The organism is Pseudomonas entomophila (assembly GCF_029478665.1).
Lineage (GTDB): Bacteria > Pseudomonadota > Gammaproteobacteria > Pseudomonadales > Pseudomonadaceae > Aquipseudomonas > Aquipseudomonas entomophila_F.
In genome coordinates this window covers 57,672-115,342 of record NZ_JARPQB010000010.1, presented here as the reverse complement: position 1 = coordinate 115,342, position 57,671 = coordinate 57,672, and the positions used below count along the sequence as shown (strand labels likewise).

45 protein-coding genes and 1 tRNA gene (2 of these 46 cut by a window edge) are annotated in these 57,671 nt (G+C 63.1%); 32 read left to right on the top strand and 14 right to left on the bottom strand.

The window, feature by feature from the left end:
• The 4 genes from P5705_RS07060 to P5705_RS07045 form a co-directional block, all read left to right on the top strand.
• Window positions 1-1,281: the 3' portion of a PrkA family serine protein kinase gene (locus tag P5705_RS07060; RefSeq protein ID WP_277460155.1), read on the top strand. The gene continues 642 nt to the left of window position 1, outside the view; only the last 1,281 of its 1,923 coding nucleotides appear in the window; the start codon falls outside the window, past its left edge; its stop codon occupies window positions 1,279-1,281.
• Window positions 1,282-1,400: 119 nt separating this feature from the next.
• Window positions 1,401-2,672: a YeaH/YhbH family protein gene (locus tag P5705_RS07055; protein ID WP_213659292.1), complete on the top strand. Its 1,272-nt coding sequence runs from the start codon at window positions 1,401-1,403 to the stop codon at window positions 2,670-2,672.
• A complete protein-coding gene (locus tag P5705_RS07050; RefSeq protein ID WP_277460154.1) occupies window positions 2,669-4,237 on the top strand; it encodes a SpoVR family protein in 1,569 nt (522 codons plus the stop codon). Before P5705_RS07055 ends, P5705_RS07050 begins: the two co-directional genes overlap by 4 nt.
• 53 nt (window positions 4,238-4,290) lie before the next feature.
• On the top strand, window positions 4,291-5,418 hold the full coding sequence (locus P5705_RS07045) for a multifunctional CCA addition/repair protein (protein ID WP_277460153.1): 1,128 nt from the start codon (window positions 4,291-4,293) through the stop codon (window positions 5,416-5,418).
• A 68-nt stretch (window positions 5,419-5,486) separates the two neighbouring features.
• Here P5705_RS07045 and folK read toward each other — a convergent pair whose 3' ends face one another.
• Both folK and folB read right to left on the bottom strand, forming a co-directional pair.
• Entirely contained in the window at window positions 5,487-5,996 is a 510-nt protein-coding gene (gene folK, locus P5705_RS07040) for a 2-amino-4-hydroxy-6-hydroxymethyldihydropteridine diphosphokinase (RefSeq protein ID WP_277460152.1), read from the bottom strand.
• Window positions 5,987-6,343, bottom strand: a complete 357-nt coding sequence (gene folB, locus P5705_RS07035) for a dihydroneopterin aldolase (RefSeq protein ID WP_277460151.1) — start codon at window positions 6,341-6,343, stop codon at window positions 5,987-5,989. Before folB ends, folK begins: the two co-directional genes overlap by 10 nt.
• A gap of 74 nt (window positions 6,344-6,417) precedes the next feature.
• Between folB and plsY the strand changes: the two genes are divergently transcribed.
• Window positions 6,418-6,987 carry a glycerol-3-phosphate 1-O-acyltransferase PlsY gene (gene plsY / locus P5705_RS07030; RefSeq protein WP_277460150.1) on the top strand — a complete coding sequence of 190 codons (570 nt, stop codon included), beginning with the start codon at window positions 6,418-6,420 and terminating at the stop codon, window positions 6,985-6,987.
• Between the two features lie 21 nt (window positions 6,988-7,008).
• On the opposite strand, the gene tsaD is transcribed toward plsY, so the two are convergent.
• Window positions 7,009-8,034: a tRNA (adenosine(37)-N6)-threonylcarbamoyltransferase complex transferase subunit TsaD gene (tsaD, locus tag P5705_RS07025; protein WP_277460149.1), complete on the bottom strand. Its 1,026-nt coding sequence runs from the start codon at window positions 8,032-8,034 to the stop codon at window positions 7,009-7,011.
• A 205-nt stretch (window positions 8,035-8,239) separates the two neighbouring features.
• Here tsaD and rpsU point away from each other — a divergent pair, with 205 nt between their 5' ends.
• The 5 genes from rpsU (at window position 8,240) to P5705_RS07000 (ending at window position 16,591) form a co-directional block, all read left to right on the top strand.
• Window positions 8,240-8,455, top strand: coding sequence for a 30S ribosomal protein S21 (rpsU, locus tag P5705_RS07020; protein WP_003255575.1), 216 nt, complete (start codon window positions 8,240-8,242; stop codon window positions 8,453-8,455).
• Window positions 8,456-8,733: 278 nt separating this feature from the next.
• The gene (gene dnaG / locus P5705_RS07015) at window positions 8,734-10,716 is read left to right on the top strand and encodes a DNA primase (RefSeq protein ID WP_277460148.1); all 1,983 of its coding nucleotides are present in this window, start codon (window positions 8,734-8,736) and stop codon (window positions 10,714-10,716) included.
• 67 nt (window positions 10,717-10,783) lie between these two features.
• Entirely contained in the window at window positions 10,784-12,634 is a 1,851-nt protein-coding gene (gene rpoD / locus P5705_RS07010; protein ID WP_277460147.1) for an RNA polymerase sigma factor RpoD, read from the top strand.
• A 119-nt stretch (window positions 12,635-12,753) separates the two neighbouring features.
• Entirely contained in the window at window positions 12,754-16,497 is a 3,744-nt protein-coding gene (locus P5705_RS07005; RefSeq protein ID WP_277460146.1) for a bifunctional diguanylate cyclase/phosphodiesterase, read from the top strand.
• 17 nt (window positions 16,498-16,514) lie between these two features.
• Window positions 16,515-16,591 (top strand) — tRNA-Ile (locus P5705_RS07000).
• 182 nt (window positions 16,592-16,773) lie between these two features.
• Here P5705_RS07000 and prfH read toward each other — a convergent pair.
• Window positions 16,774-17,394 (bottom strand): peptide chain release factor H, encoded by a 621-nt coding sequence (gene prfH / locus P5705_RS06995; protein WP_043863775.1) that lies wholly within the window; start codon window positions 17,392-17,394, stop codon window positions 16,774-16,776.
• On the bottom strand, window positions 17,394-18,530 hold the full coding sequence (locus tag P5705_RS06990) for an RNA ligase RtcB family protein (protein ID WP_277460145.1): 1,137 nt from the start codon (window positions 18,528-18,530) through the stop codon (window positions 17,394-17,396). The genes prfH and P5705_RS06990 overlap by 1 nt, the downstream gene beginning before the upstream one ends.
• Before the next feature lie 471 nt (window positions 18,531-19,001).
• Between P5705_RS06990 and P5705_RS06985 the strand changes: the two genes are divergently transcribed.
• Window positions 19,002-19,463: an Lrp/AsnC family transcriptional regulator gene (locus P5705_RS06985; protein WP_277460144.1), complete on the top strand. Its 462-nt coding sequence runs from the start codon at window positions 19,002-19,004 to the stop codon at window positions 19,461-19,463.
• 18 nt (window positions 19,464-19,481) lie between these two features.
• Here P5705_RS06985 and P5705_RS06980 read toward each other — a convergent pair whose 3' ends face one another.
• Window positions 19,482-19,772, bottom strand: coding sequence for a DUF3077 domain-containing protein (locus tag P5705_RS06980; RefSeq protein WP_011531820.1), 291 nt, complete (start codon window positions 19,770-19,772; stop codon window positions 19,482-19,484).
• Window positions 19,773-20,460: 688 nt separating this feature from the next.
• Between P5705_RS06980 and P5705_RS06975 the strand changes: the two genes are divergently transcribed.
• The 9 genes from P5705_RS06975 (at window position 20,461) to P5705_RS06935 (ending at window position 30,628) form a co-directional block, all read left to right on the top strand.
• Window positions 20,461-22,143: a flavin monoamine oxidase family protein gene (locus P5705_RS06975; RefSeq protein ID WP_277460143.1), complete on the top strand. Its 1,683-nt coding sequence runs from the start codon at window positions 20,461-20,463 to the stop codon at window positions 22,141-22,143.
• Window positions 22,144-22,160: 17 nt separating this feature from the next.
• Window positions 22,161-22,955 (top strand): carbon-nitrogen hydrolase family protein, encoded by a 795-nt coding sequence (locus P5705_RS06970; protein ID WP_277460142.1) that lies wholly within the window; start codon window positions 22,161-22,163, stop codon window positions 22,953-22,955.
• 171 nt (window positions 22,956-23,126) lie between these two features.
• The gene (pqqF, locus tag P5705_RS06965) at window positions 23,127-25,463 is read left to right on the top strand and encodes a pyrroloquinoline quinone biosynthesis protein PqqF (protein ID WP_277460141.1); all 2,337 of its coding nucleotides are present in this window, start codon (window positions 23,127-23,129) and stop codon (window positions 25,461-25,463) included.
• A gap of 147 nt (window positions 25,464-25,610) precedes the next feature.
• Window positions 25,611-25,682 carry a pyrroloquinoline quinone precursor peptide PqqA gene (pqqA, locus tag P5705_RS06960; RefSeq protein WP_003243383.1) on the top strand — a complete coding sequence of 24 codons (72 nt, stop codon included), beginning with the start codon at window positions 25,611-25,613 and terminating at the stop codon, window positions 25,680-25,682.
• A 73-nt stretch (window positions 25,683-25,755) separates the two neighbouring features.
• Window positions 25,756-26,667, top strand: coding sequence for a pyrroloquinoline quinone biosynthesis protein PqqB (gene pqqB, locus P5705_RS06955; RefSeq protein ID WP_277460140.1), 912 nt, complete (start codon window positions 25,756-25,758; stop codon window positions 26,665-26,667).
• Window positions 26,668-26,691: 24 nt separating this feature from the next.
• Window positions 26,692-27,447: a pyrroloquinoline-quinone synthase PqqC gene (gene pqqC / locus P5705_RS06950; protein WP_277460139.1), complete on the top strand. Its 756-nt coding sequence runs from the start codon at window positions 26,692-26,694 to the stop codon at window positions 27,445-27,447.
• Window positions 27,444-27,719 carry a pyrroloquinoline quinone biosynthesis peptide chaperone PqqD gene (gene pqqD, locus P5705_RS06945; protein WP_277460138.1) on the top strand — a complete coding sequence of 92 codons (276 nt, stop codon included), beginning with the start codon at window positions 27,444-27,446 and terminating at the stop codon, window positions 27,717-27,719. The genes pqqC and pqqD overlap by 4 nt, the downstream gene beginning before the upstream one ends.
• Complete coding sequence (gene pqqE / locus P5705_RS06940) at window positions 27,691-28,839, top strand: pyrroloquinoline quinone biosynthesis protein PqqE (protein WP_277460137.1); 1,149 nt, start codon at window positions 27,691-27,693, stop codon at window positions 28,837-28,839. Before pqqD ends, pqqE begins: the two co-directional genes overlap by 29 nt.
• On the top strand, window positions 28,820-30,628 hold the full coding sequence (locus P5705_RS06935; RefSeq protein ID WP_277460136.1) for an alpha/beta hydrolase family protein: 1,809 nt from the start codon (window positions 28,820-28,822) through the stop codon (window positions 30,626-30,628). Before pqqE ends, P5705_RS06935 begins: the two co-directional genes overlap by 20 nt.
• A 255-nt stretch (window positions 30,629-30,883) precedes the next feature.
• On the opposite strand, the gene typA is transcribed toward P5705_RS06935, so the two are convergent.
• Together typA and thiI are read right to left on the bottom strand one after the other, a co-directional pair.
• Complete coding sequence (gene typA, locus P5705_RS06930; protein WP_046853888.1) at window positions 30,884-32,704, bottom strand: translational GTPase TypA; 1,821 nt, start codon at window positions 32,702-32,704, stop codon at window positions 30,884-30,886.
• A 128-nt stretch (window positions 32,705-32,832) separates the two neighbouring features.
• Entirely contained in the window at window positions 32,833-34,287 is a 1,455-nt protein-coding gene (gene thiI, locus P5705_RS06925) for a tRNA uracil 4-sulfurtransferase ThiI (RefSeq protein WP_277460135.1), read from the bottom strand.
• A gap of 514 nt (window positions 34,288-34,801) precedes the next feature.
• Between thiI and glnA the strand changes: the two genes are divergently transcribed.
• From glnA to ntrC, 4 genes are all read left to right on the top strand, one after another.
• A complete protein-coding gene (glnA, locus tag P5705_RS06920) occupies window positions 34,802-36,208 on the top strand; it encodes a glutamate--ammonia ligase (protein WP_011531808.1) in 1,407 nt (468 codons plus the stop codon).
• Between the two features lie 152 nt (window positions 36,209-36,360).
• Window positions 36,361-36,900, top strand: a complete 540-nt coding sequence (locus tag P5705_RS06915) for a chorismate mutase (RefSeq protein ID WP_277460134.1) — start codon at window positions 36,361-36,363, stop codon at window positions 36,898-36,900.
• Window positions 36,901-37,153: 253 nt separating this feature from the next.
• Entirely contained in the window at window positions 37,154-38,239 is a 1,086-nt protein-coding gene (gene glnL / locus P5705_RS06910) for a nitrogen regulation protein NR(II) (protein ID WP_240063917.1), read from the top strand.
• Window positions 38,236-39,672: a nitrogen regulation protein NR(I) gene (ntrC, locus tag P5705_RS06905; protein WP_277460133.1), complete on the top strand. Its 1,437-nt coding sequence runs from the start codon at window positions 38,236-38,238 to the stop codon at window positions 39,670-39,672. The genes glnL and ntrC overlap by 4 nt, the downstream gene beginning before the upstream one ends.
• Window positions 39,673-39,991: 319 nt before the next feature.
• Here the strand turns inward: ntrC and P5705_RS06900 are convergent, their stop codons facing one another.
• A complete protein-coding gene (locus P5705_RS06900) occupies window positions 39,992-40,429 on the bottom strand; it encodes a hypothetical protein (RefSeq protein ID WP_277460132.1) in 438 nt (145 codons plus the stop codon).
• Between P5705_RS06900 and trmL the strand changes: the two genes are divergently transcribed.
• A complete protein-coding gene (gene trmL / locus P5705_RS06895; RefSeq protein ID WP_011531803.1) occupies window positions 40,428-40,889 on the top strand; it encodes a tRNA (uridine(34)/cytosine(34)/5-carboxymethylaminomethyluridine(34)-2'-O)-methyltransferase TrmL in 462 nt (153 codons plus the stop codon). The genes P5705_RS06900 and trmL overlap by 2 nt on opposite strands.
• Before the next feature lie 88 nt (window positions 40,890-40,977).
• Here trmL and secB read toward each other — a convergent pair whose 3' ends face one another.
• Genes secB through P5705_RS06880 form a run of 3 tightly spaced genes read right to left on the bottom strand, consistent with a single transcriptional unit; the run spans window position 40,978 to window position 42,169 of the window.
• Entirely contained in the window at window positions 40,978-41,460 is a 483-nt protein-coding gene (gene secB, locus P5705_RS06890) for a protein-export chaperone SecB (protein WP_277460131.1), read from the bottom strand.
• Between the two features lie 39 nt (window positions 41,461-41,499).
• Window positions 41,500-41,754, bottom strand: coding sequence for a glutaredoxin 3 (grxC, locus tag P5705_RS06885; protein WP_003249204.1), 255 nt, complete (start codon window positions 41,752-41,754; stop codon window positions 41,500-41,502).
• A 1-nt stretch (window position 41,755) separates the two neighbouring features.
• Window positions 41,756-42,169, bottom strand: coding sequence for a rhodanese-like domain-containing protein (locus P5705_RS06880; RefSeq protein ID WP_213659266.1), 414 nt, complete (start codon window positions 42,167-42,169; stop codon window positions 41,756-41,758).
• Between the two features lie 206 nt (window positions 42,170-42,375).
• On the opposite strand from P5705_RS06880, the gene gpmI reads away from it, so the two are divergent.
• The 4 genes from gpmI (at window position 42,376) to P5705_RS06860 (ending at window position 47,623) form a co-directional block, all read left to right on the top strand.
• Window positions 42,376-43,911 (top strand): 2,3-bisphosphoglycerate-independent phosphoglycerate mutase, encoded by a 1,536-nt coding sequence (gpmI, locus tag P5705_RS06875; protein ID WP_277460130.1) that lies wholly within the window; start codon window positions 42,376-42,378, stop codon window positions 43,909-43,911.
• Window positions 43,912-44,137: 226 nt separating this feature from the next.
• Window positions 44,138-45,436 carry a murein hydrolase activator EnvC family protein gene (locus P5705_RS06870; protein WP_277460129.1) on the top strand — a complete coding sequence of 433 codons (1,299 nt, stop codon included), beginning with the start codon at window positions 44,138-44,140 and terminating at the stop codon, window positions 45,434-45,436.
• Between the two features lie 84 nt (window positions 45,437-45,520).
• Window positions 45,521-46,849, top strand: coding sequence for a S41 family peptidase (locus P5705_RS06865; protein WP_277460128.1), 1,329 nt, complete (start codon window positions 45,521-45,523; stop codon window positions 46,847-46,849).
• A gap of 9 nt (window positions 46,850-46,858) precedes the next feature.
• A complete protein-coding gene (locus P5705_RS06860) occupies window positions 46,859-47,623 on the top strand; it encodes a divergent polysaccharide deacetylase family protein (protein ID WP_277460127.1) in 765 nt (254 codons plus the stop codon).
• 4 nt (window positions 47,624-47,627) lie between these two features.
• Here the strand turns inward: P5705_RS06860 and P5705_RS06855 are convergent, their stop codons facing one another.
• Together P5705_RS06855 and P5705_RS06850 are read right to left on the bottom strand one after the other, a co-directional pair.
• The gene (locus P5705_RS06855; RefSeq protein ID WP_277460126.1) at window positions 47,628-52,256 is read right to left on the bottom strand and encodes a dermonecrotic toxin domain-containing protein; all 4,629 of its coding nucleotides are present in this window, start codon (window positions 52,254-52,256) and stop codon (window positions 47,628-47,630) included.
• A gap of 136 nt (window positions 52,257-52,392) precedes the next feature.
• Window positions 52,393-54,396 (bottom strand): BCCT family transporter, encoded by a 2,004-nt coding sequence (locus P5705_RS06850; protein ID WP_277460125.1) that lies wholly within the window; start codon window positions 54,394-54,396, stop codon window positions 52,393-52,395.
• Window positions 54,397-54,874: 478 nt separating this feature from the next.
• On the opposite strand from P5705_RS06850, the gene betI reads away from it, so the two are divergent.
• From betI to betA, 3 genes are all read left to right on the top strand, one after another.
• Window positions 54,875-55,531, top strand: coding sequence for a transcriptional regulator BetI (gene betI / locus P5705_RS06845; RefSeq protein ID WP_028688420.1), 657 nt, complete (start codon window positions 54,875-54,877; stop codon window positions 55,529-55,531).
• A 38-nt stretch (window positions 55,532-55,569) separates the two neighbouring features.
• Window positions 55,570-57,042 (top strand): betaine-aldehyde dehydrogenase, encoded by a 1,473-nt coding sequence (betB, locus tag P5705_RS06840; RefSeq protein WP_240063927.1) that lies wholly within the window; start codon window positions 55,570-55,572, stop codon window positions 57,040-57,042.
• Between the two features lie 77 nt (window positions 57,043-57,119).
• On the top strand, window positions 57,120-57,671 hold the 5' end (the start) of the coding sequence (gene betA, locus P5705_RS06835; protein WP_277460124.1) for a choline dehydrogenase. 1,146 nt of this gene lie beyond the right edge of the window; only the first 552 of its 1,698 coding nucleotides appear in the window; the start codon lies at window positions 57,120-57,122; its stop codon lies beyond the right edge, outside the window.

Genomic DNA, 57,671 nt, shown 5'->3' with positions numbered 1-57,671 from the left:
AACCAGGATATCTCGGCCCTGGTGGGCAAGGTGGACATCCGCAAGCTAGAAGAATTTCCACAGAACGATGCCGACGCCTACAGCTATTCGGGTGCTCTGTGCCGGGCCAACCAGGGCCTGATGGAATTCGTCGAGATGTTCAAGGCACCGATCAAGGTCCTGCACCCGTTGCTCACTGCCACGCAGGAGGGCAACTACAACAGTACCGAGGGCCTTGGAGCCATCCCTTACACCGGCATCCTGCTGGCCCACTCCAACGAGTCGGAATGGCACACGTTCCGCAATAACAAGAACAACGAAGCGTTCATCGACCGGATCTACATCGTCAAGGTCCCGTACTGCCTGCGGGTCAGCGACGAGATCAAGATCTACGACAAGCTGCTGGTCAACAGCTCGCTGGCCAAGGCCCACTGCGCGCCCGACACCCTCAAGATGCTCGCCCAGTTCACCGTGCTCTCGCGCCTGAAGGAGCCGGAAAACTCCAACATCTACTCGAAAATGCGCGTCTACGATGGCGAGAACCTGAAAGACACCGACCCCAAGGCCAAGTCGATCCAGGAATACCGCGACTCAGCCGGTGTCGACGAGGGCATGAACGGCCTGTCGACGCGTTTTGCGTTCAAGATCCTGTCCAAGGTGTTCAACTTCGATCCGCACGAAATCGCGGCCAACCCAGTGCACCTGCTCTATGTGCTGGAACAGCAGATCGAGCAGGAGCAGTTCCCCGCCGAGGTGCGCGAGCGTTACTTGCGCTACCTGAAGGAATACCTGGCACCGCGCTACATCGAGTTCATCGGCAAGGAAATCCAGACCGCCTACCTCGAGTCCTACAGCGAATACGGCCAGAACATCTTCGACCGCTATGTGCTGTACGCCGATTTCTGGATCCAGGACCAGGAATACCGCGACCCGGAAACCGGCGAGATCCTCAACCGCATCGCCCTCAACGAAGAGCTGGAGAAGATCGAGAAGCCGGCAGGCATCAGCAATCCGAAGGACTTCCGCAACGAGATCGTCAACTTCGTGTTGCGCGCCCGGGCCAACAACAACGGCAAGAACCCCAGCTGGCTGAGCTACGAGAAGCTGCGGGTGGTGATCGAGAAGAAAATGTTCTCCAACACCGAGGATCTGCTGCCCGTCATCAGCTTCAACGCCAAGGCCAGCAAAGAGGATCAACAGAAACACAACGACTTCGTCACCCGGATGGTGGAGCGTGGCTACACCGACAAACAGGTGCGCCTGCTGTCGGAATGGTACCTGCGGGTCAGGAAATCGCAGTAAAGGCGGCAAGTCACGTACGGTACGACGGGCTCCCGCGTACCGCGCGTGGCGGCGGCGACTGCTTTTACTTGCAGCTCGTAGCTTGAAGCTTGCAGCTGTATCCCGCTACCGGAGGGCCCATGAGCTACGTAATCGACCGACGCCTGAACGGCAAGAACAAGAGCACGGTCAACCGCCAGCGTTTTCTGCGGCGGTACCGCGAGCACATCAAGAAAGCCGTCGAAGAGGCCGTGAGCCGCCGCTCCATCATGGACATGGAGCATGGCGAACAGATCAGCATTCCGGGTCGCGATATCGATGAACCGGTACTGCACCACGGTCGTGGCGGCAAACAGACCATCGTCCACCCCGGCAACAAGGAATTCACCGCCGGCGAACACATTGCCCGCCCCCAGGGTGGCGGCGGCGGTGGCGGGCGCGGCAAGGCTGGCAACTCCGGCGAGGGCATGGACGACTTCGTCTTCCAGATCACCCAGGAAGAGTTCCTCGAGTTCATGTTCGAGGACCTTGAACTACCCAATCTGGTCAAACGCCACCTGACCGGTACCGACACTTTCAAGACCGTGCGCGCCGGTATCGCCAACGAAGGCAACCCCTCGCGCATCAATATCGTACGCACATTGCGCTCGGCCCACGCGCGGCGCATCGCCCTGACCGGCAGCAGTCGCGCCCTGTTGCGTGAAGCACAAAAGGAGCTGGATCGGCTGAAAGTCGAAGAGCCGGACAACTTCACCGACATCCAGGAAACCGAGATCGAGATCGAACGCCTCAAGGCGCGCATCAACCGCCTGCCGTTCCTCGACACCTTCGACCTCAAGTACAACCTGCTGATCAAGCAACCCAACCCCAGCTCCAAGGCGGTGATGTTCTGCCTGATGGACGTCTCCGGCTCCATGACCCAGGCCACCAAGGATATCGCCAAGCGCTTCTTCATCCTGCTGTACCTGTTCCTCAAGCGGAACTACGACCGCATCGAGGTGGTGTTCATCCGTCACCACACCAGTGCCCGCGAAGTGGACGAAGAAGAGTTCTTCTACTCCCGCGAGACCGGCGGCACCATCGTTTCCAGCGCGCTGAAAATGATGCAGGAGATCATGGCCGAACGTTACCCGGCCAGTGACTGGAACATCTACGCCGCCCAGGCCTCGGACGGCGACAACTGGAACGACGACTCGCCGATCTGCCGCGACATCCTCGCCAACCAGATCATGCCGCATGTGCAGTACTACACTTATGTCGAGATCACTCCACGCGAACACCAGGCGCTGTGGTACGAGTACGAGCGCATAGGCGAAGCCTATCCGGACACTTTTGCCCAGCAGCAGTTGGTATCGGCCGGCGATATCTATCCGGTCTTCCGTGAACTCTTCCAGCGCAGGTTAGCCACATGAGCGCCAGAGAACAGAGACGCCAACCCATTTCCGTCGGTTCGGAGTGGACATTCGAGCTGATCCAGACCTACGACCGCGAGATCAGCCGCCTGGCCGCGCGCTACGCGCTGGACACCTACCCGAACCAGATCGAAGTCATCACCGCCGAGCAGATGATGGATGCCTATGCCTCCGTGGGCATGCCCCTGGGGTATCACCACTGGTCGTATGGCAAGCAGTTCCTCAGCACCGAGAAGTCCTACAGCCGTGGGCAGATGGGCCTGGCCTACGAGATCGTGATCAACTCCGACCCGTGCATCGCCTACCTGATGGAAGAGAACACCATGTGCATGCAGGCACTGGTGATCGCCCATGCCTGCTATGGCCACAACAGCTTCTTCAAGGGCAACTACCTGTTCCGCACCTGGACCGATGCCAGCTCGATCATCGATTACCTGGTGTTCGCCAAGCAGTACATCGCCCAATGCGAGGAACGCCACGGCATCGACGCCGTGGAAGACCTGATCGACTCCTGCCACGCCCTGATGAATTACGGCGTGGACCGCTACAAACGCCCCTATCCCATTTCTGCGGAAGAGGAGCGCCGCCGCCAGAAGGAGCGTGAAGAGCATCTGCAACGGCAGATCAACGATCTTTGGCGCACCATCCCCAAAGGCGCGGAGAAAGGCAGCGAGAAGGATGACGCGCGTTTCCCGGCCGAGCCACAGGAAAACATCCTTTACTTCATCGAGAAACACGCTCCGTTGCTCGAGCCCTGGCAGCGTGAAGTCGTGCGCATCGTGCGCAAGATCGCCCAGTATTTCTACCCGCAGCGCCAGACCCAGGTGATGAACGAAGGCTGGGCGACCTTCTGGCACTACACGCTGATGAACGACCTCTACGACGAGGGTTTGATCACCGAAGGCTTCATGATGGAGTTCCTCCAGTCGCATACCAGCGTGGTGTTCCAACCCGGCTTCGACAGCCCGTACTACAGCGGCATCAACCCCTATGCCCTGGGTTTTGCGATGTACACCGACATCCGTCGCATGTGCGAGCACCCAACTGAAGAGGACCGCCGCTGGTTCCCGGAGATCGCCGGCAGTGACTGGCTGTCCACCATCAAGTTCGCCATGAGCAGCTTCAAGGACGAGAGTTTCATCCTGCAGTACCTCTCACCGAAGGTGATCCGCGACCTCAAGCTGTTCAGCATCCTCGACGACGACCAGCGCGACGACCTGCTGGTACCGGCGATCCACGACGAAGACGGCTACCGGACCATCCGTGAGCAACTGGCCGCCCAGTACAACCTGGGCAACCGCGAGCCCAATGTGCAGATCTGGAGCATCGACCGCCGTGGTGACCGCTCCCTGACCCTGCGCCACCAGCAACACAACCGCAAACCACTGGGCGACTCCACCGACGAAGTGCTCAAGCACCTGCACCGCCTGTGGGGCTTCGATATTCACCTGGAAACCGTACAGGGCGACCAGATCATGAAGACCCACCACATGCCGCCCCGCAGCGAACATGGCGAGGCCGGTGAGTACGGGCGCATGGACCTGGCCGTGGTTCATCACCTCTGACCCTCCCCCATGCGTGCCGACACGGTATCCTGTCGGCACTCATGGAGGTTCATATGCAGATCTACAAAGTTGGCGGCGCCGTGCGCGACCGCTTGCTCGGCCGCCCGGTCAGCGACGTCGATTGGCTGGTGGTCGGAGCCACGGTCGAACAGATGCAGGCCCAGGGCTTCCGCCCGGTGGGCGCCGATTTCCCGGTGTTTCTTCACCCCAAGACCGGTGAGGAGTACGCCCTGGCCCGCACCGAGCGCAAGAGTGGGCGCGGTTATGGCGGGTTCACCTTCCATGCCAGTCCGGATGTGACCCTGGAGGAAGACCTGATCCGCCGCGACCTGACCATCAACGCGATGGCCGAGGACGAGCACGGCAACCTGCATGACCCCTACCACGGTAAAGTTGATCTCGATCAGCGCATTCTTCGCCATGTTGCCCCCGCGTTCGCCGAAGATCCCCTGCGTGTCCTTCGCGTGGCACGTTTCGCCGCCCGTTATGCGCCGCTGGGTTTTCGCGTGGCCGATGAGACTCTGGAATTGATGCGCCAGATCGCAGGCTCGGGCGAGTTGCAGGCACTGACCGCGGAGCGTAGCTGGAAGGAAATCGAACGCGCCTTGATGGAGGAGCAGCCCCAGGTCTTCATCGAAGTGCTGCGCGCTTGCGGCGCCCTCGAGGAGTTGATGCCGGAGGTCGACACCCTGTTCCAAGGCGACGCCGGTCAGGGCGTTCATATGCTTGCTGTGTTGCAACAGACCGCAGTACACAAGCAGCCGCTTACAGTGCGCTGGGCCTGCCTGCTGCTTGCTCTTGAAGAGAAGCAGATCAAGGCGGTCAACCAACGCTTCAAGGCACCCCGCGAGTGCCAGGAACTGGCGATGCTGGTGGGTGAATTCCACCAGCACGGACACCGCGCCCTGGAGCTGCCAGCTGAAACGCTACTGGAGTTGCTGCAAAAGTTCGACGTGTACCGGCGCCCACAACGTTTCGAGGAATTCATCGAGGCGTGCAGGATGGATGCCTTGCTGGAGGGCCGGGATTATCCACAGGGCGAGCACTTGCGGGGTGCGGCAGCAACAGCCAGGGCGGTGGATGTGAAGCCGTTGATGGAAAGCGGGTTGACGGGCCAGGCACTGGGCGGGGCGCTCAAGGCCGCGCGGCTCAGCGCGCTACAGGCTTTCAAGGCCAACTGATCTGTTCGCCGGCAAGCCGGCTCCTACCTGACCGTGTAGGAGCCGGCTTGCCGGCGAACCGCTTCGGATCAGATCCGGGTCAGCTGCAAACCCCGCCATTCGAACGGCACTGGCGCCAGCACCTGCTCGATGCTCGCCTCATGCCACAACTGCCCCATGGGCTTGCCCGCGCCCGGATGCACCAGTTCCGGCGCCAACAGCGACAACGGCCACAGCACAAAGGCGTTCTTCAGGATCTCCGCCCGAGGCAGCACAAGCCCGTTGAACGTGCCATGCAGGTCGTCGTACATCAACACATCGATATCCAGCGGCAGGCCCTTGCGGTCCGGCGCATAGCGGCCATTGTCCGCTTCGATGAACTTGAGACGACGATCGAGCTCCAGCAGCGGCAGATCGGTCTGCCCACGCACCACCAGGTTGTAGAAGGGCCCGCTCTTGATGCCCACGGCCTGGCTTTCGAACACCGCTGAACAGTGCATGTCACTGAGAATGCCCGCCAGCGCATCAAGCCCCGCGCACACATGCCGTTCGCGGTCGATGTTACTGCCCACCCCCAGGTAAACCGTGCTCAGAGACATCCGCGCTCGATCTCCACGCCAACGCCGCCACGGGCCGCAGGCACCGCGCCCGGCTTAGTCAGTTTCAGACGCACCCAAGGGATGTTGAACTCGTCCATCAGCACCGCCACCAGGCGCTCAGCGAAGGTCTCTACCAGTTCGAAGCGCGCCTGCTCGGCAAAGGCCTGGATACGTGCTGAAACGCTGGCGTAGTCGAGGGCCAGTGACAGGTCGTCACCCGCGGCGGCCGGGCGGTTATCCCAGGCGAAACTAAGGTCCAGGCGCAGGCACTGGCGAATATCCCGCTCCCAGTCATAGGCACCGATGACGGTATCGACTTCCAGGCCTTCGATGAACACTCTGTCCAAGCACTTCTCTCCACAGCACGACAAGGGCGACGGGCGCCGTTAGAATCAGGGCGTCCTCGCCCGGAATAGTTAGCATGTTTTGGTCACTGGCGCTGCTTGCCTACCTGCTCGGCTCTCTGTCCTTCGCCATCCTCCTGAGCCGCCTCACGGGCAGCCCGGACCCGCGTTCCAGTGGCTCGGGCAACGCCGGCGCAACCAACATGCTACGCCTGGCAGGGCGCAAGCTGGCGATCCTGACGTTGCTGGGCGACCTGTGCAAGGGCATGTTGCCCGTGCTGTTGGCTCGCCAGGCCGGCCTGGATCCGCAGGAGCAGGCCTGGGTGGGCATCTGCGCGGTGCTCGGCCACCTGTTCCCGATCTACTTCCGCTTCCAGGGTGGCAAGGGCGTCGCCACTGCGGCCGGCATGCTCATGGCCCTTTACTTCCCGGCAGCACTGCTGGCCATCGGCGCCTGGCTGCTGACCTTCTACCTGACCCGCACCAGCTCGCTGGCCGCCCTGATCGCCACGCCACTCACCCTGCCACTGCTGGCCTGGCGCGAGCCCGAGGCCTTGCTGCCAATGACGGTGCTCACCCTGATGATCGTATGGCGACACCGCAATAACCTGCGCGACCTGTTCGCCGGGCGCGAACGCCACTTCTGACGCCCGCCTCCCGGCCGCATCTCACACGGGAGGCAACTGCTCCATCGGCCAGCGTGCCTGGACACTGATCGCCAGGTCCTGCTGCTGACCGGCCAGAAGGCGCTGGCAGCCCGCATAGGCAATCATCGCGCCGTTGTCGGTACAGAAGCGCGGGCGCGCGTAATAGACGTTGCCCTTGATGCTGGCCAGCATCTCCTCGAGAGACACGCGCAGGGCTTTGTTGGCGCTCACGCCACCGGCGATGACCAGACGCTTGAGGCCGGTCTGCTTGAGGGCGCGCTTGCACTTGATGGTCAGAGTTTCCACCACCGCCTGCTGGAACGCCAGGGACACGTCGCAACGGGTTTGCTCGTTGTCGTCCCCGGCGTCGCGGCATTGCTGCCAGGTGTTCAGGGCGAAGGTCTTCAGGCCACTGAAGCTGAACTGCAGGCCAGGCCGATCGGTCATCGGCCGCGGGAACACGAAACGCCCCGGCGTACCCTGTTCCGCCAGGCGCGCGATCTCCGGGCCACCCGGGTAGTTGAGGCCGATCAGCTTGGCGGTCTTGTCGAAGGCCTCGCCAGCGGCGTCATCCAGGCTCTCGCCCAGCAGCTCGTATTGGCCGATACCATCAACCCGAACCAACTGCGTATGGCCACCCGAGACCAACAAAGCGACGAACGGAAATTCCGGTGGTTGCTCCTCGAGCATCGGCGCCAGCAGATGGCCTTCCATATGGTGCACGCCGATCGCCGGAATATCCCAGGCGAACGCCAGCGCCTGGGCGCAAGATGCACCCACCAGCAGCGCGCCGACCAGGCCAGGACCCGCGGTGTAGGCGATGGCGTCGATCTCGGTGGCGACGCAGCCGGCCTCTTGCAGCACCTGGCGGATCAGCGGCAACATGCGCTTGACGTGGTCGCGCGAGGCGAGCTCGGGGACTACACCGCCATAGACGCGGTGCAGGTCGATCTGGCTGAACAGCGCGTCGGCCAGCAGGCCGCGTTCGCTGTCGTATAATGCGACGCCAGTTTCGTCGCAGGATGTTTCCAATCCCAGTACTAGCATGGGTCCGTGCCTTGTGGAGGCTGAATTCGAAGGCGCGCATGATAGTCCCCGCACCTTGTGCCGACCAGCGGTTTTCGATCAGAGGCTTTGCATTCCTGCCAGCTAAGGGTTAACATCCGCAACCCTTGAAAACCGACGTTCTCCAGCACACCTTATGTTTTGCCAGGAGCACGTCTACCCCGGTAATGAATTAAGGTAGCCCTGGATGCCAGCCGTCAAAGTTAAAGAGAACGAACCCTTCGACGTAGCTCTGCGTCGTTTCAAGCGCTCCTGCGAAAAAGCCGGTGTACTGGCTGAAGTTCGTAGCCGCGAGTTTTACGAGAAGCCGACCGCCGAGCGTAAGCGCAAAGCCGCTGCCGCTGTTAAGCGTCACGCCAAGAAGGTTCAGCGCGAACAGCGCCGCGCCGTTCGCCTGTACTAATACAGGCGTTCTACGCAAAGCTTCTGCCCCGCCCGGCCTCGTGCCGGGCTGATGGCAGCGGTCGTTTCAAACCCTTGGCCATGCGCCTTGGGTGCCCCGGCACAAGCCATGGGCAACCTGCCTCAACACGTCAGAACTGGTCTTTGACCAGGCGTGCACGTCTTCTCTGACGAGCCCTTCCCGGGCTGGTGACGAGCACAACACCTCTTCTGCGACACCCCACGCCAAACCCGCGCACAAGCGTTTAGACTTGCCAGTTGCCAGATGACGAGACTGCCATGGCCGGGCTGATTCCCCAGAGCTTCATCGATGACCTTCTCAACCGCACCGACATCGTCGATGTGGTGAGTTCGCGCGTCCAGCTGAAGAAGACCGGCAAGAATCTCTCCGCCTGCTGCCCGTTTCACAAGGAAAAGAGCCCCTCCTTCACCGTCAGCCCCGACAAGCAGTTCTACTACTGCTTCGGCTGTGGTGCCGGTGGCAACGCGCTCGGCTTTGTCATGGACCACGACAACCTGGACTTCCCCCAGGCGGTCGAGGAACTGGCACGCGCGGCGGGTATGGAGGTACCACGCGAGGAAGGCCGCCGCGGGCAGAAACCGCGCCAGCCGACCGATTCGCCGCTGTACCCGCTGCTTGAAGCCGCCGCAGAGTTCTACCGCCAGGCCCTGCGCAACCACCCCACCCGCAAGGCGGCAGTGGAGTACCTGAAGGGTCGCGGCCTGTCCGGCGAGATCGCCCGCGACTTCGGCCTGGGCTTCGCGCCGCCGGGCTGGGACAACCTGCTCAAGCACCTGGGTGCCGACCCCCTGCAGCAGAAGGTGATGATCGACGCAGGCCTGCTGATCGAGAACGCCGAAAGCGGCAAGCGCTACGACCGCTTCCGTGACCGAGTAATGTTCCCCATCCGCGACAGCCGCGGCCGGGTGATCGCCTTCGGCGGCCGGGTACTGGGCGACGACAAGCCCAAGTACCTGAACTCCCCGGAAACGCCGGTTTTCCACAAAGGTCAGGAACTGTACGGCCTTTACGAGGCGCGCAAGCACAACCGCAACCTCGACGAGATCATCGTGGTCGAGGGCTACATGGACGTGATCGCCCTCGCCCAACAGGGCTTGCGCAACGCCGTGGCCACGCTCGGCACGGCCACCAGCGAGGAACACCTCAAGCGCCTGTTCCGCGTGGTGCCCAGCGTGCTGTTCTGCTTCGATGGCGACCAGGCCGGCCGCAAGGCCGCCTGGCGCGCGCTGGAGTCGACCCTGTCGAGCCTGCAGGATGGCCGCCGCGCGCGCTTCCTGTTCCTGCCCGAGGGCGAGGACCCGGACAGCCTGGTCCGCGCCGAGGGCACCGACGCCTTCCAGGCGCGTATAAACCAGCATGCCCAGTCACTGGCCGACTATTTCTTCGAGCAGTTGAGCAACGAGGCCGACCCCCGCTCTCTGGAAGGCAAGGCGCACATGGCCACGCTGGCCACGCCACTGATCGAGCAGGTGCCCGGTGCGAACCTGCGCCAGTTGATGCGCAACCGCCTGAAGGAAATTACCGGGCTCGATCCGCAGCAGATGGAGCAGTTGGCCCAGAGCGCGCCCGCTCCCAGCGTGCCGGACTACGACCCCGGCTACGACTACGACGCCATGGCCAGCTACACACCGGACTTTGGCGATCCGCACCAGCCCGACTACGCTCCGGCACAGCAGGAGCAGCGCCCGTGGACGCCGAACAAGGGCGGCGGCAAGAAACAGTGGGATGGCAAGCCGTGGGACAAGAAAGGCGGCAAGCCTTGGCAGCGTGATGGCCAGCGCGAAGCGCCACCACGGGTGCCTGCCCCCGTGGAACCACCGACATTGTCAGCTTTGCGCACCCTGCTGCATCATCCGTTGCTGGCCGGCAAGGTCGAGGACGCCGGCCACTTCGCCGACGAGAAGCAACTGTACAGCCAACTGCTGGTGGCCCTGATCGAAGCCGCGCAGAAGAATCCTAAGCTAAGCTCTATGCAGCTGATCGCACGCTGGCACGGGACCGAGCAAGGCCGCCTGCTGCGGGCCCTGGCGGAAAAGGAATGGTTGATCGATGCCGACAACCTTGAACAACAGTTTTTCGACACTATAACTAGTTTGTCCGCTCGCCAACGTGAGCGCAGCCTGGAACATTTGATCAGCAAGTCACGTCTAACCGGTTTGGACGAGGACGAAACTTCGAAGCTTCGCGACTTGCTCCGCCGCAATGTTCCCGCACAAAACCCGACCTCATCTGGCGCGTGAGGTCCATGCTCGGGTATAATCCTCGGCTTGTTTTTTGCCCGCCAAGACCTTCAGTGGATAGGGTGTTATGTCCGGAAAAGCGCAACAGCAATCTCGTATCAAAGAGTTGATCACCCGCGGTCGTGAGCAGGGCTACCTGACTTACGCGGAGGTCAACGACCACCTGCCAGAGGATATTTCAGATCCGGAGCAGGTGGAAGACATCATCCGCATGATCAACGACATGGGGATCAACGTATTCGAGAGTGCTCCGGATGCGGATGCCCTGTTGTTGGCGGAAGCCGACACCGACGAAGCCGCAGCCGAAGAGGCCGCCGCCGCGTTGGCGGCCGTTGAGACCGATATCGGCCGCACGACCGACCCGGTGCGCATGTACATGCGTGAAATGGGTACCGTCGAGCTGCTGACCCGCGAAGGCGAGATCGAAATCGCCAAGCGCATCGAGGAAGGCATCCGTGAAGTCATGGGCGCCATCGCTCACTTCCCGGGCACCGTCGACTACATCATCAGCGAATACGACCGCGTCACCGCCGAAGGCGGCCGCCTGTCCGACGTCCTCAGCGGTTACATCGACCCTGACGACAACATCGCCGCGCCGACCGAAGAAGTACCGATCCCAGGTGCCAAGGCCGCCGCCGCGAAGGAAGAAGAAGAAGACGACGACGAAAACGCCGAGAGCAGTGATGACGAGGAAGAGGCCGAAAGCGGTCCGGACCCAGTCGTTGCCGCACAGCGTTTCGGTGCCGTCAACGATCAGCTGGTCATCACCCTCAAGGTGTTGAAGAAGCACGGCCGCACTCACGCCGAAAGCATTGGCGCCATGCAGGCCCTGGCCGATCTGTTCATGCCGATCAAGCTGGTGCCCAAGCAGTTCGACGCACTGGTTGAGCGCGTACGCAGCGCCCTTGACCGCCTGCGCCAGCAAGAACGCGCCATCATGCAGCTGTGCGTGCGTGACGCTCGCATGCCGCGCGCCGACTTCCTGCGCCTGTTCCCGAGCAACGAGACCGACCAGACCTGGTCCGGCGACCTGGCCAAGCGCAACACCAAGTGGGCCGCCGCCCTGGGTGAGAAAGACGCCGCGATCGTCGCCTGCCAGCAGAAGCTGATCGACCTCGAGACCGAGACCGGCCTGACCGTCGCCGAAATCAAGGAAATCAACCGTCGCATGTCCATCGGCGAGGCCAAGGCCCGCCGCGCCAAGAAGGAAATGGTCGAGGCGAACCTGCGTCTGGTGATCTCCATTGCGAAGAAGTACACCAACCGCGGCCTGCAGTTCCTCGACCTGATCCAGGAAGGCAACATCGGCCTGATGAAGGCGGTGGACAAGTTCGAATACCGTCGCGGCTACAAGTTCTCGACCTACGCCACCTGGTGGATCCGCCAGGCGATCACCCGCTCGATCGCCGACCAGGCGCGCACCATCCGTATTCCGGTGCACATGATCGAAACGATCAACAAGCTCAACCGTATTTCCCGCCAGATGCTGCAGGAAATGGGCCGTGAACCGACCCCGGAAGAGCTTGGCGAGCGCATGGAGATGCCTGAGGACAAGATCCGCAAGGTCCTGAAGATCGCCAAGGAGCCGATCTCCATGGAAACGCCGATCGGTGACGACGAAGACTCGCACCTGGGCGATTTCATCGAGGACTCCACCATGCAGTCCCCGATCGACGTGGCCACGGTCGAAAGCCTCAAGGAAGCGACCCGCGACGTGCTCTCGGGCCTGACCGCGCGCGAAGCCAAGGTGCTGCGCATGCGTTTCGGCATCGACATGAACACCGACCATACGCTTGAGGAAGTCGGCAAGCAGTTCGACGTGACCCGCGAGCGGATCCGTCAGATCGAAGCCAAGGCGCTGCGCAAGCTGCGCCATCCGACGCGAAGCGAGCATCTGCGCTCCTTCCTCGACGAGTAAAGACGAACCCCGGCCCAGGCCGGGGTTTTTCTTATGTGACAAATGGTCGTGAACGGCGCCACGCCGCTGGCCGGATGCCCGTCTACACTCGATTCAGACCCCCTGATCGAGAGGCCGCTATGCCCTTGATGCCGGCCCTTCTGTTGCTGCTCCTGCTCGCCTGGAACACAACGGCCGGCGCGCTCACCCTGACTGACGAGGAACAAGCCTGGCTCAGCGCGCACCCGCAGCTGCGCCTGGGCGTCGACGCTTCATGGCCGCCTTTCGAATTTCGCGACCAGGAAGGCCGCTACCAGGGATTGGCCGCCGATTACATCGCCTTGATCCAGGACCGCCTTGGCATCAAGCTCAAGCCCATCGAGCCCAGCAGCTGGACCGAGGTGCTCGCACAAGCGCGCACGGGCCGCATCGACCTGTTGCCCGGGATCATGTCCACCCCGGAACGCCAGGCCTACCTGGCATTCACCCGCCCCTACCTGGACTTCCCGATCGTCATCCTCGCCCACAAAGGCGGCGCTCAACCGCGCAACCTGGAGGATCTCTATGGCTTGAAGATCGCCGTGGTGGAGAATTACGCACCCCATGAATTGCTGCGTACCCACCATCCGGACCTGAACCTGGTGGCCATGCCCAACGTCAGTTCCACGCTCCAGGCACTGGCCACGGATGCAGTGGACGCCGTGGTTGGCGACCTCGCCTCAAGTATCTGGAGCCTGCGCCAACTCAAGCTCGACGGCCTCTACGTCAGTGGCGAGACCCCTTACCGCTACCAGCTGGCAATGGCCGCGCCACAAGAGCAGAAGATCTTCATCGGCATCCTCGACAAGGTCATGGCCGACATGAGCAGCAGCGAGGTCAGCCATATCCAGCAACGCTGGGTGGGCAACGTCATCGACCAGCGCACCTTCTGGCACGACATGCTGCTCTACGGCCTGCCGGGCGTCCTGCTGCTGGTGGCCATCCTCGCCGTGGTGATCCGCATCAACCGCCGGCTCAGCTCGGAGATCTCCCGGCGCATCGCCCTGGAGCAGGAACTGCGCAGCAGTGAGTACCACTATCGCGGCCTGGTCGAGAGCCTGTCGGCGATTGCCTGGGAGGCCGACGCCAATGACTTCACCTACAGCTACGTCTCGCCCCATGCCGAAGACCTGCTCGGCTACCCCCTGGGCGAATGGCTCCAGCCCGGGTTCTGGCGCAGCATCCTGCACCCTGAGGACGCGCTCTGGGCCCAGGCCTACTGCGACAGCGAAACCGCGGCAGGGCGCGACCACAGCCTCGACTACCGGGTGATCCGCGCCGATGGCCATTCCCTGTGGGTACGCAACATCGTCAGCATGATCGAGCACGGCCACAAACCCTTGATGCGCGGCCTGATGATCGACATCAGCGAAACCAAGCACACTGAAGATGCACTGCGCCTGTCGGAACAGAAGTTCGCCTCGGTGTTCCAGCAATGCCCGGACATCCTGCTCATTGCACGCCACAGTGACGGCTGCCTGATGGAGGTCAACGAAGCGTTCGAGGAGCAGATCGGACTGGGCCCGGCGCAAGTACTTGGCCGCACGGCCACCGAACTTGGCCTGTGGGGCGTGGCCGGCACCGGCCCACTGTTGCTCGAACGCCTGCACCAGGGCGGTATCCGCAACCTGGAAATGACCTTCCGGCGCAGTAACGGCCAGTTGTTCACCGGCCTTGTCTCCGCCGAGACCTTCGAGCTGGACGGCACCAAAGCCCTGGTGGTGGCAGTTCGCGACATCAACCAGCTCAAGGAAACCCAGCAGCAGCTGCAAATATCCGAAGAAAAGTTTGCCAAGGCGTTCCACGCCTCGCCTGACGGGCTGCTGCTGTCACGTCAGAAGGATGGCCTGCTGCTGGAGGTCAACGAAGGCTTCTGCCGCCTGACCGGCTACGACATCAGCACGACCGTCGACCAGACCTCCCTCGACCTGGGCATCTGGGTCGACCTCAACGAACGCCAGCGCCTGGTCGAACAGCTCAACCGCGATGGTTTCGTCCGCGATTTCAGCTGCCATATCCGCCGCAGCGACGGGCAGATCCGCCTGTGCGAACTGTCTGCTCGGCCCCTGCCGATCGGCGGCGTCGACTGCATGCTGACCATTGCCCGCGACATCACCGAGCGCCACCTGATGCAGGAGAAACTGCAACTGGCCGCCACCGTGTTCGAGAACACCGCCGAAGGCGTCTTGATTACCGACACCGACCAGCGCATCAGCGCGGTCAACCGGGCCTTCAGCGAAATCACCGGCTACAGCGAGATCGAAGCCCTCGGCCAAACTCCGCGCCTGCTCGCCTCCGGCCAGCATGACAGCGCCTTCTACGCCGCCATGTGGCACCAGCTGAATGCCGAAGGCCATTGGCAGGGTGAGATCTACAACAAACGCAAGAACGGCGAGCTCTACCCCGGCTGGCTCACCATTAGCGCCGTGCGCAACAGCGAGCGCGAAACCACCCACTTCGTTGCCGTGTTCGCCGATATTTCCAGCCTCAAGCATGCACAGGCCAAGCTCGACTACCAGGCCCACCACGACCCACTGACCGGCCTGCCCAACCGCGCACTGTTCGAAAACCGCCTGCTTTCGGCCCTCACCTGCGCGCAAGTCTCCAACCGCCAGGGCGCCGTGCTGTTCCTCGACCTGGACCGCTTCAAGCACATCAACGACAGCCTCGGCCACCCGGTCGGTGACCTGCTGCTCAAGGGCATCGCCCAGCGCCTGAAAGAACAGGTGCGGGATGTCGACACAGTGGCCCGGTTGGGCGGCGACGAATTCATCATCCTCCTGCCCGGCCTGCACAAGCCCAGTGACGCCAGCGCCATCGCCAACAAGCTGCTGGCCTGCTTCCACGCCCCGTTCCAGGCCGGTGAACACGAGTTTTTCACCAGCGCCAGCATCGGCATCAGTCTGTATCCGCAGGACGGCAGCGATGTCGCCACGCTGATCCGCAACGCAGACGCCGCCATGTACCGCTCCAAGGCCAAGGGCCGCAACCGTGTCGAGACCTACACCCGCGACCTCACCGCCCAGGCCAGCGAGCGCATCGCCCTCGAGCACGAGCTGCGTCGCGCCATCGAGCGCAACGAACTGAGCCTGTACTACCAACCCAAGTTCAGCCTCAAGACCCAGAGCCTGGTCGGCGCCGAAGCCTTGATCCGCTGGACCCACCCCACCTTCGGCGAAGTGCCGCCCGAGCAGTTCATCCATCTCGCCGAGGAAAACGGCACCATCCTCCAACTGGGAGACTGGGTGCTGGAGCAGGCTTGCCGGCAGATGCACCTCTGGAAGAAGGCCTACCAGGCTTTCGGCCCCCTCTCGATCAACCTTGCCGGCGCACAACTGCGCCAGCCCAGCCTGGCCAAGCGCATCGAGCAACTGCTCAAGAGCTACCAGCTCAAGGCGGGCGACCTGCAACTGGAGATCACTGAAAACTTCATCATGAGCCAGGCCGAGGAAGCCTTGAGCGTGCTCCACCAACTCAAGCAACTGGGCGTACAGCTGGCCATCGACGATTTCGGCACCGGTTACTCCTCGCTCAGCTACCTCAAGCGCCTGCCGCTGGATATCCTCAAGATCGACCAATCGTTCATCCGCGGCCTGCCGGATGACCCCCACGATGCCGCCATCGCCCGCGCCATCATTGCCCTGGGGCGCAGCATGCAGTTGACGATCATCGCCGAGGGGGTGGAGAACCAGGCCCAGCAGCGCTTCCTCGCCGCCGAGGGTTGCGAGCAGATCCAGGGCTACATCGTCAGCCTGCCCCTACCGCCTGCGGAGTTCGCCGCTACCTTCCTTCGCATAGCACTATCAGATCTTTCGGATGGCACGGTATCGAAACCCTCGTTATAATCCGGCGCACCTACTGAGGGCCTATAGCTCAGTCGGTTAGAGCAGAGGACTCATAATCCTTTGGTCCACGGTTCGAGTCCGTGTGGGCCCACCACCTTCAAAGCCGCGCACTGCGCGGCTTTTGCGTTTTTGACGGGATCGCCTCAGATACGGAATGCTCATTTGCAACTCGTAAACCCGAGTGCGAGCCGGGTCCTTTCCTCATCCGTTTTTGTGGGGCCGGCATCGCCTACGCCGCCCGGCCTGACTTGTGCACGACGACTATTCGCACACAATCTACTCGTCAGCCGGCTCGAAGCGCTCGCCACGAAACACCCGACGTGGATTGCCACGCTCGATGCGGTGATGGAACAACCGCCGCTCCGCGCGCAGTTCGCTGTCGACCTGCTCTGCCTGTTGCGCCAGGCGTTGACCGATGAGCAGCAGCGCCAAGCGTTTGTTGGCGTGCTGGCTACGCTCGCTCTGTACCTTGACGCTGACGCCGCTGGCCAGGTGCGTGGCGCGCACTGCCGAGTCGGTGGTGTTGACATGCTGACCACCCGGCCCGGACGAACGCAAGGTCTCGAAGTGGATCTCGCTCGCCAATTCCGGTGCCGGTGGCGCAAACCGTGCGCCCCCAAAGAACCAGTTCTTGCGCGCATGCCCCGGCCGGTACGGACTGCTGCACGTCCATTGCAGCGAGCCCGTCCAGTGATCCGCCAGGCGCTCGGCCTGCTCGCCATCCAGTGCCAGCAACACCGAGCGCAAGGTGCCGCGCCGCGGCCCCGGCTCTTCTTCGAGTATCCGTACCGCCACGGCCTGGGCATCCGCTTCGGCCTGCAGCCTGAGCAATGCCTTGGCCACTGCCAGGGCACATTCTTCCGGCCCCTGAGCCGCCGAGAGTTGCAGTAGGATCATCAGCAGCACCCTCCGCGCGTCTTGTAGGTGAGCACCGGTTTCAGTCGTGCCAGCACGCGAACCAACCCCGCTTCACGCAAGGCACCCACCACCGAGTCGATAGCCTTGTAGGCCTCCGGCGCTTCCTCGTAGATCAGCGACCGGTCGGCGCAGATCACGCGGCTGCCTAGTGCCGTACGACTCAGTTGCTCGACGCTGTAGCGCGAGGCGAGGCGGTCCTTGCACTCGCTGCGCATCCATTTGCGTCCGGCGCCATGGGCCAGGGACAACAGGCTGCGCTCGTCGGCGATCGGCTGCACCAAATAGCTGTAGTCGCCGCGCGAACCAGGGATCACCACCGCCCCCTGATCCGACGGTGTGGCGCCTTTGCGATGCAGCCAACCATCGAGCCCGTCGACCTGCGCTGGCGACACCAGGTTGTGGTTGATGTCGAGCAGTACATCGCCATCGGCACGCAAGCGGTCGAGCATGCGCCGGGCAATCAACTGACGGTTGGCTTCGGCAAAACGCAGCGCGCCGTCGTGCCGGCCCAGGTAATGAGTGCTGGCCTCGCTGCCCGCCTCCAGTCCGTGATGACCGAACAGGTCGACCTGCTCACGCAAGATCGCCTCGCCCAAACCACGCGAGCCGCTGTGCACCAGCAACAGCAGGTGTTTGCGCTCGATGCCCAAGGCTGCCAGGGCCGCATCGTCGTAGTTTTCATCGAGTTGCTGCAGCTCGGCGAAGTGGTTACCACCACCAATGGTGCCTAGAGAACGCTCGTGCCCCGTGGCAGGCAAACCGAAGCTGGCGACGGCCTCCTGCCACGTCTCGTCAAGCGGCAGGTCGAGGTTGCCAAGGCGTTTCTCCAGCTTGTCCAGATGCAGCTTGGCGGTCGGAATGTCCGTGCGCCACAGCGCCATGCCACAGCCGATGTCATTGCCGACCAGCGCCGGGTACAAACGCCCCACGGAAAAGAATGCCGCGCCGACCGGATAGCCACGCCCCGGATGCAGGTCCGGCATGCCGGCCACCCGATGCATGCCCCCTAGGCGAGCGGTGGTTTCGAGTTGTTGGATCGCTTTTCCTTCGATCCATGTGTCGTCCGCGGCGACCAATACGGCGCCGTCGGACAAATTGCGAATGCAAGTGCCCATAGTCCAATCCTGATGGGTTGAAACAAAAAGATGTTCGGATTGGCAGGCCAGAGGCCGGGCGTTGCGGTACCGCTAACGAGTAGCGGCGAATGCGTTCAAGCCAGGCGCGACCTGCAAAGGGTGATCAACTGTTGCATGATGTACCTCCTTTGCTGTCGGGTGAGAGAAGGCGGGCATCTTAGGTGTGTAATTGCCACCTTGCAACAACCTTGATCACATTTTTACCAGGAGAACAACGTCATGGCCGAAAAAACCTGACCGCTCCGCGGTACGAAAAAACAATACACTGGCGGTACAGTGCCCAGCTTCCACCCATTTCGCCAAATTACGCTGAACACCAGTAACCACGCTACCCCCAGCTAACTATGCCTACGCTAAGCTACGCACAGTTTCACTGGGTTTGCAGCGTCAAAGCTTCACTTCCAGGCAAGGCATGGCTAGGCTGGCTTGCCGCCGAGCAAGGACCTCAGAATGCCTGACACCCGCCCCATCGCCCTCGACGAAATCGACCGCCAGTTGATCGCCCTGCTGCAGATCAATGCCCGCGAGAGCGTCGCCACCCTCGCCCGCCAGCTGGGCATCGCCCGCACCACCGTGAACTCGCGCCTGGCACGGCTGGAAAAGACCAAGGTGATCACCGGCTACGGCGTGCGCCTGGGCCAGCGCTTGATTGGCGGGGGCTTGCAGGCCTATGTGGGGATCAAGGTACAGCCGCGCTCGGGCAAGGAAGTGGTGCGGCGGCTATCGGCCATGGGGCAGGTGCAGCAACTGTGCGCAGTGAGCGGCGAGTTTGACTATGTCGCCTGGCTGCACAGTGATTCGCCCGAGCAACTGGACCAGTTGCTCGACCAGATCGGCAGCCTCGACGGGGTGGAGAAAACCACCACGTCGATCATCCTCAGCAGCAAGGTGGACCGGGGGCAGCCGGGCTGACTGCCCCGCGTCTTGCCGTCAGGCCTCCATGGCGTCGAGTAATCCCTCCAGCAATGCCCTGAGCGTTTCCGCCGAATGCAAGATCGACCAGATCATCGCCCGGTTCGCTTCGGGGGCGTGATGCAGGGCGTAGTTGTCGGCGATTTCCTGGATGGCTCGGGCGAGCATGCTGGCGTGGACCAAGGCGTCGGCGGCGTCGACGCCGGGGCGGACAGTGAAGATCGGTGGATGGCTGGACTGGCAGGTGCAGAAGGACTGCTCGGTGGTGGGGTTCAGCTTCAGGGGTGGGTCTGGGACGATCTTTTTCATAGCGCAGTATCCAAGTTGAGTCTGGGATAACTGCCCTCTGCATCCTTCTCACGGGATCAAGGTGGCAGCCGTACGCGGGGTGAGAATCCGGCCAACTTGGAAACCGGCCAGGCAAACGCCTGCCCGCGCAGGGCTGCCATAACGCACGCCTCGGCGCTCAAGTTGGTATCGGGTTCTCACGCCCGGTCACCGAATGTGCGGTGACCGGAAAAAGTTAACCGCGAAGAAGTACCTTGAAAGCCGGACCGAGACGACAAGACCTGTAGGATAGGTCCTGTTCACAATTACCTCTGTAGGACCAAACCGAATTTGAGGGGTAGTGAATATTCTTCTCCTCGGCACCACACCTTTGAATCCGAGGCGAGGGTGCGCCCTTTCAAGATGTACGACGAGGGTGTTGCAGCGCATTTGAAGCCCAGCGCCGCCCGCCGCGATGCGCCGCGCGGCCGCGATGCGCCGCGCGGGCGGCGCTCGATCTCAAGCGCGCTGCAAAACTATCGCCAGGCACCAAGGTGTCGCAGAAAAAGATCGTCAATACAGCGCACTAACAAGTCATTTCGACGAAACAAGCTGCATAACGACACCACTCTGCATCTTAATTACGATCGCCCCGCTTCATAAAATGGCCACCAGTCATTTCCTATACTCAGGCTCCGCCCCTGCGCAGCCTCCCTGGCAAGGTCACCCAATGAACAAGAAAAACCGCCACCCCGCCGACGGCAAGAAACCCATCACCATCTTCGGCCCGGACTTCCCTTTCGCCTTCGATGACTGGCTGGAACACCCGGCCGGCCTGGGCAGCATCCCCAAGCAACGGCATGGCGAGGAAGTGGCGATCGTCGGTGGCGGTATCGCCGGACTGGTGGCGGCCTATGAACTGATGAAGCTGGGCCTCAAGCCCGTGGTGTACGAGGCCTCCAAGCTGGGCGGCCGGCTGCGTTCGCAGGCCTTCAACGGCACCGACGGCATCGTCGCCGAACTGGGCGGCATGCGCTTCCCGGTCTCGTCCACGGCGTTCTACCACTATGTCGACAAGCTGGGCCTGGAGACCAAGCCCTTCCCCAACCCGCTCACCCCGGCCTCGGGCAGCACGGTGATCGACCTGGAAGGCCAGACCTACTACGTCGAGAAGTCCGCCGACCTGCCGCAGCTGTTCCACGAAGTGGCCGACGCCTGGGCCGATGCCCTGGAGAGCGGCGCACAGTTCGGCGATATCCAGCAGGCCATCCGCGACCGCGACGTGCCGCGCCTGAAAGACCTGTGGAACAAGCTGGTGCCGCTGTGGGACGACCGCACCTTCTACGACTTCGTCGCCACCTCGCGCTCCTTCGCCAAGCTGAGCTTCCAGCACCGCGAAGTGTTTGGCCAGGTAGGCTTCGGCACCGGCGGCTGGGACTCGGACTTCCCCAACTCGATGCTGGAAATCTTCCGCGTGGTGATGACCAACTGCGACGACCACCAGCACCTGGTGGTGGGCGGTGTCGAACAAGTGCCGCAAGGCATCTGGCGCCATGCGCCGGAGCGCTGCGCCCATTGGCCGGCCGGCACCAGCCTCAAGACCCTGCACAGCGGCGCGCCGCGTGCCGGGGTCAAGCGCATCGCCCGTGCCACCGATGGCCGCCTGGCGGTTACCGACAACTATGGCGACACCCGTCACTACGCGGCGGTGCTCACCACCTGCCAGAGCTGGCTGCTGACCACCCAGATCGACTGCGAGGAATCGCTGTTCTCGCAGAAAATGTGGATGGCCCTGGACCGCACCCGCTACATGCAGTCGTCGAAGACCTTCGTGATGGTCGACCGGCCGTTCTGGAAGGACAAGGACCCGGAAACCGGCCGCGACCTGATGAGCATGACCCTCACCGACCGCCTGACCCGCGGCACCTACCTGTTCGACAACGGCGACGACAAGCCGGGGGTGATCTGCCTGTCCTACGCCTGGATGAGCGACGCCCTGAAAATGCTGCCGCACCCGACGGAAAAGCGCGTGCAACTGGCCCTCGACGCGCTGAAGAAGATCTACCCGAAGACCGATATCGCCGGGCACATCATCGGCGACCCGATCACCATCTCGTGGGAGGCCGACCCGCACTTCCTCGGCGCCTTCAAGGGCGCGCTGCCGGGCCACTACCGCTACAACCAGCGCATGTACGCGCACTTCATGCAGCAGGACATGCCCGCTGAACAGCGCGGCATCTTCATCGCCGGCGACGACGTGTCGTGGACCCCGGCCTGGGTGGAAGGCGCGGTACAGACTTCGCTGAACGCGGTGTGGGGTATCATGAACCACTTCGGTGGCCAGACCCACCCGGACAACCCCGGCCCAGGCGATGTGTTCCACGAGATCGGACCGATCGCCCTGGCCGACTGAGCGAAAGGAGTAGCGCCATGCGCATCGCCCTGTTCCAGGGTACGCCCGGCCCGCTGGACGTGCCCGGCAATCTCGAGCGTTTGCATCACCAGGCCCAGCAGGCTGCCGCCCAGGGCGCGCAGCTGCTGGTGTGCCCGGAGATGTTCCTCAGCGGCTACAACATCGGCCTGGACCAGGTGGAGCGCCTGGCCGAGGCCGTCGATGGGCCATCGGCGATGACCGTGGTGGAGATTGCCCAGACTTACCGGATCGCCATTGTCTATGGCTATCCGGAGCGGGGCGAGGACGGCGCGATCTACAACAGCGTGCAGTTGATCGATGCCCACGGCAGCAGCTTGTGCAACTACCGCAAGACCCATCTGTTCGGTGAGCTCGACCGCTCCATGTTCAGCCCCGGTGCCGATCACTTTCCGGTGGTCGAGCTGAATGGCTGGAAAGTCGGGATGCTGATCTGCTACGACATCGAGTTCCCGGAGAACGCCCGGCGCTTGGCCCTGGACGGCGCCGAACTGATTCTGGTGCCGACGGCGAACATGGCGCCTTACGACTTCGTCTGTCAGGTGACTGTGCGCTCGCGAGCGCAGGAGAACCAGTGCTACCTGGTGTATGCCAACTATTGCGGTAGCGAAGGTGAGATCCGGTACTGCGGGCAGAGCAGCGTCGTCGGGCCGGATGGCGATGTGTTGGCGATGGCGGGGCATGAAGAGTGCCAGTTGTTGGCGGACCTGGAGCGCGAGCGTGTTCTGCAGGGGCGTAAAGCGTTCCCATATCTCACCGACTTGCGCCAGGAACTGCACGGGCATCGGGGCTAACCCCATGTCACGTAGGAGCGGCTTCAGCCGCGATGAGGGTATCGGGGTGTCTGGCACCCGCTACGCGGGTGATCGCGGCTAAAGCCGCTCCTACAGGGAGCACGTCAGATCAAGGGGATGGCTTTGCCGGCGAACACAGACAACCTCGCCATGGCGCGCTAGCATGGCGCCATGCCCGACACCCTTCGCCACCTTACCCTCGCCAACGGCCTGCAACTGACCCTGCGCCACGCCCCGCGCCTCAAGCGTGCGGCCGCGGCACTGCGGGTGCACGCCGGCAGCCACGATGCTCCGGCGAAATGGCCCGGCCTGGCCCACTTCCTCGAACACCTGTTCTTCCTCGGTACCGCGCGCTTCCCACTGGAAGTCGGGCTGATGCGCCATGTCCAGAACCTGGGCGGGCAAGTCAACGCCAGCACCCGCGAACGTACCACCGACTTTTTCTTCGAAGTGCAGCCCAATGCCCTGGGCGGTGCCCTCGAGCGCCTGTGCCAGATGCTAGCCGAGCCCGACCTCGGCCTGGACCGCCAGCGCCGTGAGCGCGAGGTGATCCATGCCGAGTTCATCGCCTGGTCGCGCAACCCCGAAGCCCAGCACCAGTTTGCCCTGCTCCAGTCGGTGTCGTCGCGCCACCCCCTCGCGGGCTTCCACGCCGGCAACCGGCACAGCCTGCCTTTGCAGGACGGCGCCTTCCAGCGAGCGCTTGAACATTATTATCGGTACTTTTACCTGGGTGGACAGATCACCCTGAGCCTGGCCGGGCCGCAACCACTGGACGCGCTGGAGCAACTCGGCCGGCAATTCGGCGGGCTGTTTGCGGCGGGCACTAGACGCGAGCGGCAAGCGCCGCCGGCCTTGCTCGACGGCCCCCTGCGTCCGCCCGTGGCCAGCGGATCACGCCACGACCTGCTGTTCGCCCATGAGGGCCTGCCACCCGCCGCGGAGCAGGCGCTGGATCTGCTGCTGGCCCTGCTGAATGACAGTCGCCCCGGTAGCTGGCTGGCCGAACTGCGTCAACGCGGTTGGCTGCAAGGGTGTCGAACACAGGTATTGCACGCCTTCTCAGGGCAGATGCTTTGGCATATCCAGTTGCAACTGTCTCCCAATGCTTCACCACGCACCGCGCAGGCCTTGCTGCAGGGCTGGCTGGGCTTCATCCGGCAGCAATCGACGCAACAGCTGAACAACTACTACAGCCAACTGCAACAACGCCGCGAACAGGCTGGCAGCGCCCTGGACCTGGCCCGGAGTGACAGTACCGGCCAGCCACTCCAAGGGCTCGACGAACAGGGCTTGGCAGCGCTCGGTAAACTCCTGGAGGCCTTGCCACACCAGCGCTCAGGCCGCTGGCAACTGCCGCCCGCAGAACCCTTGCTGGATGCTTCATTACCCGCTGGCGTCGCTCAACTGCCGCTGGGCCTGTCCATTGACAACAATCTGCCATCCACTCGACAGTTCGCCGCCTTGTACCTGCGCTGGCACATCCCCTCGCCCCTGCGCCGGCGCTTCCAGGCAATCCTTGAGCGCGCCCTGCAACCGCTGCAGGAGCGCGCCGAGCGGGTCTCGCTGCAGTTCGCTTTCAGCGCGAGCGGCGAGTGCTGGCAGTTGCGTGTCGCCGGACAACCCATGGCGGTGATCAGGTGCATCGAAGAAGCCCTCGGTATCATGCGGGCCCCGGCCACAAGGTACTGGCATGCGCCAGCAACCGTGCAACCGGCGCTGATCCCGATACGCGCTCTGCTCAAGGCGCTGCCGGATGCGTTGCTGCCGGGTGAAGCGCAAGCACAGCCATCCTGCCTCCTCGATTCGCCACTGCTCGACGCACTCTGGCAACAGGCCCGCTGGCGCGGCCTGGCGGTTGGTTTCGACGACCCGCAACTCGGCGCTCTGGGCGCGGCCTTGGTGGGGGTCATGGGGTTACCCGGCGAAGAACAACCTCCAGCAGGTGTTCACGGACGCCAGTGGCGCCAAGTTCCTACCCAAGGCAGCGAGCCCGCCGTGCTGCTGTTCTGCCCGCTCCCTACGGTACGGCAAGCCTGCGGCCGCCTGCTTGCGCACTTGCTGCAGGGCCCTGTCTATCAACGCCTGCGGGTCGAACTGCAACTGGGGTATGCGGTGTTTAGCGCGTTTCGCCAGGTCGAGGGCCACTCAGGCCTGCTGTTCGGCGTGCAATCACCTCAAGCCAGCCACGCACAGATCCTCGGGCACCTGCTCACGTTGTTGAACACAGGCGTGCGTCTCGACATCGACGCCCGCCAACGGCTTGCCGACCAGTTCGACGAGGCCGCCATGCCAAACGCAGAAGTCGCCGAGTGGGCCTGGCAAGCACATATGGCGACACAAAATCCGGATCTTTCCGAAATGAAGCGGTCTATTCTCTCTGTCGAGCAGCGGCAGCTGGATGCCTTGTTACAGCAATTGCTTGCCGCCGAACACGGTTGGCTGTGCCTGGCCAATGCCAGCGCCCCTGACGACCAGTGGCAGGCAACAGAATTGGATTGTTACTGAGAATGCAATGGCGCTTTTCGAATAATTAACCTTTCGGTACAAATTTTTCTTGTAAGATAGCGCAATCTCGGCCAATGAAATCGCCAATTACAGGTTATATCCAGCCGTCACCGTTCAACCCAAAACCCATCCGGAAGGAGTCATCCCATGTGGACCAAACCTGCATACACCGACCTGCGTATCGGCTTCGAAGTGACCATGTACTTCGCCAACCGCTAAGCAGTAATGCGGTTAAACGCCTCGGCCAGCCGGGGCGTTGTTGTTTTTCGGATACGGTTTGAAAAGGGTCGCCATGTACATCCAGATTCTCGGTTCCGCCGCCGGTGGCGGGTTCCCCCAGTGGAACTGCAACTGCGTCAACTGCAAGGGCTATCGCGACGGCAGCCTGCGCGCCAGCGCGCGCACCCAGTCGTCCATCGCCCTGTCCGACGACGGCGAGCACTGGATCCTGTGCAACGCCTCGCCGGACATGCGCGCCCAGTTGCAGGCATTCGCGCCGATGCAACCGGCCCGCGCCCTGCGCGACACCGGTATCAACGCCATCGTCCTGCTCGACAGCCAGATCGACCACACCACGGGCCTGCTCAGCCTGCGTGAGGGCTGCCCGCATCAGGTATGGTGCACCGACATGGTCCACCAGGACCTGACCACAGGCTTCCCACTGTTCAACATGCTCAGCCACTGGAACGGTGGCCTGGTGTGGAACCGCATCGAACTGGAAGGCAGTTTCGTCATCGAGGCCTGCCCGAACCTGCGCTTCACCCCCTTCCCCCTGCGCAGCGCCGCGCCGCCCTACTCGCCGCACCGTTTCGACCCGCACCCAGGCGACAACCTGGGGCTGCTGGTGGAGGACACCCGCACCGGCGGCAAGCTGTTCTATGCCCCGGGCCTGGGCCAGGTCGACGACAAGCTGCTGGAGATGATGGGCGGCGCCGACTGCCTGCTGGTGGACGGCACCCTGTGGGAGGATGATGAGATGCAACGCCGCGGTGTCGGCACCCGCACCGGCCGTGAGATGGGCCATCTGGCGCAAAACGGGCCGGGCGGCATGCTCGAGGTGCTGGATGGTTTCCCGCGCCAGCGCAAGGTGCTCATCCATATCAACAACACCAACCCGATTCTCGATGAGGACTCCCCCGAGCGCGCAGAAGTGCTTCGCCGCGGGGTGGAAGTCGCCTTCGATGGCATGAGCATCGAGCTGTGAGTGCTGGCCACAGGAGTCCGCTTGATGAATGACACCGCACCAATGTCACCTGCCGAGTTCGAGCAGGCCCTGCGCGCCAAGGGCGCCTTCTACCACATCCACCACCCCTACCACGTGGCGATGTATGAAGGCCGCGCCACCCGCGAGCAGATCCAGGGCTGGGTGGCCAACCGCTTCTACTACCAGGTGAACATCCCCATGAAGGATGCCGCGATCCTGGCCAACTGCCCGGACCGCGAAGTGCGCCGCGAGTGGGTCCAGCGCCTGCTCGACCATGACGGCGCACCGGGCGAGGACGGTGGCATCGAAGCCTGGCTGCGCCTCGGCCAGGCCGTGGGCCTGGACCCGGACCAGCTGCGCAGCCAGGAGCTGGTGCTGCCCGGCGTGCGCTTCGCCGTCGACGCCTATGTCAACTTCGCCCGCCGCGCCAGCTGGCAGGAGGCCGCCAGCAGCTCGCTGACCGAGCTGTTCGCCCCGCAGATCCACCAGTCGCGCCTGGACAGCTGGCCGCAGCACTACCCGTGGATCGACCCGGCCGGCTACGAGTACTTCCGCACCCGCCTGGGCCAGGCCCGTCGCGATGTCGAGCACGGCCTGGCGATCACCCTGGCGCACTACACCACCCGCGAGGGCCAGACGCGCATGCTGGAGATCCTGCAGTTCAAGCTGGATATCCTCTGGAGCATGCTCGATGCCATGAGCATGGCCTACGAATTGAACCGCCCGCCCTACCACAGCGTCACAAGCGAGCGAGTCTGGCACAAGGGGATCGCCCTATGAGTTTCAACCGTCAACAGGTGCCTGCATGGCGCCCCGGCTACCGCTTCCAGTATGAGCCGGCGCAGAAAGGCCATGTGCTGCTGTACCCCGAAGGCATGATCAAGCTCAACGACAGCGCTGGCCTGATCGGCGGGCTGATCGACGGCCAACGCAGCGTCGCAGCCATCATCGATGAGCTGCAGCAGCAATTCCCCGGTGTGCCCGAAGTCGCCGACGACATCGAGCAGTTCATGGAGGTGGCCCGTGCCGAACACTGGATCACCCTCGCCTGAGGTGCCGGTCGGCCTGCCATTGTGGCTGCTGGCCGAGCTCACCTACCGCTGCCCGTTGCAGTGCCCCTACTGCTCCAATCCCCTGGACTTCGCCGAGCAAGGCAAGGAGCTGAGCACCGCGCAATGGTTCAAGGTGATGGCCGAGGCCCGTGAGATGGGCGCCGCGCAGATCGGCTTCTCCGGTGGCGAACCGCTGGTGCGCCAGGACCTCGCCGAACTGATCGGCGAAGCCCGCCGCCTGGGTTACTACACCAACCTGATCACCTCCGGCATCGGCCTGACCGAGCAGAAGATCGCCGCGTTCAAACAGGCCGGGCTGGACCATATCCAGATCAGCTTCCAGGCCAGCGACGAGCAGGTGAACAACCTGCTGGCCGGTTCGAAAAAGGCCTTCGCGCAGAAGCTGGAGATGGCCCGGGCGGTGAAAGCCCATGGCTACCCGATGGTGCTGAACTTCGTCACCCACCGGCACAACATCGACAAGATCGACCGCATCATCGAGCTGTGCATCGCCCTGGAGGCCGACTTCGTCGAGCTCGCCACCTGCCAGTTCTACGGCTGGGCGCACCTCAATCGCCTGGGCTTGCTGCCGACCCGCGCGCAGCTGGAGCGGGCCGAGCGCGTCACCAACGAATACCGCGCCAGGCTCAAGGCCGAAGGTAGCCCGTGCAAGCTGATCTTTGTCACCCCGGACTACTACGAAGAGCGCCCCAAGGCCTGCATGAACGGCTGGGGCAGCCTGTTCCTGACCATCACCCCGGACGGCACCGCGCTGCCCTGTCATGGTGCACGGCAGTTGCCAGTGCAGTTCCCCAACGTGCGCGACCACGACCTGCGGCACATCTGGTACGACTCATTCGGTTTCAACCGCTTCCGCGGCTATGAGTGGATGCCCGAGCCGTGCCGCTCGTGCGACGAGAAAGAGAAGGACTTCGGCGGCTGCCGCTGCCAAGCCTTCATGCTCACCGGCGACGCCAGCAAGGCCGACCCGGTGTGCGGCAAGTCACCCGACCACGGCATCATCCTCAAGGCACGCGAGGAAGCCGAACAGGCGACACTGGAGATCGAACAGATGACCTTCCGCAACGAGCGCAACTCCCATGTCATCGCCCGCGGCTGAGTTCAGCGCCGCCCAGGCGGTGGCCGCTGGTACCGACTTCGCCGAGCTCAAGGTCAACGAGCAAGGCTTGTTCTGGAACGAGTTCCGCCCCGCCGATGGCGCCTGCCGGATCTGGCACTGGCACGATCAGCAGGCGCGCTGCCTGACCCCCGACGGGTTCAGTGTGCGCAGCCGGGTCTACGAATATGGCGGCGGCAGCTTCTGCCTCGCGGGCGACGCCGTGGTGTTCGTCAACGAAAAGGACCAGCAGGTGTACCGCCAGGTGCTGGATGGCTCGATGCCGCTGCCAATGACCCATGACGAGCAGTGTCGCTACGGCGATGTGCAGTGGCAGGACGGGGTGCTGCTGGCGGTCGAGGAGCGCCACGCTAAACGCGTCGAGCATCGCCTGGTTGCCTTTGAGGAGGGCCGGCGTGCGGTCCTCGCAGAAGGTGCGGACTTCTACGCCTCTCCCACATTGAGCAACGATGGCCTGCGCCTGGCCTGGATCGAGTGGGACCGGCCGGCGCAGCCCTGGACAGCCACCCGCTTGATGTGTCGTGAACGACAACCCTGTGGCGCATGGGGTGCGGCGCAGTGTATCGCCGGGCTCGACGAGTCGTTGCAGCAACCTCGATTCGATGCTGATGGCCACCTGTATTGCCTCTCCGACCGTGACGGTTTCTGGCAGCCCTGGGGCGAAGTGGATAAACACTGGCAAGCCCTGCCCGCCGCTCTCGCCGACCATGCCGGAGCCCCCTGGCAAATGGGCGCCAGCACCTGGCTGGCGCTGGGTCCTGGGCATTACCTGGCCAGCTGGTTCGAAGATGGCTTCGGGCAGTTGGGCTTGCGCAAGCCCGACGGCGAAATGGAACGCTTCGCCAGCGCCTATACCCGGTTCCGCAGCCTGGCGATGGACAGCGCGCATGTCTACGCCATTGCAGCTTCGCCGATCAGTCCTCCCGCAGTGATTGCCATCAATCGTGACAACCACGAGGTTCGTATCCTGGCAGGCGGCGCTGAGGTGCTGCCCAGCGGGTCGATCAGCCTTCCCCAGCCGATCCGCTACAACAGCGGCGATGGGCAGGCCCATGGCTTCTTCTACCCCGCCATCGATAGCGCAAAGCCACCACCGCTGGTGGTGTTCATCCACGGCGGACCGACCTCGGCCTGCTACCCGGTGCTGGACACCCGCATCCAGTACTGGACCCAGCGCGGCTTCGCCGTCGCCGACCTCAATTACCGGGGTAGCAGTTGCTATGGTCGCGCCTACCGCCAGGCCTTGCACCTGCGCTGGGGTGTAAGCGACGTGGACGACGCCTGTGCCGCGGTCGCCCACCTGGCCGCGCACGGTCTGGTCGACGCTGACCAGGCATTCATTCGCGGCGGCAGCGCCGGCGGCTACACCACGCTGTGCGCCCTCGCCTTCCACGATGTGTTCCGCGCCGGGGCCAGCCTGTATGGCGTCAGTGATCCGGTTGCACTGGGGCGGGCCACCCACAAGTTCGAGGCCGACTACCTCGACTGGCTGATCGGTGACCCGGAACGGGATGCCGAACGCTATCGCCAGCGCACGCCATTGCTGCACGCCGAACGGATCCGGGTGCCGGTGATTTTCTTCCAGGGCGAGCTGGATGCTGTAGTGGTGCCGGAGCAGACGCGCAGCATGCTGGCGGCGCTGAAGGCCAACGGGGTCGAAGCCGAGGGGCATTTCTATGCGGGCGAGCGGCACGGGTTCCGTCAGGCGGCGAACCTGGCGCATGCGCTGGAAGAGGAGTGGAAGTTCTATTGCCGGGTGCTTGGCCGATAGATGACAGGGTAATCAGCCCGGCTTTGCCGGGCATCGCCAGCAAGGCTGGCTCCTACGGAATGCGTCTGCCGCAGAATCGTTCACGCATCTGTAGGAGCCGGCTTGCCAGCGAACCAGGCGACGCGATGCAGGGCACCGGCGTTGCCGGTGTTCGCCGGCAACGCCGGCTCCTACGGGAGTTCGCCTGGGCTGCAGACAAACAAAAACGCCCCCGGCCTTTCGACCGGGGGCGTTTTCAGTTCAGCCTGAACTCAATCAGTTCTTGGCTTTCTTGGCAGCGCGGGTACGCTCGCCTTCGTCGAGGATCTTCTTGCGCAGACGGATCGACTTAGGGGTGACTTCGCACAGCTCGTCGTCCTGGATGAATTCCAGGGCCTGCTCGAGGGTGTGGCGAACCGGCGGTACCAGGGCGATGACTTCGTCTTTGCCCGAAGCACGCATGTTGTCGAGCTTCTTGCCTTTGGTCGGGTTCACGCCCAGGTCGTTGTCACGGCTGTTCAGGCCGATGATCTGACCGTTGTAGATCTCCTGGCCGTGTTCAACGAACAGCTTGCCGCGAGCCTGCAGGGTTTCCAGCGAGTAGGTCAGTGCCTTGCCGGTCTCGACCGAAACCAGGACACCGTTCAGACGGCCGGACATCTGGCCCGACTTCATGGTGTCGTAGCGATCGAAGATCGAGGTCAGGATGCCTGCACCGTTGGTCAGGGTCAGGAACTGGTTACGGAAACCGATCAGACCACGGGCTGGAATGTTGTACTCCAGGCGAACACGGCCCTTGCCATCCGGCACCATGTTGGTCAGGTCGCCTTTACGCAGGCCCATCTCTTCCATGACCTTGCCCTGGGATTCTTCAGGGATGTCGATGGTGACGTTCTCGAACGGTTCCTGCTTCACGCCGTCGACTTCGCGGATGATCACTTCAGGACGGCCTACAGCCATCTCGAAGCCTTCACGGCGCATGGTTTCGATCAGAACGGACAGGTGCAGCTCACCACGGCCCGATACTTTGAACTTGTCTGGGGAATCGGTTTCCTGAACGCGCAGAGCAACGTTGTACAGCAGCTCCTTGTCCAGACGGTCCTTGATGTTACGGCTGGTGACGAACTTGCCTTCTTTACCGCAGAACGGCGAGTCGTTGACCTGGAAGGTCATCGAAACGGTCGGCTCGTCGACGGTCAGCGGCTTCATCGCTTCTACCGCGTCCGGGGCGCACAGGGTGTCGGAGATGAACAGCTCGTCGAAACCGCTGATGCAGACGATGTCGCCAGCCTGGGCTTCTTCGACGTCGACGCGGTGCAGGCCGTGGTGGCCCATCAGCTTCAGGATACGGCCGTTACGCTTCTTGCCGTCGACATCGATGGCAACAACCGGGGTGTTCGGTTTGATGCGACCACGGGCAATACGGCCAACGCCGATAACACCCAGGAAGCTGTTGTAGTCCAGTGCGGAGATCTGCATCTGGAACGAGCCTTCACGGTCAACGTCCGGCGCCGGTACGTTGTCGACGATCGACTGGTACAGGGCGGTCATGTCTTCGCCCATGGCGGTGTGGTCCAGACCGGCAATGCCGTTCAGGGCCGAGGCGTAGACGACTTTGAAGTCCAGCTGTTCGTCGGTGGCACCGAGGTTGTCGAACAGGTCGAAGATCTGGTCCAGAACCCAGTCAGGACGCGCGCCCGGACGGTCGACCTTGTTGATCACGACGATTGGTTTCAGGCCAGCTTCGAAGGCTTTCTTGGTGACGAAGCGGGTTTGCGGCATCGGGCCGTCTTGCGCGTCGACCAGCAGCAGCACGGAGTCGACCATCGACATGACACGCTCAACCTCGCCACCGAAGTCGGCGTGGCCGGGGGTGTCGACGATGTTGATGTGGTAGCCGTTCCAGTTGATGGCGGTGTTTTTCGCCAGGATGGTAATGCCGCGCTCTTTTTCCTGGTCGTTGGAGTCCATGACGCGCTCGTCGTTGAGCTCGTTACGCTCCAGGGTGCCGGACTGGCGCAGGAGTTTGTCGACCAGGGTGGTTTTACCATGGTCAACGTGGGCGATGATGGCGATGTTACGCAGATTTTCGATCACAACTGTATCTCGATCAGAGGATTCGGTTGCCACCCAGTGTAGGTGGCCAATATGTACTGTTTAAGGCTCAGCGGGCCCGGCGGTCGGGAGGGCGATGGCGGATGCTGCCGCCATACAGCCCTGGCGTCTTATGTCGGACGATAAACACGCACATTGGCATGTCCCTCACTGAGCAGGTGGTGTGCGTGAAGACGGCTCATCACACCCTTGTCGCAATACAGCAAGTACTGGCGCGTTGGGTCCAGGTGCTTGAACTTGCTGTTGATCGCGTAGAACGGCATGGCCTGGACTTCGATACCGTCCAGTGCCAAAGGCTCGTCTTCCTGGGCATCGGGGTGACGAATGTCGATGATGATCTGACCGGGCAGCGCCTCGGCCACTTCCTCGACTTCGATGTCCTTGCCCAGCTCATCGATCACGTGGTCGATGGAAATGAACTTGGCGCGCTCCAGGGCGCGCTCCAGCACTTCCATCTCGAACTGCTTCTCTTCATGCTCCATGCGGTGACGCTTGGCATGGGTGGTCGGGTTCACCGAGATCACGCCGCAGTACTCGGGCATGTGCTTGGCGAAGTCGGCGGTGCCGATTTCGGTGGCCTGGTCGATGATGTCCTGCTTGTGGCTGGCCAGCAGCGGGCGCAGCACCAGCTTGTCGGTGGCCGAGTCGATGATCGACAGGTTGGGCAGGGTCTGGCTGGAAACCTGGGAGATCGCTTCGCCGGTGACCAGGGCGTCGATTTCCAGGCGGTCGGCCATGCGCGCGGCCGCGCGCAGCATCATGCGCTTGAGCGTCACGCCCATGTAGCTGTTGTCGACCTTGTTGAGAATCTCGCCGACCACTTCCTCGAACGGCACGCTGATGAACAGCACGCGCTGGCTGCTGCCGTACTTCTTCCACAGGAAGTGGGCCACTTCCATCACGCCCAGCTCATGGGCACGGCCACCGAGGTTGAAGAAGCAGAAATGGGTCATCAGGCCGCGGCGCATCATCTGGTAGGCCGCCACGGTGGAGTCGAAGCCACCGGACATCAGCACCAGCGTTTGCTCCAGGGCGCCCAGCGGGTAACCGCCGATGCCGTTGTGCTGGTTGTGGATCACGTACAGGCGCTGGTCGCGGATCTCGATGCGCACCAGCACTTCCGGCTTCTTCAGCTCGATACCGGCGGCGCCGCACTGCTGGCGCAGCTGGCTGCCGACGTAGCGGTCGACGTCCATCGAGGTGAAGTCGTGGTGGCCGCCGCGCTTGCAGCGCACGGCGAAGTGCTTGCCGGCCAGCAGGTGACCGAAGTGGTGCTTGCACTTGGCGACGATGTCGTCGAAGTCGCCCAGCGGGTACTCCTCGACCTGCAGGAAGTGGGTGATACCCGGGGTGCAGGTGAGGCGCTCGATCATTTCGCGCTGGACCTTCTCGTCCTCGACGCGGGTGACCACCTCGAGGTTGTCCCAGACACCATCAACCGCGAGCTCCGGATCCAGGTCCTTGAGCACGTTGCGGATGTTCTTGGCGAGCTGGCGGATGAAGCGCTTGCGCACCGGCCGGCTCTTGATGGTGATCTCTGGGAAGACTTTGACGATAAGTTTCATTGGTTTAACAGCGCGCGCAGGGCCTGCCGAAAATGAGGGGCGCGAATTATAGCGGAAATTGCTCAAGGTTTGAGCAACTTTTGTACAGAAGGTTTGATTTACCGAGCCCGAACCCTGCGGCGCACCTGTAGGAGCCGGCTTTGCCGGCGAATAGGCCGGCCCAGGCACTACAGGACGATTGCCAGGACCGATGTGGGGCGCAAGTGTTGGGTTGCCCGTGCCGACGCTTTCGCCGGCAAAGCCGGCTCCTACAGGGGAAACGTTCGGAAAAGTCGCTACGCACCAATACGGTGCACAATAGAATATCCACGCCCTCAATGCGTGCACGATTCCTTCCTGCAGCTACGCTAAATGCCCGTCAACGCCGGGTTTTATCCCGGCCTCGCCATTTTTGGGCACTGGCATGCAATTTGCTCCCTTGTGAGGCAGGTAAGCTTGGCCGACTATCCGCGCCCGGCGACACCCTTTTTCCAGGGCAGCGGCCAACCGCGCCCTAGACCATCCGGAGGACAACATGTCGAAGTCGGTTCAACTCATCAAAGATCATGACGTCAAGTGGATTGATCTGCGTTTCACGGACACCAAAGGCAAGCAGCACCACGTCACCATGCCGGCTCGCGATGCGCTGGAAGACGACTTCTTCGAAATCGGCAAGATGTTCGACGGCTCGTCCATCGAAGGCTGGAAAGGCATCGAAGCCTCCGACATGATCCTGCTGCCGGATGACGCCTCCGCCGTGCTGGACCCGTTCACCGAAGAGCCGACCCTGATCCTGGTCTGCGACGTGATCGAGCCGTCCACCATGCAAGGCTACGACCGCGACCCTCGCGCCATTGCCAAGCGCGCCGAAGAGTACCTGAAGACCACCGGTATCGGTGACACCGTCTTCGTCGGCCCGGAGCCTGAGTTCTTCATCTTCGACCAGGTCAAGTTCAAGTCGGACATCTCCGGCTCGATGTTCAAGATCTACTCCGAGCAAGGCTCCTGGATGACCGACCAGGACGTCGAAGGCGGCAACAAGGGCCACCGCCCAGCCGTCAAAGGCGGCTACTTCCCGGTTCCGCCGTGCGACCACGACCACGAAATCCGTACCGCCATGTGCAACGCCATGGAAGAGATGGGCCTGGTCATCGAAGTTCACCACCACGAAGTGGCGACTGCCGGCCAGAACGAGATCGGTGTGAAGTTCAACACCCTGGTCACCAAGGCTGACGAAGTCCAGACCCTGAAGTACTGCGTGCACAACGTGGCCGACGCCTACGGCAAGACCGCCACCTTCATGCCGAAGCCGCTGTACGGCGACAACGGCTCGGGCATGCACGTGCACATGTCGATCTCCAAAGACGGCAAGAACACCTTCTCGGGCGAAGGCTATGCCGGCCTGTCCGATACCGCCCTGTACTTCATCGGCGGCATCATCAAGCACGGCAAGGCCCTGAACGGCTTCACCAACCCGGCCACCAACTCCTACAAGCGTCTGGTGCCAGGCTTCGAAGCCCCGGTGATGCTGGCCTACTCGGCCCGCAACCGTTCGGCCTCGATCCGTATCCCTTACGTTTCCAGCCCGAAAGCCCGCCGCATCGAAGCGCGCTTCCCGGACCCCGCGGCCAACCCGTACCTGTGCTTCGCCGCCCTGCTGATGGCTGGCCTGGACGGTATCCAGAACAAGATCCACCCAGGCGATGCCGCCGACAAGAACCTGTACGACCTGCCGCCTGAAGAGGCGAAAGAGATCCCACAGGTTTGCGGCAGCCTGAAAGAAGCCCTGGAAGAGCTGGACAAGGGCCGTGCGTTCCTGACCAAGGGCGGCGTATTCTCCGACGACTTCATCGATGCCTACATCGAGCTGAAGTCGGAAGAAGAGATCAAGGTCCGTACCTTCGTTCACCCGCTGGAATACGACCTGTACTACAGCGTTTGATGTAGCCGACGCCTGGCGTCGCTGACATCGATATGAAACGGCCTCCCTCGGGAGGCCGTTTCCATTTGCGCGACAACACGTTCGGGCTAAACCTATAGCCGCCTTCGAACCTATACAGAGACTCAAGTCTCCATCACTTTCAGGAGACCGCCATGCGTATCCCCCTTGCCCTGACCTGTTGCATTGCCTTGTCCGGCTGCGCCTCACCGCCGCCGCCATCCCCTGCACTCGGCCACTTGCTCGACACCATCGATCAGCGCCTGGACCTCGCCGAGACAGTCGCCCTGCACAAGTGGGACCAGCGCCAGGCGGTCCAGGCCAGCGCCCGCGAAGCACAAGTGTTGGCCAGTGCACGCCAGGCCGCACCTGCCCATCAGCTTGATCCAGCGCGCGCGGCAGCATTCTTCGCCGACCAGATCGAGGCCAACAAACTTCTGCAATATCAGTTGCTCGACAGCTGGCACCTCGCACGGCAAGCGCCCAGCCTCGCCCGACGGGACCTTGGCAAGGAGGTGCGCCCCGAACTGGACCGGCTGCAAGACCAACTGCTCGCCGCCCTCGCCCAGTTCGACCAGTCGATGCCACGCGACTGCGCCACTCAGCTGGCCGACGCCCTGCAACAGCGCACGCACAACCCGGCTCGCCAGCTTGCCTTGATTCGCGCCAGCGGCCAGCTGTGCAAAACGCCTTGATCGCTCTATGCTCCATATTGGTGCACGATCAGGTCGAGCGCCCCATCATGCACCCCAATATGGGTCACAAGAATCGATAAACCAGGGCTTTCTGGTCTGTATTTGCGCATAACCAGGGCTTTATCCGGATATTCCGCTTCTTTTCGGAGCCTTGGTTTGGTTCTTGCATTTTCACAGCATCCAGCACGTTATCCGTGCGCGCCCCTGGCCAGCCTCGGGGCGCCAATGTGCCAAAAGAGGTCAACGACGCCCTATGACCATCAGCGATGCACAGCACCGTCTGCTCCTGGACAACCTGACCACGGCCACGCTCCTGCTCAACGCCGAACTGCGCCTTGAGTACATGAACCCGGCCGCGGAAATGCTCCTGGCCGTCAGCGGCCAGCGCAGCCATGGGCAGTTCATCAGCGAGCTGTTCACCGAATCGACCGAGGCGCTCAATTCGCTGCGCCAGGCGGTCGAGCAGGCGCATCCGTTCACCAAGCGCGAAGCCCAGCTCACCTCGCTGACCGGCCAGACCATTACCGTCGACTATGCCGTCACCCCTATCCTGCATCAGGGCCAGACCCTGTTGCTGCTCGAAGTGCACCCGCGTGATCGCCTGCTGCGCATCACCAAGGAAGAAGCCCAGCTGAGCAAGCAGGAAACCACCAAGATGCTGGTGCGCGGCCTGGCCCACGAGATCAAGAACCCGTTGGGCGGTATCCGTGGCGCGGCGCAATTGCTGGCCCGGGAGCTCCCTGAAGACGACCTGCGCGACTACACCAACGTGATCATCGAGGAAGCCGATCGCCTGCGTAACCTGGTCGACCGCATGCTCGGCTCGAACAAGCTGCCGTCGCTGGCCATGACCAACATCCACGAAGTGCTCGAGCGGGTGTGCAGCCTGGTCGAAGCCGAGAGCCAGGGCTGCATCACGTTGGTGCGCGACTACGACCCAAGCCTGCCGGACGTACTGATCGACCGCGAACAGATGATCCAGGCCGTGCTCAACATCGTGCGCAATGCCATGCAGGCCATCGGCAGCCAGAACGAGCTGCGCCTGGGGCGCATCGCCCTGCGCAGCCGCGCGGTGCGGCAGTTCACCATCGGCCATGTGCGCCACCGCCTGGTGGCCCGGGTCGAGATCGTCGACAACGGCCCGGGCATCCCCCCGGAGCTGCAGGACACCCTCTTCTATCCCATGGTCAGCGGCCGCCCGGACGGTACCGGGCTGGGCCTGGCCATCACCCAGAACATCATCAGCCAGCACCAGGGCCTGATCGAGTGTGAAAGCCACCCCGGCCATACCGCGTTCTCGATCTACCTGCCCCTGGAACAAGGAGCCACCGCCCCATGAGCCGAAGTGAAACCGTCTGGATCGTCGATGATGATCGCTCCATCCGCTGGGTCCTGGAGAAGGCCCTGCAGCAGGAGGGGATGACCACCCAGAGCTTCGACAGCGCCGACGGTGTCATGGGCCGCCTGGCCCGCCAGCAACCGGACGTGATCATTTCCGACATCCGCATGCCGGGGGCCAGCGGCCTCGACCTGCTGGCGCAGATCCGCGAGCAGCACCCGCGCCTGCCGGTAATCATCATGACCGCCCACTCCGACCTGGACAGTGCCGTGGCCTCCTATCAAGGCGGCGCCTTCGAGTACCTGCCCAAGCCGTTCGACGTCGATGAAGCGGTGTCGCTGGTCAAGCGCGCCAACCAGCACGCCCAGGAGCAGCAGGCGCTGGACGTGCCGCAAGCGCTGGCCCGCACTCCCGAGATCATCGGTGAGGCGCCGGCGATGCAGGAGGTGTTCCGCGCCATCGGCCGCCTCAGCCACTCCAACATCACCGTGCTGATCAATGGCGAGTCTGGCACTGGCAAGGAACTGGTGGCCCACGCCCTGCACCGCCACAGCCCACGCGCGGCATCGCCGTTCATCGCCCTGAACATGGCGGCGATCCCCAAGGACCTGATGGAGTCCGAGCTGTTCGGCCATGAGAAAGGCGCCTTCACCGGCGCCGCCAACCTGCGCCGTGGCCGTTTCGAACAGGCCGACGGCGGTACGCTGTTCCTCGACGAGATCGGCGACATGCCCGCCGACACCCAGACCCGCCTGCTGCGGGTACTGGCCGATGGCGAGTTCTACCGGGTCGGCGGCCACGTGCCGGTGAAGGTGGACGTGCGCATCATCGCCGCCACCCACCAGAACCTCGAGTCGCTGGTGCAGGCCGGCAAGTTCCGGGAAGACCTGTTCCACCGCCTCAACGTAATCCGCATCCATATCCCGCGCCTGGCTGACCGGCGCGAGGACATCCCGGCCCTGGCCCGTCACTTCCTCGGCCGCGCCGCCCAGGAGCTGGCGGTCGAGCCCAAGCTGCTCAAGCCGGAAACCGAGGAATTCATCCGCAACCTGCCGTGGCCGGGCAACGTGCGTCAGCTGGAGAACACCTGCCGGTGGATCACCGTGATGGCGTCCAGCCGCGAAGTGCTGGTCGGCGACCTGCCACCGGAACTGCTCAACCTGCCCCAGGACGCCGCGCCGGTGACCAACTGGGAGCAGGCCTTGCGCCAGTGGGCCGACCAGGCCCTGGCCCGTGGCCAGTCGAGCCTGCTCGACAGCGCCGTGCCCAGCTTCGAGCGGATCATGATCGAGACCGCGCTCAAGCACACCGCAGGGCGGCGCCGTGACGCGGCGGTGCTGTTGGGCTGGGGGCGCAACACCCTGACGCGCAAGATCAAGGAGTTGGGGATGAAGGTCGATGGAGGGGATGAAGACGAGGGTGAAGATCACTAAGCCGAGCTGAAGCATCCATCCCGGGGCTGCTGCGCAGCCCTTCGCCGGCAAGGCCGGCTCCTACAGGGATCGCGCTTGTAGGAGCCGGCCTTGCCGGCGAAGGGCCGCAAGGCGGCCCCAGTCGTTTCCAGGCCCCATGCACCGATCTTGTGCCCCTTGCACCGTGTGAAGGCACAAATCCCATCAAAACCTGGCTAAACAGCCCTCAACGCCAGCATTTACGGGCAAGGAAAACCTGGCACGCCCCCTGCTATAGAAATAGACACCGTATCTCCAGTTTCGGGGACCCCGGTACAGGCAGGCCGGGACATCCCCTCTTTTATTCGTGCAGCCTCACCTGCACCCGCCAGCGCCCATCGTCCTCTGCACCGGTCCACTCACCGTGCAGGGGGCGGGCGGCCACCACGCTCAGCACCAGCCCCTCTTCGCTTTTCTGCAGACGCCAGCCCACCGGTTTGCCCTGCATCGTCAACTGGCCGCGCTGGGCCTTGCCCTGGGCCTCGAACACTACCGCCACGGTGCCTTCAACATTCTCACCGTGCAGCTTGGGCTCCTCGTTGAACCACAGGTCGAGACCGTCCTGCACCACCGTTACCTGCTCCAGCACCCGCTCCTCTGGCGTGGTCAGGCGGCCGATCATCATGCCGACCATCAGCCCGACGATGGCCAGGGACAGGATCACCCGCGGGAAGGCCTTCGAACGCAGGTCCGGTTCGAGGTTAGAATGCTCGTCATCTTCACGCCTGGAGCCGTGCATGTTTCACGTCATCCTCTTTCAACCAGAAATTCCGCCGAACACCGGCAACATCATCCGCCTCTGCGCCAACAGCGGCTGCGCCCTGCACCTGATCGAACCCATCAGCTTCGAACTGGACGACAAGCGCCTGCGCCGGGCAGGGCTGGATTACCACGAGTATGCCACGCTAAAGCGCCACGAGAGCCTGGCCGGATGCCTGGAAAGCCTCGGCAACCCGCGGCTGTTCGCCTTTACCACCAAGGGCTCGCACCCGTTCCACGAGGTCGCCTACCAACCCGGTGATGCCTTCCTGTTCGGCCCCGAGAGTCGTGGCTTGCCAGCGGAGGTGCTGGACAGTTTGCCGGCGGAGCAGCGCCTGCGCCTGCCGATGCGGCCAGGGTGCCGGAGCCTGAACCTGTCCAATACCGTGGCGGTGACGGTCTACGAGGCGTGGCGCCAGCAGGGATTTGCCGGGAGCTGAGCCGGCTCCTACGCCCGGTTTGCCGGCGAACGGTCCCGACAGGCAAGAAAAAAGCGCCCCTCGAGGCGCTTTTTCATGGCTTGCGGCCTTACTGCACAGTCGGTGCTTCACCGGCTTCCTGCATGCGCTGCATCTCTTGCGCGTACAGGGCGTCGAAGTTGACCGGCGACAGCATCAGGGCCGGGAACGAACCACGGGTCACCAGGCTGTCCAGGGTTTCACGGGCGTACGGGAACAGGATGTTCGGGCAGAACGCGCCGAGAGTGTGGCTCATGGAAGCCGCGTCGAGATTGGCGATCAGGAAGATGCCAGCCTGCTGCACTTCGGCGATGAAGGCCACTTCGTCACCGTTCTTGACGGTCACCGACAGGGTCAGTACCACTTCGTGGAAGTCGCCTTCCAGGGCTTTCTGGCGGGTGTTCAGGTCCAGCGAGACGCTCGGTTCCCACTGCTGGCGGAAGATCTGCGGGCTTTTCGGGGCCTCGAACGACAGATCGCGCACGTAGATACGCTGCAGGGAGAATTGTGGGGCGTTGGCGTCAGTGGCGCCGTTGGTCTGTTGCTCGGTCATGGCAGATCCTTTTCCTAATGTTCTTGAATGCAGTGCAAATCAGGCCGCCAGCAGCGCGTCGAGCTTGCCCGCGCGCTCCAGGGCATAGAGGTCATCGCATCCACCGACGTGCGTGCTGCCGATCCAGATCTGCGGCACCGAGGTGCGCCCGGCCTTCTGGCTCATTTCGGCGCGAACCTGGGGCTTGCCGTCGACCTTGATCTCCTCGAACGCCACGCCCTTGCTCTCGAGCAGGTACTTGGCGCGCATGCAGTAGGGGCAGTAATCGCTGGAATAGACGATGACGGGCTTCATATCACTTCACCAGGGGCAGGTTATCGGCTTTCCAGCTGGAAACGCCACCGCTGAGCTTGGCGGCGGTGAAACCAGCCTTGAGCAGCTCGCGGCACAGGGTGCCGGACTGCTGGCCCATCGCGTCGACGACGATCAGGGTCTTGTCTTTGTGCTTTTCCAGCTCGCTCATGCGGCTGGCCACTTTGTCCTGCGGAATGTTCAGCGCACCGACGATATGCCCGGCCGAATACTCCTTCGAGGGGCGAATATCGATCACCACGGCCTTTTCCGAATTGACCAGGGCAGTCAGCTGGCCGTTGCTCAGGCTCTGGCCGCCACGGCGGACTTCGTTGATCAGCAGCAGGATCAGCAGGACGACGAAGATCGCCACCAGGATGAAGTGATCTGTCGCGAATTGAATCAGGTGAGCAACCATCAGGGGTGTTCCAGGCGATTGAAAATGGCGGCCAGTATACACAGCCCCCCATGACCGCCAAAGCCCACCGGGCCGGCCGGAAAACCACCTTCATGTTGCATATCCGACCGCGCTGGTCGGGCAAGGGGAGGAATATTCGCCGCCGCTGGCGGATTTGCCCTAAAATGCGTGTCTTTATCATCTTTGAACAACCGTGAGTTTGATTGATGACGAGTACGCCTAAACCCCTGGTCCTGATCATCCTGGATGGCTTCGGTCACAGCGAAAGCCCCGAATACAACGCCATCTTCGCCGCCAACACACCGGTCTACGACCGCCTGCGCGCCACCCAGCCGCACGGTTTGGTCTCCGGTTCCGGCATGGACGTGGGCCTGCCCGACGGGCAGATGGGCAACTCCGAAGTCGGTCACATGAACCTCGGCGCCGGCCGCGTGGTGTACCAGGACTTCACCCGGGTGACCAAGGCCATCCGTGACGGCGAGTTCTTCGCAAACCCGGTACTCACCGGCGCGGTAGACAAAGCCGCCAATGCCGGCAAAGCCGTGCACATCCTCGGCCTGCTCTCCGACGGCGGCGTGCACAGCCACCAGGACCACCTGATCGCCATGGCCGAACTCGCCGCCCAGCGTGGCGCCGAGAAGATCTACCTGCACGCCTTCCTCGACGGCCGCGACACACCGCCGCGCAGCGCCCAGTCATCCATCGAACTGCTCGACGCCACCTTCGCCAAGCTCGGCAAGGGCCGCATCGCCAGCCTGATCGGCCGCTACTACGCCATGGACCGCGACAACCGCTGGGACCGCGTCAGCGCCGCCTACAACCTGATCGTCGACAGCGCCGCCGAATATACCGCCGACAGCGCCCTTGCCGGCCTGCAAGCGGCCTATGCCCGCGAGGAGAATGACGAGTTCGTCAAGGCCACGCGCATTGGCGAAGCCGTCAAGGTCGAGGATGGCGACGCGGTCATCTTCATGAACTTCCGCGCCGACCGCGCCCGCGAGCTGTCGCGCGCATTCGTCGAAGCGGATTTCAACGAATTTCCACGCGCACGCCTGCCCAAGCTGGCGGCGTACATCGGCCTGACCCAGTATTCGGCGAAAATTCCGGCGCCCGCCGCGTTTGCGCCGTCCAGCCTGGACAATGTCCTGGGCGAATACCTGGCGAAGAACGGCAAGACCCAGCTGCGCATCGCCGAAACCGAAAAATACGCCCATGTCACGTTCTTCTTCTCCGGTGGCCGCGAAGAACCGTTCGAAGGCGAAGAGCGCATCCTGATCCCGTCGCCGAAGGTCGCCACCTACGACCTGCAGCCGGAAATGAACGCCCCGGAAGTGACCGACCGCATCGTCGAAGCCATCGAGCAGCAGCGCTTTGACGTGATCGTGGTCAACTACGCCAACGGCGACATGGTCGGCCATACCGGCGTGTTCGAGGCGGCGGTCAAGGCCGTCGAAGCCCTGGACAGTTGTGTCGGACGCATCGTCGAGGCGCTGGACAAGGTGGGCGGCGAAGCGCTGATCACCGCCGACCACGGCAACGTCGAGCAGATGGAAGACGAGTGCACCGGCCAGGCACACACCGCCCATACCAGCGAGCCGGTGCCGTTCATCTATGTCGGCAAGCGCAACGTCAAGGTCCGCGAAGGCGGCGTGCTGGCCGATGTCGCACCGACCATGCTCAAGCTGCTGGGGCTGGAGAAGCCGGCAGAAATGACCGGTACGTCCATTCTGGTTGACGCTTGATTCGTGTTTTGGGGCCGCTTTGCGGCCCTTTCGCGGCACAAGGCCGCTCCTACAGGTGATCGCACATAACCTGTAGGAGCGGCCTTGTGCCGCGAAAGGGCTGCGCAGCAGCCCCAAAACACCTGAATTCCAGACCAACGCCCCGCCGCACACGCCGCGGGGCGTTTTTTTTACAGGCCCGCGCGGGCATACTAGGCCAGTCTCCATCCCTGGTACGCCAAACCCCATGCTCCGCGCCCTCTTCCTACTAGCCCTGTCATGCCTGCTCGCCCCGGCCTTCGCTGCCGACGAGCGCGCGCAGACCCAGCAACAGCTGGACGCCACCCGCCAGGATATCGCCGAGCTGAAGAAAATGCTGGGCAAGCTCCAGGAGGAGAAGTCCGGCGTGCAGAAAGACCTCAAGGCCACCGAGACCGACATCGGCAACCTCGAAAAGCAGGTGGAGGCACTGCAGCAAGAACTAAAAAAGACCGAGGGCGAGCTGGAGCGCCTTGACCACGAGAAAAAAAAACTCCAGAGCGCCCGCAGTGAACAACAGCGACTGATCGCCATCCAGGCCCGTTCGGCCTACCAGAACAACGGCCGCGAGGAATACCTCAAGCTGCTGCTCAACCAGCAGAACCCGGAAAAGTTCGCCCGCACCCTCACTTACTACGACTACCTGAGCAAGGCGCGCACCGAGCAGCTGCGTACATTCAATGAGACACTGCGCCAACTGGCCAATGTCGAGCAGGACATCGGCCGCCAGCAGGAGCAACTGCTGGCGCAACGCGCCGACCTCGACAGCCAGCGCCAGGCCCTCGAGAGCGAACGAGGCAAACGCCAGCAGGTGCTGGCCAAGCTCAACAGCGACATGAAAGAGCGCGACCAGAAGCTCCAGGCTCGCGAGCAGGACCAGGCCGACCTGGGCAAGGTGCTCAAAACCATCGAGGAAACCCTCGCCCGCCAGGCCCGCGAGGCTGAAGAAGCCCGCCAGCGTGCCCTGCTGGCCAAGCAGGAAGAGGAAAAGCGGCTCAAGGAACAGGCCCTGGCCGCCGCCCGCGACAACACGCCCGAAGAAGCCCCGAAAAAGGCCCGCACCACCCTGGGGCCGGTGGTTTCCAGCGACAGTGCCAGCTATGGCGGCGCATTTTCCGCGGCCCGGGGAAAACTTCCGTGGCCGGTCAATGGTCGACTGTTGGCGCGTTTTGGCGATACCCGTGGTGGCGACGCCCGGGCCAAGTGGGACGGCGTGATGATCGGCGCCAGCGCCGGTACCCAGGTGCGTGCCGTGCATGGCGGGCGCGTGGTGTTCGCCGACTGGTTGCGTGGCGCCGGACTTCTGGTCATCCTCGACCATGGCAATGGTTACCTGAGCCTGTACGGCCACAACCAGAGCCTTCTCAAGAGCGCCGGCGACATCGTCAAGGCCGGCGAGGCGATCTCCACCGTCGGCGACAGCGGCGGCCAGGACAGCGCCGGGCTGTATTTCGCGATTCGCCAGCAGGGCCGGCCCAGCGATCCCGCGCAATGGTGCCGAGGCTAGATGCCAACTACTTTTACGGCGCAGCCACGCGCGCTGCGCCGATGCTCCCATGGGAGCGCCAACAGGATCAGGAGTTCGTTCGACATGCTGCACTCGCCTCGCCTCTCTCAACTGGCCCTGACCATCGCCCTGGTCGTCGGCGCGCCCCTGGCCACCGCCGCCGACCCGGTCAAGCCGGCGGCCAAGCCGGCCATGGTGCCGGCCACCGAGGTGACCGCCAAGGCACCCCTGCCCCTGGAGGAGCTGCGCACCTTCGCCGAGGTCATGGACCGCATCAAGGCCGCCTATGTCGAACCTGTGGATGACAAGACACTGCTGGAGAACGCCATCAAGGGCATGCTCAGCAACCTCGACCCGCATTCGGCGTACCTCGGCCCCGAGGACTTCCAGGAACTGCAAGAGAGCACCAGCGGCGAGTTCGGTGGCCTGGGCATCGAAGTCGGCCAGGAAGACGGCTTCATCAAGGTGGTCTCGCCCATCGACGACACCCCGGCGTCCCGCGCCGGCGTGCAGGCCGGCGACCTGATCGTCAAGATCAACGGCGCTCCGACCCGCGGCCAGACCATGACCGAAGCGGTCGACAAGATGCGCGGCAAGGTCGGCGAGAAGATCACCCTGACGCTGGTACGCGATGGCGGCACGCCCTTCGACGTGACCCTGGCCCGCGCGGTGATCCAGGTCAAGAGCGTGAAGAGCCAGTTGCTGGAGAACGACTACGGCTACATCCGCATCACCCAGTTCCAGGTCAAGACCGGCGACGAGGTGGGCAAGGCCCTGGCCAAGCTGCGCAAGGATAACGGCAAGAAGCTGCGCGGCGTAGTGCTCGACCTGCGCAACAACCCCGGTGGCGTGCTGCAGGCGGCGGTGGAAGTGGCCGACCACTTCCTCACCAAGGGCCTGATCGTCTACACCAAGGGCCGCATCGCCAACTCCGAGCTGCGCTTCTCCGCCGACCCGGCCGACGCCAGCGAAGGCGTGCCGCTGGTGGTGCTGATCAACGGCGGCAGCGCCTCGGCCTCCGAGATCGTCGCCGGCGCCCTGCAGGACCAGAAACGCGCCGTGCTGATGGGCACCGACAGCTTCGGCAAGGGCTCGGTGCAGACTGTGCTGCCACTGGCCAACGACCGTGCGCTCAAGCTCACCACCGCGCTCTACTTCACCCCCAATGGCCGCTCGATCCAGGCCCAAGGCATCGTGCCCGACATCGAAGTGCGCCCGGCCAAGCTCACCACAGAGGCCGACAACGACAACTTCAAGGAAGCCGACCTGCAGGGTCACCTGGGCAACGGCAACGGCGGCGCCGATCGCCCCACCGGCAGTGCCAAGCGCAAGGATCGCCCACAGGACAACGACTTCCAGCTCAGCCAGGCCCTCAGCCTGCTCAAGGGCCTGAACATCACCAAGGGCAACTGACCGCTTCCCATGCGTTATCTGCTGTTCACGCTGTTCTGCCTCATGCTCGGCGCCGCACAGGCGGCGCCAGGCAAGGCCTATATGAGCATCATCATCGACGACCTGGGCCAGAGCGACGAGCGCGACAGCCGCACGCTCGCCTTGCCCGGCCCGGTCACGATGGCGATCATGCCCGACACCCCGCACGCCACCGACTTCGCCCGCCAGGCCCACAAGGCCGGGCGCACGGTGATCCTGCACATGCCCATGGACCCAGCCACCGGCCCCTACGCCTGGCACCCAGGCACAGCCATCGAGGAACTGGCCCGTCGGCTGGACGCCGCGCTGGCCAAAGTGCCCTACGCCGCCGGCATCAACAACCACATGGGTAGCCGCATGACTGCCCAGCGTGAGCCGATGCACTGGCTGATGGAGGAACTGCAGCGCCGTCACCTGTTCTTCGTCGACAGCCGCACCAGCGCTGCCACAGTCGCGGCGGCCGAAGCCCAGGCGGTGGGCCTGGCCCATGTCTCGCGGGATGTATTCCTTGATGACGTGCGCACCCCGGAGGCTATCAGCGGGCAGTTGCAGCAAGGTATCGCCCTGGCCCGCAAGCAGGGTTCGGTGGTGCTGATCGGCCATCCCTACCCTCAGACGCTGGACGTGCTGAGCCGTGAGATCCCCCGGCTCAAGGCCCAAGGCATCGAACTGCTCAGCCTGCGCCAGATGATCGCAGAGCGCGGCAACCAGGCCATGCCCGCCCATGGCAGGCATGGGGTCTACAGTAATCGCTGAAGCATCAGTCGAATGGGATCAGGCCGTCCACCTGGGCAAGCTGTACATTCCCGCGGTAGATTGGCAACAGCTCGTTACGCTCGATTGCCGCGCGCAACTGCGCTTCCCAGCCTAGCTTGCGCTCGGCCCAGAGCTTTATGTGCCCCTTGCTGAACAGCCGCCCCGAGGTATCCACCGCCGGGTAGTGGAAGTGCGCTTCCCACAAGCCGTTTCCTGGCCGCCCCTCCCTGGGCTTGCGCCGGATCTCATAGATCTCCAGATAGTCATCCGCCTTGAGCCGCGTGCGCCCGGGCACGCGGGTGACGGTGACCTGATCACGCGCCAGCAGGTAACGCAGGCTCTCGGCATTAGGGTGGCTGGTCGTCAGGTACAAGGCCTCCAGCAAGTCCTGGCGAGACGCGTCCAGGCGGTTGATCCCAGCGTCCAACTGTTCACGCAGCTCACTGTTGGCCTCGTCATTCGACAGGTTTTCCAGCACGTCCCGGAGCTTTTCGATGTGCTCGTCGATGATGGTCGACAGGCCGTTGGGCTCATCGGTCTTGACGTATTGCCTGGCCAACCGCACCACCGACTCGATCTGCCCGACCAGCTTGCGCCCCCGCCCCACCATCCTGCCGGCGTCGATGGCCGGAGCTGGCTGCGGATTGCGTGGCATCACATCCTCGACCCAGTCCTTTCCCTGCTGACGAAACGTCTTGAGGACCGTCATTCGTGAATCCACCTGTTGCACGACATCCTCACCCTCCAACTGTCGCTGCTCACCCACGACACTCTTGCCCCGCTGGGTCCTGACCACCTGCCGCTTGCCGCCACGCATCGCGTAGACCGCCGGTCGTGGCGCAGACGTTTCAGCCAATTGCTGCTCGCGAACTGCCTGTTTCAACGCGTCCTCAGCGCTCCCGATCAACGCCTGGAGCGCCTGGCGGTACTCCTGCAGACGGGCCGAGCGGATCACCTCACCCCCCAAGCTGGACAGGTATTGGCTCATGACCTCGGCCTGAGCATAGGACTCCAATACACCCGTGAGAATATCGATACGTTCGTTGAGCGTCAGCTCGCCCCCTGCGAGGTCACCGTGGGCGGCCCCGGCACTGACCAGCTCCGGCCCGGCCAGATACTCTGCGTATTCCACCAGGATGCGCTCATCAACGCCCGCCAGACGGTCCAGACTGGCCTCGGCAAGATCGATCAACCGCCGAAACGCCAGCTCGTTGGCCGTCAAGTGGCGCTGCTCGATGACATGCTTCAGTTGCGCATGCTTGTCGGCCCGCTTGTCATCGATGCCTCGCTTGAAGATGATCGAATCATCTCGGAGGGTGTCCTCCAGCAGCCCATCGAAATCAACCGACAAATTGACCAGTTCACCTTCCCAGGCAATGACTTGCTCCAACTGGCTGTAAAAGTCCCGGTAATACTGAATCTCGTCGTGCGAGGCCGGCAGGATGGCCATGGCGTCGCTCAATGCCTGAATGTTCACCTCGTTGATCAGCTTGGCCAGCTCGTTGTAGTAGATCTCGCAACGGGAGAGCAGCTCCTCCCGCGTAGCATTGCGTTGCAACCTGATCGCCTCTGGCATCTGTGGGTCGGTCAGCCTTGTGGCCTCGAGGCGCGAAATCACTTTGTCATGCGCAATGCCCTTCTCGACCAGCACCCTCAGGTCGTCGACGACGCGTAACCTGGCCTGATGCTGTATTTTTTGCTGGAGCTGCAACCGCAGTTCATCGCGCGCATCCCTTGGCGTCTTGGCTTCCAAATCCTTCAAGTCCGCGGTGGCACGAGTGAAGAAGTCTCGGTGCTTGACGAACTCCTGGTCCAGCAGGTTCATCTCGGTAATGAGTTTCTTGTCCTCAGCCTTCAGCGTCTCCACAAGGCGCTGGTTCTCCTCTCTCATGAGCTGGCGCCGCGTCTTGGGCCCGCCACCAGCAAGCCTCATCGAAGCATCGATGCGCCAGACGCCGCCTTTGCGGAGAATCCTGGCCTGTGGCGCGCCGTTTCCGTCAATAATGCGTACATCACCTTCAAATAACGCGACGGGATAGGTGGCATTGGCCATCACTGCATAGAACTGCTCACCGATCGGATAGAGTCCGCTGGCGGCCCCCACGCCCAGCGGCTCGATACCCTCGAGATCAACAGTAACTCGTAGTTGCTGCAGCGCCTGTCGTCGTAGCGGATCGAGCCAGTTGAATCCGGCATTGCCACGCCAGGAGAAATCCAATCGCGTCTGGGCTACCGGGCCGGGCAAGCCGACCTTTCCTTGTTTTGGCTGCACCACCACCGTGGGGTCAGTCGAGTAACCCATCAACGCTTGGCCAATGTGCGTCACAGGCTTGGGCGGAGAAGGGCTTACCCCAGGCAGACCCTTATGCAACAAGACCATACCGACATTGAGCACCAGGTCCACCACCGCTTGTGACGCTTCAAACTCACTCCCTTCGATCAACGCCGAAACATCGGCCGAGAATGCCATGATCGTTTGTGTCAGCCACGCCACCACTGCAACCGGCCCGCGCAGCAGCGGCACGGCGGTCTGGAACAACAACCAGGCCGCCTGTTCGAACATCGTCCATCGGCTTTGCGCCGTGGAGGTCGTCGCTTGCTCGGCAATTGCCACCAGCCAGTCTCGATTGGCGTTGTACAGTCTGCTATCGACATCGATGCGCCAAAACTGCTGTGCCAGCTTCGCCGGCTCGGGCAGCAGTCCCGGGTCAATGCCAACGTGCACCAGGCGCGTATCGGCGCTGAGGTCGCTGTGGTAGTACGTACGCGCCGCCTCGTCCATCCATTGCAAAACGCTGGCGCGCAAGCTGGACGACAGGCGGATCGCGCTACCGAGCGCCTCCAGGTCGCTGAACTCGCGCATAGCCTCATGGCCGTAAAGTGGTCGATAAAGGATCACCCGGGCAGGTTCAGTGCAGCTCAGCACATACATGCCATGCACGGTGTCATACCGCGATGATTGACCCGCCTCGGTATAGGCCAACGGCATCAGCGAGGTGGTCGTATCGGCCAAGCCGCGCACATAATCGGTGACAACCTGCAGCCCAACTTCGCTCAACATGCCGTCGAGCCTTGCCGACAATGCGCTGAACAGCAGCGCCTGCCGCCACTCCCTGCCGAAATGCTCGACACGCTGCGCTCGCCCTTCTGGCGCATCCAATGACTGCGCCACGTAAGCGGGGTAGCGACCGCCGATATCCACCTGCTGAACAAGCGCCTGCAGGTAATCGGCAGTCAACCACGGCATGATCAACTGACCATCCCGGTGCTTGACCCCCGTTATAACGGCGCCGTGCAACGAGCCCAGGTTGCCGATGGCAAAGTCCGTCAGGGACTTTTCCCCGGCCGGTACCAGCGGCTCGCCACCACCGGCCCCGGTCGCCGCCCCTCCGGGCACACCTTCGGCGCGTTTGAGCTCGAGTATCAGGTCATCCGACTCGTAGTTGGCATCGACCGGATGATCGCTCAGTAATGCCTGGCGCAAATGCTCGCGGGTATAGGTTTGCAGGTCCTGAATGCCATCCAGCGCCCGCGCACCCTGCGAGGTCGCCTGGTCCAGCGCCAATGCGAACAACGCGTCCTGATAAGCAAAACTGCTGCTAACGCCAGCGTTGGCCACACCAGGCGGCAGCACAGCCAGGCCAGTCGGCGCGAGGAAGTAACCCTCAATGAACCACTGCGATGGATCACTCAGCGCATCGATCAAGCGCACTTTTTCGGACACCCCTAGCCCTGGCGCGCCAGCGACCTGCTGCGCCCTCTCCAGCATGGCCTCCAGCATCAGCGCCGTCTGCTGTGCGAACGCATCACCCGTCAACTCCTGGCGATGCCAGGTCATCTCGTCGAAGCGATGACGACCGGTCAATTCGTCGCGCAGCGCCGTGGCAAAGTCGCTGAGCGAATCGAAGCCTCTGATGACACTTGATGGCGAACACCACAGGATCACCTGTTGTTCGTCCCATTCGCCGGTCACCAACAGGCCGGCCTGCATTTCGCTGAAGCGCTGCCCTTCGTCGACCATCTCCACCTGCACGGCGAAGACCGACGGACGCTTGGCAATCGGGCCGAGCAACCCATGCACACAGGCTTGCTGATGGCTATCCAGGCCTTGCATCGGCAAGTTACGCAACAAGGCCATCTTCAGCACCAACTGCAACCAACGGTCGCGGCTGACCCCGGCAGGGCCAGCCATGCTCCAAAAGTCGACCTGTGCCTGGCGCCACTCATCGAGCAGCGTCGCAAGCAGATCGTCGAGCTCGCCGCCTGGCCCAATGAGCTGGAGGGACTGGAAGCTATCCGAAGCCCCCGGAAACAGGTAGGGGGTACGTAATGCCACGCCAAAGTGACGCCTATCGACCGGCGCCAGGCTTAACCCGGCGCCCTCCAGCATGGCCTGCAGTACGACATCGACCAGAGGCTTCCTATGCCAGGACGGCTGGATCGGGTCAGGTATCAACAGCTCCAACGCATCGGCCGAGACGAGCGTCGGCGTTACGCCCGCCAACACGGGGTATTTTTCAAGCAGAAACGCGAGCAGTTGCTCGGACACGACCTGCCGTAGCGTTGGCCGGCCGACGAATTGCTGGGCGACGACAGCCTTGAAATCGAAGAGGGGAAGAGTTGCGGTTGACATGATGATGACCCCAGGAGAAGGAGGTACCAGCGTGCCCACCTCGCCATAACGCCAGGCACTACATGTTGATAGTCCCGCCAGAAACGCAAAGGGCCCGGTTCTCGCGAACCGGGCCCTTGCCTGAGATCAGCCGTGATCAGCTGTACACACGCCCCAGCAACTGGCGGTGGCTTTCGAACTGATCCAGCACGTCACGCACGATCTGCTCGCGGGTGAAGCCCATCAGGTCGTATTCCTGGCTGCCGTCGTGGAGGTACACCTCGGCGCGGTAGAAGCGCTGCTGCACCTCCGGCTCGCCTTCGACCGGCGCTTCGCTTGGTGCGGCAAGGTAACCGTCCAGGCTGGCTTCGTAGACGAAGGGGTTGCCCTCTTCCATCATCACCCGCAGGCCCATCATGTTGCGCGACTGGCCAACACGGGTCTCTACTTCGAAGCCCAGGGTGCGCAGCTGCTCGGCGGCTTCTTTCAGCGCCGGGCTGACCTGCTTGTCCATGAAGCGCTGGACCACCGCTTGGGTCGGTTGCAGGTCCAGCTGGCTGAGGCGCTCGCTGAAGCCGCGACGGCCACGGGCGGCCAGCTCGGCACGCTCGCTCTCGACTGCGACGTCCTGCTTCATGGCCTTCATCAGACCGAACATGAACAGCACCAGGACCACCGAGAACGGCAGGCCGGCCAGTACCACCATGGTCTGCATGGCTTCGAAGTTACCGGCGAACAGCAGCCCGATAGTGACCAGGGTGATGACCACCGACCAGAACACCACCATCCAGTGCGGGGCGTCCTCGTCGACCTTGCCGCCCTTGCACGACAGGTTGGCCATCATCACCGCGCCGGAGTCGGCGGGGGTCAGGAACAGCACGAAGCCGACGAACACCGCCACACCGATGACGATCTTGGCGGCCGGGAAGAATTCCAGCAGTTGGTAGATCGACATCGACGGCTGTTCGAGCGCGGTCTTGCCCAGCTCCACCGCGCCCTGGTTGATCACCAGGTCCAATGCGGTGTTACCGAAGATCGACAGCCAGGCCAGGGTGAAGCCCAGCGGGATCAGCAGCACGCCGCTGACCAGCTGGCGCACGGTACGGCCCTTGGAGATACGGGCGATGAACATGCCGACGAACGGGCCCCAGGAGATCCACCAGGCCCAGTAGAACACGGTCCACAGGCCCAGCCAGCGCTCGGACTTGTCGTTGTCGCCTTCATAGACATACAGGTCGAAGGTCTTCAGCACGACACCGTTGAGGTAGTCACCGATGTTCTGCACGAAGCCGTTGAGCAGGTGCAGGGTGTTGCCGGCCAGCAGCACGAAGATCAGCAAGCCGCTGAACAGCAGGATGTTCAGGTTGGACAGGCGGCGGATGCCGTTCTCCACGCCCGACACCGCGGCCACGGTGGCAACGCCGGCCATGACCAGGATCACCACCAGCAGGTTGGTCTTGCTGTGGTCCATGCCGAACAGGTATTCCAGACCGGACGCCACCTGCATCGAACCAATGCCCAGGTTGGTCACCAGGCCCAGCAGGGTGACGAACATGCCGAAAATGTCCACGGCATGGCCCGCGCCGCCCTTGACCCAACGCTCACCCACCAGCGGGTACAGCGCCGAGCGCAGTGCCAGCGGCTGGTTGTGGCGGTAGGCGAAGTAACCCACGGCCAGGCCGACCAGGGCATAGATCGCCCAGCCGTGCAGGCCCCAGTGCAGGAAGGTCAGCTGCAGGCCCTGGCGCGCGGCCTCGAGGCTGGCTGGAGTGCCTTCCGGTGGGTTGAAGTAGTGGTCCAGCGGCTCGGAGGCGCCGAAGTACAGCAGCGAGATACCGATACCGGAGGAGAACAGCATGCCGGCCCAGGCGCCGTAGCTGAAGTCGGGGGTGTCGTCCTTGCCGCCCAGCTTGAGCTTGCCGAAGTCGGAGAAGGCCAGGTAGACGACGAACAGCAGGTAACCGCAGATCACCAGCATGTAGTACCAGCCGAAGGTACGGGTCAGCCATTTCTGGGCGACGCCCAGCACCTGGCCGGCGGTTTCGGGTACAGCGATCAGCAAGGCAGTCAGAACGAGGATCATCAGCGCCGAGGTGATGAACACCACGCGATTGACCCGTACCCGCTCGGCGGGAGGCTTTGTCAGGGAAGCAGAACTCATTGCTCGAATGCTCCGGGCAGTGCGGCAGTGGAGGCTAAACAGTTATTTCCCACGCAATTGGTGCAATAGCCCTACTGCGCAAGGTGTTATAAAAGCACCCTGGAAACCGTGATCCCGAATCGAAACGCTGCAAAAAAAACAGACCGGCCGCCTGTCGCCTTGCCACGCACTCAGCAGAAGGTGCGCGCATTCGCCACAGACCACCTGGCCCGCTCCAAGGGCCGACCGCGCAGTCCATGACCGCTCGGCAGAATCTGTCCTTTGCATCGCTCATGCCCGTCAACGCCTTGTATTCCGGGGGTTACACGATTTCCTGGGGTGTCGATTCGTGTCCTCTTGACCGTCCTGAAAACTGTCAATGGCACAAATTGTCGCAGAGCTTATTCTTTATTGATTGAACGTTCAATCAAAACAAAATAGACTGGCCTCGCCGAGGCAGCCGCTCGTCGTCTGCCCGCAGGCCTGAGGAGATAGCAAGATGCCCAAGGTCGGTATGCAACCCATCCGCCGCCAGCAGTTGATCGAAGCCACGTTACAGGCGGTCGATCAGGTCGGACTGGGCGATGCCAGCATTGCGCTGATTGCCCGTTTGGCCGGTGTGTCGAACGGCATCATCAGTCACTACTTTCAGGACAAGAACGGCCTGATCGCAGCGACGATGCGCCACATCATGAACATGCTCAACGAGGGTGTGATCGCGCGTCGTCAGGCACTCACGGACGACAGCCCGCGTGCCCACCTCAAGGTGATCATCGAAGGCAACTTCGATGCCAGCCAGGTGAATGGCCCGGCAATGAAAACCTGGCTGGCCTTCTGGGCCTCCAGCATGCACCAGCCGTCTTTGCACAGGTTGCAGCGGATCAACGATCACCGCCTGTATTCCAACCTGTGCTGCCAGTTCCGCCGCGTCCTGCCGCTCTACCATGCGCGCAAGGCCGCCCGCGGGCTGGCAGCCTTGATCGACGGCCTGTGGTTGCGTGGCGCCCTGTCGGGGGATGCATTCGACACCGACCAGGCGATACGCATCGCTTACGAATACATGGATCTACAACTGGCTAAACAGCAGTCCCTGGGCACAACCGACCAGGCCTCTGAACAGCCGCGCGCAGCGACCAGCCAACCGGCAGGAGCGTGACGCGGCAGCCAACCACACACTGCACTTGCGAGGACACTATGGCCCGTTTCGGAACGCAAAAACTCTACATTGATGGCGCTTACGTCGACGCTGGCAGCGACGCCACCTTCGAAGCCATCAACCCGGCCACCGGCGAAGTCCTCGCCCATGTGCAGCGCGCGACCCAAGCCGACGTCGAAAAAGCCGTCGAAAGCGCCGAACGCGGCCAGAAAGTCTGGGCCGCGATGACCGCCATGCAGCGTTCGCGCATCCTGCGTCGCGCCGTCGACATCCTGCGTGAGCGCAACGACGAGCTGGCCATGCTGGAAACCCTGGACACCGGCAAGTCGTACTCGGAAACCCGCTACGTCGACATCGTCACCGGCGCCGACGTGCTCGAGTACTACGCTGGCCTGGTACCGGCCATCGAAGGTGAGCAGATCCCGCTGCGCGAATCGTCCTTCGTCTACACCCGCCGCGAGCCGCTGGGCGTGACCGCCGGTATCGGCGCCTGGAACTACCCGATCCAGATCGCCCTGTGGAAATCCGCCCCGGCCCTGGCCGCCGGCAACGCGATGATCTTCAAGCCGTCGGAAGTCACCTCGCTGACCACCCTGAAACTGGCCGAGATCTTCACCGAAGCCGGCCTGCCGAACGGCGTGTTCAACGTCCTGACCGGCAGCGGCCGCGAAGTCGGCACCTGGCTGACCGAGCACCCGCGCATCGAGAAAGTCTCCTTCACCGGCGGCACCACCACCGGCAAGAAAGTCATGGCCAGCGCCTCCAGCTCGTCGCTGAAGGAAGTGACCATGGAACTGGGCGGCAAGTCGCCGCTGATCATCTGCGACGACGCCGACCTGGACAAGGCCGCCGACATCGCCATGATGGCCAACTTCTACAGCTCCGGCCAGGTCTGCACCAACGGCACCCGCGTGTTCGTACCGGCGTCGATGAAAGCCGCCTTCGAAGCCAAGATCGCCGAGCGCGTCGCCCGCATCCGTGCCGGCAACCCGGAAGACGAGAACACCAACTTCGGCCCGCTGGTCAGCTTCCAGCACATGGAAAGCGTGCTGGGCTACATCGCCAAGGGTAAAGAAGAAGGCGCCCGCGTTCTGTGCGGTGGTGAGCGTCTGACTGCCGGTGATTTCGCCAAGGGCGCCTTCGTGGCCCCGACCGTGTTCACCGACTGCACCGACGACATGACCATCGTCAAGGAAGAGATCTTCGGCCCGGTGATGAGCATCCTCACCTACGAAACCGAAGAAGAAGTCATCCGCCGCGCCAACGACACCGAGTACGGCCTGGCCGCTGGCGTGTGCACCAACGACATCAGCCGCGCCCACCGCATCATCCACAAGCTCGAAGCGGGCATCTGCTGGATCAACGCCTGGGGCGAGTCGCCGGCAGAGATGCCGGTTGGCGGCTACAAACAGTCGGGCGTCGGCCGTGAAAACGGCGTCAGCTCGCTGGCTCAATACACTCGCATCAAGTCGGTCCAGGTCGAGCTGGGCGGCTACAACTCGGTTTTCTAAACCCTGTCTAGCCACGCCCGTGCCTTCGCGCACGGGCGTTTCCGCTCCCTGATCACCGCCAACACGAGGGTACTTTCATGTCCAAAGAATTCGACTACATCATCGTCGGTGCCGGCTCGGCCGGTAACACCCTGGCCACCCGCCTGACCGAAGACGCCAGCGTCTCCGTGCTGCTGCTGGAAGCCGGTGGCCCCGACTACCGCTTCGACTTCCGCACCCAGATGCCAGCCGCCCTGGCCTTCCCGCTGCAGGGCCGCCGCTACAACTGGGCCTACGAGACCGACCCGGAGCCGTTCATGGACGGCCGCCGCATGGAATGTGGCCGCGGCAAGGGCCTGGGTGGCTCCTCGCTGATCAACGGCATGTGCTACATCCGTGGTAACGCCATGGACTTCGACGGCTGGGCGGAACAGCCAGGCCTGGACGACTGGACCTACCTGGACTGCCTGCCGTACTTCCGCAAAGCGGAAACCCGCGACATCGGCCCCAACGACTACCACGGCGGCGAAGGCCCGGTCAGCGTGGCCACGCCGAAAGCCGGCAACAACCCGCTGTTCCACGCCATGGTCGAAGCCGGCGTGCAGGCCGGCTACCCACGCACCGAAGACCTCAACGGCTACCAGCAGGAA

What these genes read in the sequence shown, in the direction of transcription:
- glnA (WP_011531808.1), top strand. Translation starts at nt 34,802, where the DNA reads ATGTCGAAGTCGGTTCAACTCATCAAAGATCATGACGTCAAGTGGATT.
- pqqB (WP_277460140.1), top strand. Translation starts at nt 25,756, where the DNA reads ATGTACATCCAGATTCTCGGTTCCGCCGCCGGTGGCGGGTTCCCCCAG.
- P5705_RS06860 (WP_277460127.1), top strand. Translation starts at nt 46,859, where the DNA reads ATGCGTTATCTGCTGTTCACGCTGTTCTGCCTCATGCTCGGCGCCGCA.
- P5705_RS07055 (WP_213659292.1), top strand. Translation starts at nt 1,401, where the DNA reads ATGAGCTACGTAATCGACCGACGCCTGAACGGCAAGAACAAGAGCACG.
- ntrC (WP_277460133.1), top strand. Translation starts at nt 38,236, where the DNA reads ATGAGCCGAAGTGAAACCGTCTGGATCGTCGATGATGATCGCTCCATC.
- pqqD (WP_277460138.1), top strand. Translation starts at nt 27,444, where the DNA reads ATGAGTTTCAACCGTCAACAGGTGCCTGCATGGCGCCCCGGCTACCGC.
- P5705_RS06975 (WP_277460143.1), top strand. Translation starts at nt 20,461, where the DNA reads ATGAACAAGAAAAACCGCCACCCCGCCGACGGCAAGAAACCCATCACC.
- P5705_RS06865 (WP_277460128.1), top strand. Translation starts at nt 45,521, where the DNA reads ATGCTGCACTCGCCTCGCCTCTCTCAACTGGCCCTGACCATCGCCCTG.
- P5705_RS06855 (WP_277460126.1), bottom strand. Translation starts at nt 52,256, where the DNA reads ATGTCAACCGCAACTCTTCCCCTCTTCGATTTCAAGGCTGTCGTCGCC.
- pqqF (WP_277460141.1), top strand. Translation starts at nt 23,127, where the DNA reads ATGCCCGACACCCTTCGCCACCTTACCCTCGCCAACGGCCTGCAACTG.
- dnaG (WP_277460148.1), top strand. Translation starts at nt 8,734, where the DNA reads ATGGCCGGGCTGATTCCCCAGAGCTTCATCGATGACCTTCTCAACCGC.
- P5705_RS06985 (WP_277460144.1), top strand. Translation starts at nt 19,002, where the DNA reads ATGCCTGACACCCGCCCCATCGCCCTCGACGAAATCGACCGCCAGTTG.
- P5705_RS06935 (WP_277460136.1), top strand. Translation starts at nt 28,820, where the DNA reads ATGTCATCGCCCGCGGCTGAGTTCAGCGCCGCCCAGGCGGTGGCCGCT.
- gpmI (WP_277460130.1), top strand. Translation starts at nt 42,376, where the DNA reads ATGACGAGTACGCCTAAACCCCTGGTCCTGATCATCCTGGATGGCTTC.
- secB (WP_277460131.1), bottom strand. Translation starts at nt 41,460, where the DNA reads ATGACCGAGCAACAGACCAACGGCGCCACTGACGCCAACGCCCCACAA.
- betB (WP_240063927.1), top strand. Translation starts at nt 55,570, where the DNA reads ATGGCCCGTTTCGGAACGCAAAAACTCTACATTGATGGCGCTTACGTC.
- P5705_RS06870 (WP_277460129.1), top strand. Translation starts at nt 44,138, where the DNA reads ATGCTCCGCGCCCTCTTCCTACTAGCCCTGTCATGCCTGCTCGCCCCG.
- P5705_RS07045 (WP_277460153.1), top strand. Translation starts at nt 4,291, where the DNA reads ATGCAGATCTACAAAGTTGGCGGCGCCGTGCGCGACCGCTTGCTCGGC.
- plsY (WP_277460150.1), top strand. Translation starts at nt 6,418, where the DNA reads ATGTTTTGGTCACTGGCGCTGCTTGCCTACCTGCTCGGCTCTCTGTCC.
- trmL (WP_011531803.1), top strand. Translation starts at nt 40,428, where the DNA reads ATGTTTCACGTCATCCTCTTTCAACCAGAAATTCCGCCGAACACCGGC.
- P5705_RS06970 (WP_277460142.1), top strand. Translation starts at nt 22,161, where the DNA reads ATGCGCATCGCCCTGTTCCAGGGTACGCCCGGCCCGCTGGACGTGCCC.
- rpoD (WP_277460147.1), top strand. Translation starts at nt 10,784, where the DNA reads ATGTCCGGAAAAGCGCAACAGCAATCTCGTATCAAAGAGTTGATCACC.
- P5705_RS06900 (WP_277460132.1), bottom strand. Translation starts at nt 40,429, where the DNA reads ATGCACGGCTCCAGGCGTGAAGATGACGAGCATTCTAACCTCGAACCG.
- P5705_RS06915 (WP_277460134.1), top strand. Translation starts at nt 36,361, where the DNA reads ATGCGTATCCCCCTTGCCCTGACCTGTTGCATTGCCTTGTCCGGCTGC.
- glnL (WP_240063917.1), top strand. Translation starts at nt 37,154, where the DNA reads ATGACCATCAGCGATGCACAGCACCGTCTGCTCCTGGACAACCTGACC.
- P5705_RS06980 (WP_011531820.1), bottom strand. Translation starts at nt 19,772, where the DNA reads ATGAAAAAGATCGTCCCAGACCCACCCCTGAAGCTGAACCCCACCACC.
- folK (WP_277460152.1), bottom strand. Translation starts at nt 5,996, where the DNA reads ATGTCTCTGAGCACGGTTTACCTGGGGGTGGGCAGTAACATCGACCGC.
- P5705_RS06850 (WP_277460125.1), bottom strand. Translation starts at nt 54,396, where the DNA reads ATGAGTTCTGCTTCCCTGACAAAGCCTCCCGCCGAGCGGGTACGGGTC.
- betI (WP_028688420.1), top strand. Translation starts at nt 54,875, where the DNA reads ATGCCCAAGGTCGGTATGCAACCCATCCGCCGCCAGCAGTTGATCGAA.
- P5705_RS07005 (WP_277460146.1), top strand. Translation starts at nt 12,754, where the DNA reads ATGCCCTTGATGCCGGCCCTTCTGTTGCTGCTCCTGCTCGCCTGGAAC.
- P5705_RS07050 (WP_277460154.1), top strand. Translation starts at nt 2,669, where the DNA reads ATGAGCGCCAGAGAACAGAGACGCCAACCCATTTCCGTCGGTTCGGAG.
- pqqC (WP_277460139.1), top strand. Translation starts at nt 26,692, where the DNA reads ATGAATGACACCGCACCAATGTCACCTGCCGAGTTCGAGCAGGCCCTG.
- P5705_RS06990 (WP_277460145.1), bottom strand. Translation starts at nt 18,530, where the DNA reads ATGGGCACTTGCATTCGCAATTTGTCCGACGGCGCCGTATTGGTCGCC.
- grxC (WP_003249204.1), bottom strand. Translation starts at nt 41,754, where the DNA reads ATGAAGCCCGTCATCGTCTATTCCAGCGATTACTGCCCCTACTGCATG.
- rpsU (WP_003255575.1), top strand. Translation starts at nt 8,240, where the DNA reads ATGCCAGCCGTCAAAGTTAAAGAGAACGAACCCTTCGACGTAGCTCTG.
- prfH (WP_043863775.1), bottom strand. Translation starts at nt 17,394, where the DNA reads ATGATCCTACTGCAACTCTCGGCGGCTCAGGGGCCGGAAGAATGTGCC.
- tsaD (WP_277460149.1), bottom strand. Translation starts at nt 8,034, where the DNA reads ATGCTAGTACTGGGATTGGAAACATCCTGCGACGAAACTGGCGTCGCA.
- thiI (WP_277460135.1), bottom strand. Translation starts at nt 34,287, where the DNA reads ATGAAACTTATCGTCAAAGTCTTCCCAGAGATCACCATCAAGAGCCGG.
- P5705_RS06880 (WP_213659266.1), bottom strand. Translation starts at nt 42,169, where the DNA reads ATGGTTGCTCACCTGATTCAATTCGCGACAGATCACTTCATCCTGGTG.